The organism is Delftia acidovorans SPH-1, from assembly GCF_000018665.1.
Classification (GTDB): domain Bacteria; phylum Pseudomonadota; class Gammaproteobacteria; order Burkholderiales; family Burkholderiaceae_C; genus Comamonas; species Comamonas acidovorans.
Genome location: NC_010002.1, coordinates 4,740,113 through 4,796,235, shown reverse-complemented (window position 1 = coordinate 4,796,235; position 56,123 = coordinate 4,740,113). Strand labels below are relative to the sequence as shown.

Here is a 56,123-nt window from a genome sequence, read left to right as displayed (position 1 = left end):
TACATCGTCCAAGCCGCCGCTTGTGGCATCCAGGCACCGGGCCAAATGCCACGCATCTTCCAGCGCCTGGCAGGCACCTTGCCCCGATGTCGGCAACGGCGCATGCGCGGCATCACCCACCAGCAGCACGTTCGCCCGGCTCCATGTGTGCAGCGGCTCCAAGTCATGCACCGCAATCAGCCGGATGGCATTCGCGGGCGTGGCCCGGATGATATGCACGACCGGTTCAGGCCATCCCGCGAACAGGTCATCGACCTCCTTGCGCATATCTGCGGCCGGTCTGGCCTCAGACAGGGGCCGAGCCTGGGCCGCAGCCCAATACACCAGTTCGGGGCGAATCGCCACGCAACCAAAGCGCTCGCCCGCCCCCCAGAAATCCTGAATCGCAATATCGTCCACCAGCGCATGCTGCGCCTGCGCCACGCCGATCCAGTTCACGAAGCCCTGATAGACGGGCGTGTTGTCACCTGCGACAAACTTGCGCGCCACAGAATCCATGCGACCGTCTGCGCCAATGAGCAGGTCCGGGCGAGTGCTCGCACCGTTATCGAAATGGGCCATGGCCCTGCCATTGGCATCCAGCTCAATGGCCACCGCCCGGTGCCCGAACTCCACTGGTATCCCTGCCCGAGCCGCATGATCCAGCAATACCTCCTGCAAGTGCCTGCGCAGCACCGTGTAGGTGGGGTATCCCATCATCCGGTCCAGCAAGGCAATATCGAGGCCTCCCAATGCATTGCCCACGGCATCCTGGCGACGCATTGTCAGTGGTCGGCCGCCAATGGCCTTGATGTCTTGCAGCAGTCCCAGCTCTTGCAGCACAAAGCTGGCATTGGGCCAAAGCGTCACGCCGGCCCCCATGGTTGCCGGCGCCGTTCGGCGCTCGTAGACCCGAGGGTTGTAACCCTGCCTGCGCAAAGTCAGTGCCACGCTCAAGCCTGCAATTCCACCGCCAAGTATTCCGATTTCCACGCTGAATCTCTCCTGTCGATATGGAGCCCTACGCATAGCCCACCGCGTTGCATCGAGCAAAAGTGCATCTTAAATTTCGCCACTACAGGGAACTAGCATGCAAAATTGGGACGTTTTCATACCTCAAACGGGATAATCAATGCGCGATGCACTCGATCTGAATGCCGTCCGCGTCTATACGGCAGTTGTTGATGAGCAGAGCTTTGCCGGCGCATCGCGTTTTTTGGCCATGCCTTCCTCCAACGTCAGCCGCCACGTTGCAGCACTGGAGCGCAGACTCGGTACACGCCTGCTGGAGCGAAGCACCCGTCACCTGCGTATGACGGAAGCCGGCCGTCTGCTCTATGAACGCGCCAAGCCCTTGCTTGACACCCTGCTCTCCACAGAGGAGGAGCTTGGCGCAGTGCAGCGCGAACTGCGCGGTCCTTTGAAGATCTGCATGCATGGCGAGGCACCCAGGCTGATGGCCCCCATCCTCGCTGAGTTCTGTAGCCTTCATGCGGGGATTGAGCTGGAATGCGATACCCGGATGACCGGACTGGAAGTGCTTCGAGAAGACGTTGACCTTTCCATCGTCTTCCACCGGGGTCCTCAGGAAGACAGTGCTTTCATCACCCGCGAACTGGCCACACTGCCCAGCATCGTGGTTGCCGCCCCCTCCTTGCTGGCCAAAACCGGGATGCCACGCCACGTGCGCGAGCTGAAATCTCTGCCCTGCATCACCACCCTCAGCGCGCTGAAGGGCCAGCCCTGGCAGTTTCAAGACGCAGCGGGAGAAATCGTCAAGGTGCCGGTCCGCAGCCGCTACCGCGTCAACAGCGGAGAGCTGGCCGTTGCAGGCGCACGGCAAGGCATCGGCTTCGCGATTGTGGCGGCCTACCCCTGCCAGGAAGACCTTGCAGCAGGTCGATTGCAGGAAGTGCCACTAGACCTTTGTCCTGCCCCTTTGCAATTGCTGGGGGCATACAGCCATCGCCATTCCGTGACTGCGCGTGTCCGGGCGCTGCTGGAATTGATACAGGTACGGTTGGCTGGATCAGTTAACCCTCCCATGACACCCCGATCTCATGGGTCGCCCTAGGATCGAAGTGATGCACTGGGCTCAAAGTGGAGACCTTCGGAGCGCGAGCAGTCGCTCGGCATGACTTTTAAATGTCAGCTTGTGGCGGTGCGCGACCTTCGCTGGTCGCGGCCCAGGGTGCCGACCGAAAGGGCCCCGGCTGGCGCCCGCTTTGCAGCGATTGCTGTCGCTCATGGTCTCATTCAGTCACGGTCGCATGCCGGTCATCCGAGCACCAAGGCTCAAGCCGGCCCAGCGACGGACTTCAGTTAACTAGCCGACGGTGACCCAGGCGGCTCCTGGAAATCCGCTATCGCGGCCCACGGATAGGCGCTGGCGACACAAAGCCGGCGTTCAGCGCATTCCACAGGAGCCGAGGCGACTTCGCAGCTGTGTACCGTCATACTTCACGCAAGCTGAATCATTTGCAAAGTTGCCATGTACACACTCCGCGCATCACGTCCTGAAGATGGTGCCGCCCTGGTTGACCTTTGGCGGCGTTCCGTAGACGCCACCCATCACTTTCTCAGTCCCGATGATCGAAAGGCAATTGATGCCGAAGTGGTCGAGTTTCTGCCTCATGCGCCGGTGACTGTTGCTGTCGATGAACATGACCAGCCCCATGGCTTCATGCTGATCGATGGCACGCACATGGAGGCGCTGTTCATCGATCCGGATGTCCGTGGCACCGGCATCGGCCGCAGGTTGTTGCAGCATGGATTGGCGCTGCACGGGCAATTGAGCACAGACGTCAACATGCAGAACTCCCAAGCCGTTGGCTTCTATCAACGGATGGGGTTCGTTGAAACTGGACGTTCGGAGGTGGATTCGCAGGGACGCCCTTATCCTCTTGTTCACCTGCGATACCAGGGCTAGCTGGAAGCAGGCCGCAGCTCGCATGGGGCCTGCCTTGCAGCAGCAGCAACCCCTTACTGTGGACTGCTGCCCCCTTGGTTGACGCTCAGATACACGGTCGGCAACCACCGTTTTTGTACGCTTTGAATTTGATGGATAGACAACCAGATACAGGCATGAATTTGAAATTTAAGCGGCTCACTGAAGTTGATCCGGCTCATATTGTTTCGCTGAACAACAATCCAGATGTGCTGCGACAAATGCCGCTTGGAAGTGCGGATTTCGACCTGGCGAAAGCAAATGAATGGGCCCAGAAAAAAGATGCCCAGTGGCAGCAATACGGCTATGGGCCATGGGCGTTTGAAATTGATCAGCAATTTGCCGGCTGGGGCGGCTTGCAGTACGAGCAAGGTGATGCCGACCTCGCTTTGGTGCTTCACCCCAAGTTCTGGGGAAGTGGCAAGGCCATCTATCAAGAGATAGTGAAACGTGCATTCACTGGCTTGGGGCTGAACTCCATCACAATTTTGCTGCCACCTTCAAGAACCAGAATAAAAGGAGTTCTCAAGCTGGGATTTCGGCCAGATGGCGCATTGGATATCGAGGGGACTCGCTTTTTGCGCTATCGCCTGCATGCACCCGGCAAACCCGTTTGACCAAATATTTGAGCAGCGCGTCTTGATCCCACGCACTCATACCTTGGCGAGGAAGGCCGCCGCATCACCCGCTTCACACTTCCAGTCTGCGAAGACCCCAACCAAGTTGCATTCCACGCAGTGGCAAGCGATGTAGTACCAGCGCACGTCGTGTGTGCCCTCGTACACGGAGACGCCGGACATCAGTTCGAACGTCTCGTTCTCGCACACGCACTCGTGTGCCTCGGGGGTGGCCTCTTCAACATATTCCGCGCTGTCGCCCATCAGGTGTTCCTGCCCGCAGTCGGTGCAGGTGCGGATGGCCACGCCGGCTTCTTCATCCGTCTGCAGCGCAAAAGTCCGGCACCCGCAATCGCATTTGGACGAGGCAAACCGGACGGCCTCATGAAGATTCGCAATGCTGTAGCTGCGCAGCTCGGCTTGGGTGTCGCCGGACGTTGTTCCGTACCAGAACTCGCCCTTCTTCGTCAGTGCCATTGATACTGTTCCATTCTTCAAGTTGGGCCTCTCGGCAGACCTGACGCCAAGCTTTCCCGATGTTCCGGATTTTGCCTGATGGCACGGTGAATCGTCGCCAAGGGGCCGGGCCGAGGTGGACGCCGATTCTTGGAGATTGCAGCCAGCGACCATCAAGTTCAGCTGTCGATCGCCGCCGATGTTCGATGTTGAAGCTCCTGCGTCAGTTCTCAGCCTGAGACCATTGTTCGGAGATCTGCAACTGCCGGCTGCTCCGCAGCGATTGCTGCAGCTCGTGGTTGCATCTCGAACTATCGGTCACGCACCATAGCGGACATCCGAACATCAGCGCTGGCGGCCACCCAACGACAGGTTTCAGTTGGGCAGCCGACAGTGGCCTTCATGAATGCAATGAACCTGACCTATCACCCACCTCCCTGATAACTGGTCCAAGGCGTCAAGATGCTCAGAACGGCTTGCTGACCGAGACCAGGAAGGTGCGCCGTGGTGCGAACTGTGGTGCGCCCACGCCTATGCCGGTGCCATCGCGCAGCTCGTAGCTGCGGTCAAACAGGTTCAGTACTGACACACGCGTTTTCAACTTGCCAACCATTGGCAGGTCGAAGTCGCGCGCGGCGCCCACGTTCAACTGCCAGTAGGCGGGCAGATGCTCGGTATTGGCAAAGCCGCGGCGCAAACCCGAGCCGAACAGTGCGCTTGCCGTCCAGGTCGTTCCCGCCTGCAGGTACGACACGCCACCCGAGACCGTCAGTTGCTGGTCGTGATCCAGGTGCACCCAGTTGCTGTTGATGTAGGCCAGCTCCTCGGCATCGAAGTTGAACTGCCCGGTCTCCAAGCCCTTGCCCATGGCCCGCGAGACCGCTACGTTCAGGTAGGCGCCGAAATTTCCCTGGCGGTAGTTGGCCGAGCCCTCGATGCCGTAGATACGGCCGCGCTCGTAGTTGAACGCCGAGTACAGCAGCGCGTTGCCGAACTGGCCCTCGTCCTGCAGGTGGCGCACGTCGCGGTAGTAGGCATCGAGCCCGAGGGTCAGGTTTGGCGTGAGCTGGTGCGAGAGGCCGATGTCGAAGTAGTTGGAGCGCTCGGAGCGCACGGCGGTGTTGGCATCCGACGGCAGCGCGTTCGTAGTACCCAGGAATTTATCCACCGTCGTGGCATCGAACTTCTCAGTCGGCGGCGGCGTGAAATAGCGCGCATAGCCGGCATGCAGGCGTGTGCGGCTCGACCAGTCGTAGGTCACGCCCAGGCGCGGGCTGAGCTGCTGTTCGCTAACGATGGTGTTCACATGGTCATAGCGCACACCGTAGTTGACGGTGAGCTTTTCGCTCGGCTTCCATTCGTCCTGCAGGTACACGCCCACCGTGCCGCCGGTGCTGCGCGCATTGTCGGTGATGGTGAGCGGCGTACCGCTGGTCTGAGCGCCGCTTTCGTCGGCCGGGAAGACCTGAGAGCTGTTGTCTACCCCGTAGCGCTCGCGCTGCAGGAACAGGCCGGCACGCAGCGTGTGGCGCTCGTTCAGCTGATAACTGGCATCGCTTTGCAGGCCGTAGGCGCTATTGGTGCGCCTGATGTTGGACGCCACACCGTTATAGACCAGATCACCTACCGGGTCGGGTAGGTAGTCGATGCGGCTGGAGCGGCGGAACAACGAGACCTGGTAGTCGAGCTGCGGCGACACCTTGCGCTGGTACGACAAAATCTGGAAGTCCGTCTGCTCGCGCTGGTTGGCATTGAGGTCCTGCGAGTTGGGAGACACGGCGCCATCCAGCGTGAATTGCGGCGTCAGGCCCGGCCGCGTGGGAATCTGGAAACGACTGTTCGACGTACCGAACATGAAGCCCACGCGGCTGTCGGCATCGAGCATGTACGACAGCATGCCGAATGACTTGTTTTGCGTGGTGTGGTCGTGCATGGCGCTGCGCTTGCCGGTGGGATTCTCTATACCCAGATTGCTTTCGGCGATGGTGCCGCTCAGGTAATAGCTCCAGGGCCCCTGCGCGCCTTGCACCTGGGTATTGAGACCGCGTCGGCCGTTGCTGCCAAGCACGGTGCCGACCTCTCCTCCGAAGGGCCTGGGCTGGCTCTCATCGTCGTCGGCCGCCCCTTTGGTGTGGATGTCGACCACGCCGGCAGTGCGGTAACCGTATTGCGCCGGCAACGCGCCGGTGAGCACGTTGATCTGGTTGGCGAAGCGCGTGTCCAGCATCTGCCCGAAGCCGCTGATCGGCTCTGGGACCACCACGCCATTAATACGGTACTGCAGATTGGAATGGTCGCCACGCACATGCAACTGACCATACGAGTCCTGCACGATTCCCGGCGCTTGCAGCAACACTTGGTTGAGCGGTGTGGCCGAGCCCTGCGGCAAACGGGCGATGTCGTCGCTGTTGAAGTTGTAGAGGGAGCTACCGGTGTCGGGCGAGAGCGCATTGCGCGCCGCATCCAAGCGCTTGGCGCTCACGCGCACCTCGCCCAGACCGCCGGCAGAGGTACTGGGCTGAACTGTGACGGTGGCCTCAGGCACATCGGGAGATTGGGAAGGGCTGGCGGCCTGCTGCGCAAGCGCAGGAACAGAAGCCAGGGTGGGCAGAACGGCAGCAAGTGCCGCCACCAACGCACGGGGCGGGAAAGGAGTCATGGCAAACCTTTGAATCGAACGGATGCAATCAACACCGCCCCAGGCATTCATGCAGGGGGTGGCGGGCAAAAAGGATTCAAGGCTTGGATGGCGGATCACGCGCACACAAAGCCACCGCAGACACTGGGGCGCGAGCGCAGGGCTTGAGAGATGGGAAATGCCAGCGCAGTGCCAGGTCCAGGGCCCAGAGCAGCGCCACGGGCAATGCCATGTCCAAGTCCAGCGCGGCAAACGCCGCGCACTCGGGGCAGGCGGTATGGTCCGGTGCAGGTGACGGCTCGGTCCCCTGGCCAGCACCGGACCATGCCACGCCAGTCTGCGGCAGGTGCGACAGCGTGTGATGCAGAGCCCCCTGTTCGACGAACAGCAGCAGCAACGCCAGCAGGCAGGCCAGCCAGCGCAGGTGTGGGGACGATGGGCGGAGCATACGCAAAGGCAGGGGGACGGCGCAGGTCAATCGTTGTGGATTGTGGCATGCCGGCTTACCCGGTACAAATGGACAGCAGCGGCACGACTGCTCCTGGCCGATAGCCGAACTTACGAGACACGGAAGACTAGGCTGGAGAGCATGTCGTTGAGCTCCGTGTTGTCAGCACCGGCTGCAGAAGCATGTCCGCCTCGTCCGCCGTGAGGACTGATGGGAATGTGACCAGCGCAACTGCCGTTGGCTCAATCTGGAAATAGGTGGTGTGTTTCACGAGGTCCAATGCTCGCTTCGAATGCCAGTTTGCAGGCGTGGATTCTGCCTATACCGCGAATGGTCGGTTGAAGTCACAACCGAAACCAGCCGTTTAATCAACCTCTTCCCAGTCCACCCACCCCATCCCCACGCCTCGATTCACATGCCGCTGCCCACCCACCACTAACTCCGAATCCAGCGTGGCCAAAGCAACAGAGATCCACGCGCCCTCTGCGTAATGCGCGCTGTGCCACGTCAGCGATGAGCCGCATTGCTGGCAAAAGCAGCGCGTGATGCCGGGCGATGAGGCAAAGGAGCGCAATTGCTCCTGGCCCTGGGTGAAGACCAGGTCCTTTGCCGGCACGCTGCCGTAGGTGGCGAATGCGGCGCCGTGGGCCTTCTGGCAGATGCGGCAGTGGCAGTGCGACACGGCCTTGGGGCTGGACCGCAGTTCATAGGCGATGGCGCCGCACAGGCAGCTGCCGGTCAGGGCAAGAGGGGGGCTATCCGGGGCGTTGCTCATGGTCGGTCGGGCGCAAAAAAGGCGCATGCCATTGTGCATGCGCCCCAATGCCGCGACAGGGACGCGCGGCAACCCCAGGAGTCATCCGTTTCGTCAGTCGCCGATGACCTGCAGCCCGCTGCCGTCCCCATGCGCCTGCAGGCACATTCTTCCGAGGTCGTTGAGAAAGCGCAGCACGGGCATCTCGCCCACGCAGGCGGGGATGGCGGCCATGATGTCGTTGTGCAGTTCCAGCAGCTGGTCGGCGGCGACGAACATGGCGGCGGATTCGCCGTAGTAGTGCCGCCAGAAGTCCTGCAGCAGGCCGTGGCGGGCCTTGCCTACGACCAGGGGATAGCCGTTTTCCCAGACCTGTGCGTCCATGGAAAGGCTGGCCAGGCCAGGGTCAACAGGCCGCGCGCTGGCGGGGATCAACAGTACACGTCGCATGTCCATGCTCATTTGCGTCTTCCAGGTGCGCCAGTGGACTCGGGCAACCCGGTCCGGGAGGAGGGTGAGAGGGTTCGCACCGCAGGCGGCAAGAACCGGCTCCCACTTTATTCACGTGTGCACAACAAGAAAATTACAGCTGATTACATGCGGCGAGCGATGCGCCGTGTGCCTGCCGTTCTCCGTTGCAGTTCGCCGTTCAGGCGCTGCGCGCCCCGCCTTCGATCTCGAACGGAAAGTCCCCGAAGCGCAGGCTGCCGCGCCGCCGCTCCACCAGGGCGGGCGAGGCAGCGCATTCGGGCAGGGCGCTGAGGATCTGGTGCTTGGCGCGGAAGATCTGGATGTTCACGTACGAGGGCTCCACGCCCAGCATGCGTGAGAGTGCATCCAGTTCTATCCAGCCCTGGCTTGCGGGGGCCAGGCCTTTTTCTGCGTCCTGCTGGCGCACGCGGGCCAGGGTGACCAGGGTGTAGTGGTGTATGCGTTCGCCCAGCGCAATGGGCTTGCCGTCGCTCATGACGGTCAGGCTGGCGTGCTCTTCGTTCTGGCTGACGGTGAAGCGAAAGGACACCTCCGGCGGCTTGGGCGCACGCGGGTCGAAGCTGCTTTCCCGCGTGGATTCCAGGTCGTCGCATTGCACGAATTCCCAGCTGCCTGCGGAGGTGTGGACCATGGCACCGTCCACCAGGGGCTCGGTGCCGTCGCCGGACTCCTGCAGCCAGCGGCCGTCCTCGAAGAAGACGTTGGCTTCGGGCTCCTGCGCGTCGGGCAGCAGGGTGCCGCGCGGGTTCAGGGCCAGGGGGCCGTCCTGGGGCAGTCCCGGGCCGGGGCTCAGGCAGGTGATGGGCGGTCCCAGGTCTTCCACGGTCCAGGCCGCTTCTGCGCCTTCGCCCATGCTGAGCTTGGCGCCCACCGCCAAAACGGTCCAGCGGCCGGCGACCAGGCGCACGCCGTTGAGCATGGTGCCGTTGCGGCTCTGGTCCACGATTTCCCAGGTCTGCCGGTTCCAGCGGAACAGTGCGTGGACCTGGGAGACGTCGGGCGCCTTCATGACGGTCTGGCAGACCGAGGGGTGGCGGCCGAAGGTATGCAGGGGCCGCAGCACGACGATGCGGCCGTCGAGTTGGTTACGAAAGAGGGCCATCGCCTCGAATTCTCCTTGGGGCTTGTGTGAACAGGGGGTGGGCTGGGGGCGCATTGGCCCGGAGCCGGCAGCCTGTTGCCAAGCTGAGAGAGTACATGCCCGCTGCGCTGTTCAGTTTGTCAAACGTACAGAGCCAGCGGATTCAGTTCGGATTCCTGCAGCGGCCGGCTGTGCCAGCCCAGGGCCACGGGTACGTTGCGCAGCCGTGGATTGCCCAGTTCCGGCCAGATATGGCACAGGCCGGGAATCACGATCTTGACGGTGTGCACAGGGATGTCGGGGCGCGAGTAGTCGTAGACGATGGTCTCCAGGCCCAGGCCGCGTGCGATGTCCACGCAGCGCGCAATGGCCTGGGCAATGTCCGGCGGCGTGGTGTCCGGCGTGTGCCCAGACAGAGACGCAGGCTGTTGCGGCGGTGCATCGGCGCTGTCCGCAGGGTGCAGGAAGGCCTGCAGTGGCTCGGGCACGGCAAAGCTTTTGCCGGCCGCGATCAGCTGGCTGATTTCGGTGAGGGCGCGTTCGCAGGCCAGGGCGCGGTCCAGGCTGCAGCCAAAGCCCACGGCCCATTGGCCGGTGTCAGCGTGGCGGCCCACGGAGACGACCACCGGTATGCCGAAGTCGTGCGTGATGTCCAGCAGCCAGTATGACCATTGCGGGCCGCAGCTGCGGTCCAGTCGCTGGCGTGTGGCCTGGTCGATGCCTTGCAGCGCAATGGCGGGCCTGCGGATCTGGCCGTACCACCAGATGGCGGCGGCGTCGCGTTCCACCAGTTCCATGAAGCCTTGCAGGATGGCTTCTTCCCGCGTGTTGCCTGCGGCGCAGCCGTTGGAGGTCCAGCCCACGTGGTACTGGCTTTGCGCAGGCGCATGGGCCAGGCAGAAGGCCAGCGGCAGGTAGCGGCGCGCATCGGCGGTCAGGGACCAGGCGGGAGCCCACCACAGGGGCTCGCCCTGGCCGGTGCTGGGGGCCACGGCATGCGGTGGCTTGTCGGTGGCAAAGCCGGCGGTTTGCCGCTCGCTGAAGCGGGCCAGTTCCGTGGGCGCGATGCAGGGCGCGTCCAACTCGGCGGCGGGGGCGATGACCACGGCTTCGTCGCCTTGGTGGAAGGCGGCGTAGCGCTCCACGGCTTCGCACATGGCGCTGGCGCGGGCCTGCACGGCCGACAGGCCCTTGCCCAGGCACAGCTGTGTTCCGGAGCCGGCCAGGCTGGTGCTGCCGGGGGCCGGTGTTCTGAAGATTTCGCTGCGGTAGATGGTGAGCGCTTCGTCGGTCTCGGCCGTCAGCGGCGTGACCCGGGCAATCACGCCGGTCAGCGGGCTGACGTGCTGCGACAGGCGCTGCACCGTGGTCTCGGCCGGCACGCTGCGCCAGCCGCCATCGGCGCGCGCGGCATGCGTGCCGGGAACTGGCGCAATGCGTTCACGCTGGCGCAGGGCCATCAGCCCTGGCGTGCCGCAGTGCGGGCATTGCGGGCGGGCGGCCACCGGGTGGGGCTGGTCAGGCTCCAGCGTCCACACGGTTTGCGCCGCATCGGTGTGCGCCAGCAGGCGCTGCACCATGGGCAGCAGGGCCTGCAGCCGCGTGGCGATGAGGTCGGCGCCGGCGCGCACGGGCGGGCAGCGGTCGCTGTCCTGAGGCTGGCCGTGCTTGCCGCCGCGTGCGGGATGGTTGCGTTGCCAGCGGTGTGCGAGGCAATGCCAGCAGGCCGCTGCCTGGGGTTTGAAAAGCGGCCCCGCCATGGCCTGCTCGCCCGCTGGCCGCACCAGCAGCCAGGGCCGGCCTGCGGCACGCTGGCCGGCGTCAATGGCGCCCAGGCGCGGGTCCAGATAGTCGTCGCAGAAAACGATGGTGAGTGGGGTGGTGGCGGGTGCCTGCGTGGCCCCGGCAACGGCCACAGCCCAGTGGCAGGCGGCTGTGCTGTCAAGCGCTGCAGTCAGCATGACGATGTCGATCTGCTCCGATGCCTGCAGGCGCACGGGCGGGGCCGAGAAATCCGGCTGCAGATAACCGTGGCCGTTCAAGCCGCTGTGCTGTACCGGCTGGACCAGGCCCTGGCGCAGCAGGGCGCCCAGGGCGTGCAGCATCTGTGCAAGCGGCGCATCGGGCACCGCAGCGCAGTGCTGCATGAGGCTGGTGCCTGCCTGCAGCGGGGCGTTCAGCGCCAGCACGGCGGCAGAACCCAGGGCCAGGGTGTCGCGTTCGCTGGCCAGCAAAAGGCGGTCGCCCTGCTGCACGGGCGGCAGGAATTTCTCGTGCCAGCGAAAGGCGTGGGCGAACAGGTCCGGGGCCGTGGGCTCAGGCAAGAGACGGTGCTCCGAGTTCAAGGCGGACGACGGCATAGGGGTGCTGGCCGGTGGTGGCGTGGAAGGCGGTCTCGAACAGCTGGTGCTGCTGCGAGAACCGGGCATACAGGTGCTCTTGCAGGCTGATGCGGATGGCGGGGTGGATGCGCTCTATCTGCGCGCCGTCCGCAAAGCCGGAGACGACGGGCAGGCGCATTCCGCCCACCTGCATGGGCAGCCTCGCAAGGGCCGGGTGCACATGGTCGAGCACGACGGTGCACGGCGGGCTGCCGGGCGCGGCAAAGCGCTGGGCCAGCTGCTGCAGCATGGCCTCCAGCGCAGCCTGGGGAAGATAGGGGCAGACGCCTTCCAGCAGCACCAGAACGGGCTGGTTGCCGGGCAGGGCGGCGGTGTCCAGCCACGAGGTGTCGAGGATGGAGCAGGCGAGGTTGGCTTCAGGGCCTGCAATGTATTGCGCGCGCAGGGCGATGGCGTCGGGCAGGTCCACGTTCAGCCAGCGTGCGGTGCCGGCCTCGGGTGCCAGGCGGTTGCGCCGCGTGCACAGGCCTGCACCCAGCGCAATGCACAGGCCGGACGGATGGGCGGTCAGAAATTCGGTGGTGAGCCGGTCGAACAGCTGCGAGCGCAGCACCACGCTGCGTACAAAGGCGGGGTCGGCCGCATGGGCCTCGCTGGCCTGGGGCAGGGCGGCGGCAATGCGGCGCGCCTCGGAGTCGGAAAAAGGCGGCAGGTCCGGCAGTTCCGTGGAAGCTGCCGGACCTGCCGCCCGGGCACGTGCCGCCAGCGTCAGCAGCAAGGTGGCCGTGGCCCCTTGCAGCTGCGCCGGTGCCGTATCAGCAGGTGAAGGGGTAGGCGTCACCGGTGTTGTTGTAGGAGGTGAGGGCGATGGCCCACAGGTCCTGCTCGGCGGGTGCCACCGGGTAGTTCAGCACGATGCCGTTCTTGATGGCCGTGCCGTCTGCGCGCTGCAGGTTCCATTCGCCGCGTGCCGCATCCCAGGTGAAGGCCTGCTCGGTCTCGAAACGCACCTGGAAGTTGAACGGGTTGTTGTAGCCCAGCCATTGGCTCAGCACGGGGGCCTTGTCCTTGCCGTCGTCACGCGTCAGCTCTGCGTGGAACTCGGGCGACTGCCAGGCCAGGGCGATGGCGCGCAGCACCACGCCGCCAAAGGCCAGCAGCGAGTCGGGGCCGCCGCCGGGGATGCCCAGGCCCGTGGGCAGGGCGGCCTTGAGCGTGCCGTTGCTCGGTTCCTCGAACGAGGTGCTGACGCCCATGAAGTTGGGGAACAGCTGGTAGTAGGCGGCCAGGGCCTCGGAGGCGTGGGTCTGGGGCGCCTGGGGCAGGACGATGACGAATTCATCGTCAGGACCGATCCAGCCGGCCGTGAGCACGGGCTTCCATTCGGCGCGCTGGGTGGGGTCGTCGCTCAGGCGCAGCGACACATCGACCTGTGGCCACTGGGTCGGCAGGCTGAAGTCGCGGTGCAGCATGGGCTGGATGTCGCGCTGCCCCAGCAGGTCACGGCGGTAGGCGTCATCCTGCCAGGAGCGGGCGATGGCCCGCAGATAGGCAAGGCGGAATGCGAGCAACGGTTCAGTATTCTGCAGCTGGGTGGTCATGTGACTTCATCCTCGGTTCAAGATAAATGCGCCTGGCCGGGCAGAGGCCCGGACAGGAGCACGGACAGTTCAGGCCGCAATGCGGCCAGCTCACTCAGGCGCGCGGCCACGTCCGGCCTGGCGGGTGCCAGGGCCAGCGACAGGACCAGCGCCTCGGTTTCGGTGCGGTGCTTGCCGGCGGTGCGCGCAGTCCCTGCCGCCTGGGCCAGGCTGTCCTGCACGGCTGCGTGGTCGGCGCCCATGGCCAGCAGGAAGCGGGCCTTCTTCAGGTGCAGCTCGCTGCTGTGCAGCCGTTCGTCCAGCACGTCGGCCAGGCGCAGGCATTCGTCGATCTTGTCCAGGGCTTCGGTCCAGCGCCCGCTGGCCGCCAGCATTTCGGCGACGAAGGAGCGGTAGTAGGTCTGGCAGTAGCGGCAGCCCATGTCCCAGAGCAGCTGCGCCGTGCCGCTGGCGCGTTCAATGCCCTCGGCGCTGGCGCTGCCTGCGCTGTCACCCAGCGCCCAGCAGCGGATGATGTCCGCATAGCCCGAGAACGCGGGCAGGCCGTAGCGGGCCGTGATGTCCAGCAGCTCGCCCGTGGTGGCCAAGGCGCTTTCCTTGTCGCCACGCGCCTGGTGGACCAGGGCCTGGTAGAGCAGGGCCATGCTCAGGGAGGGGATGTGCGAGACCTCGTGCGCCAGGCGCACGGCGTCGTTCGCATCGGCCAGCGCGGCCTGGTCGAAGCCGGCGAACCAGCGCACCAGGGCGCGCCCGCAGGTGGCCCAGACGCGCGTGTCGAAGCCGAACTCGGCCGCATGGTGGGCATGGGCCACGGGGTCGTAGCGGGTGATGGCGTCGGTCAGCGCTTCTTCGGCCTGCTCGAATCGGCCGTCGGAGTAGTGGGCCAGGCCCAGGTAGGTCTGCGCGGCCACCAGCACGCCCGTGTCCTGCTGGCGCACGGCCTGCTCCAGCAGGCGGCGGCTGAGCTGGCGCACTTCCTCGCGGTTGCTGGCCACATGGTGGTAGGTGATCAGCATCCACAGGTGCTGCACCTGCTTGTAGTCGGCCACCGCGTTGGCGCCGGGGCCGGCCAGCAGCTCCTGCGACAGCGCGATGCTTTCCACCACCTGGGCATGGGCCCAGCCGTGCTTGTTCATCAGCGCCTGGGTCACGTAGCTGTTGACGTCCAGCCGCGCCTCGCGCTGGGCCACGCCCTGGAGCTGGTGCAGCCAGTCGTCGATGTGGCGCGCGTAGGCAATGGTTTCATCGTTGAGCGAGCGCAGCTGCGTGATGCGCAACTGCCGCACCGCAAGCGCCACGGCCTGGGCATGGTCGCCCGCGTCTGCCCAGTGCTGGGCCACGCCTGCGGGTTCTGCGGCAACGCGCTGGGGCTGGTGCTGCATCAGGGCCAGGGCCACGTCGCGGTGCAGCAGCCGGCGCTGCGATGCCAGCATGCATTCGTAGGCCGTATCGCGGATCAGCGCGTGGCGGAACATGAAGGCGCCGGCGCCCGCACGTTCATCGGCAATGACCAGGCCGGCCTGGCCCAGCTGCGCCAGTTCCTGCTCGACCTCGCCTTGCGGGCGTTCCACGCAGGCGCACAGCAGGCCGAAGTCGAAGTGCCGGCCCATGGTGGCGGCCAGTTGCAGCAGCGGCTTGAGCGGGCCGATGCGGTCAAAGCGGCTGACCAGCGAGTCGCGCAGGGTCAGCGGAATGGCGGCCGGCAGCCCGGCATGGCGAAAGTCCCAGACGCCGTCCTGCTCCACCAGGTGGGCATCCAGCAGCATGCGCGCCATTTCCTGGATGAACAGCGGCACGCCGTCGGTGCGCTCCACCACGTGGCGGATCACGGCGGGGCTGAGCCTGCGCGGCGCCAGCGTCTGGCGGGCCAGCTCGGTGGCCTGGGCGTCTTCCAGGCGCCGCACGTCCACGCACTCGGCCTGCAGGCCTTCGGGCGGCTGCCATTGCGGCCGCGCCGTCAGCACCAGCAGCACGCGCCGCCCGGGCAGGCGCGCTACCAGTTGCTCCAGCAGTTCGATGCTGGTGGGGTCGGCCCAGTGCACGTCTTCGACGACCAGCAGCAGGGGCTCGGCTTCGGACATGTGCAGCAGCCATTGCGCGGTGGACTGCAGCAGCAGCGCCCTTTGCATGACGGCCGAGATGCGGCTGGGCTCGCAGTCGCCCAGGGGCAGCGAGAGCCAGGCGCACAGAATGGGCAGGGCGGCCTCGGCATCGCAGCCTGCGGCGCGCAGGGCTTCGCGCATCTGCTCGCGGTGGTCCTGCGGGGGATCGGCCGACTCCAGCCGCTGCCGTATCAGGCCCAGGAAAGGGGTCAGCGCGGTGTTGCGGTGCTCGGGCTGGCATTGCAGCACCACGGTGTTTGCGCCCTGTGCCCTGGCGTGGACGAGCAGCATGTCGGCCAGGCAGGATTTGCCGATGCCCGGCTCGCCGCGAATCCACAGCGCATTGCCCCCTGCTTCGCGGGCCCGCGCCCATGCGTCGTGCAGGCGCTGCAGTTCGGGTTCGCGGCCTATGCACTGCAAGGCCGCATCGGACACAGGCCCTGGCAGTGGCTCGGCCGGCTGTTCCAGCTCCAGGCGATAGGTCTGCATGCCCGTGGGCTGGCCGGGCAGGCGCAGGCTGCCGGCTTTCTCGAAGCGCGCATGGCGGGCCAGCAGGCGATGGCTGCTTTCGCTGGCCAGCAGGGTGCCCGCATCGGCGATGGCCTCCAGCCGCATGGCCACGTTGACGGCATGGCCCGAGGGCGCTTCGCCGCCGACCACCACGGCCATGCCGGTGTGCAGGCCCATGCGGATTCCCAGGTGCAGTCCGTGGACCTGCTCGATGGCGGCCGCGCGGCTGCGGCTGAGCGTCAGCAGCTCCTGCGCCGTCATGCCGGCCTGGCGGGCATCGGTGTCGCTGGTGTGCGGGTAGCCGAAGAGCACCAGCATGCGGTCGCCCAGCGTGCCCGCCAGCATGCCTCCGCGCCGGGTGGCAACGTCGGAGAACAGCGTGAGTTCCTCGCGCTGCAGCAGTTCGATGTCTTCGATGTTCAGCCCCTGCGAGGGCTGGCTTGAGGTGCCCGTCGTGCCGTCCATGCCGTGGGTATCGCTGCCCGGCCAGAGGGAGACGCTGCAGCACAGCACGGTGAGCTGGCGCACTTCGGAGAACACCCGTGTGGTGGCCACGGTGCGTGTCAGGTCCGCCTGCTGCACCTGGGCGGCGGCGGGCAACTGGCCCACCAGATCGTCCAGCCGCACGCGCATGAGGTCCCTGAGCAGGGCCGCCGCCGAGTCGCTGCGCTCCGCGGGCCGCTTCTTGAGCGCCTTGCGCAGCAAGGTGGCGATGGGGTGGGTGGAGATGGCCGGCGGCAGCTGCACTTCCTGCGGGCTGAGCTGGCGGTGCACGATCTCGGCCACCGAGGCACCCTGCACGGCGGGCGTGCCCGTCAGGCATTCAAGGAACATCAGCCCCCAGGCATACAGGTCGGTGCGGGCGCTGGGCGGCTCGCCGCGCAGCTGCTCGGGGGCGCTGTAGGCAGGCGTGCCCAGGCACTCGTCGCCCATGGTGAGCTGCGAGACCTGCGGGCCGGCAAACTGCGGAATGACGGTGCCGATGCCGAAGTCCAGAACCATGGCGTGCCGCACGGCGCCCGTGGAGGTGACCATCACGTTGTCAGGCTTGAGGTCGCGGTGCACGATGCCGGCGGCATGCGCGCAGTCCAGCGCATCGAGCACCTCGGCCATGAGGCGGCCGGCCTCGGCCGCCGTCAGCACGCCCTGGCGGCGGATCAGGCTTTTGAGGGTCTCGCCGGGCACATATTCGAAGACGCCGTAGACGCAGTCGCCTTGCTCGCCCTTGTCCAGCAACTGGACGATGTGCGGATGGTGCAGGGACGCGCACAGCATGGTCTCGCGGTGGAAGCGCTCCACCTGGCGGCCGCCTTCCTGCAGCCTGACGACCTTGATGGCCACCGATGCACCCGTGCGCCGGTGGCGCGCGCGGTAGACGGTGCCGTAGCCACCCGATCCCAAGGTTTCCAGCAGTTCGTAATCGGGTATTTCCAGGGGGGCTGGCGCCACCGGGGTCACCGCAGCTTGCGTGGGGTTGGTGATGGCATCGTGCATTTCAGCCTCGGTTGGGGGTCCTCCTGGAGGGTATCCAGTCGTCCATTTGTCATACGGCAGACCGTGCTTTTGATACCGTTCGTTACTATAGCGTACGTCCGAATGCAATTGACTGTTTTTGCCTACGTGCTTGCCTATGGTTGCCGTCGCCGTGGCGTCCGGCGCTCAGTCCAGTTGCAGCAGTGCGCTGACGGCGGTCTGCAGCGTGTCCACCAGTTCCGGGTCCATGTAGCGGTACTCGTCAGGGATATCGAGCACATGCAGGCGCTTTTGCGCCAGCAGCCGGCCGAAATCGGCCTTGAGGCGGGACTGGTGCCTTTCCTCCATCACGAGAATCACGTCGGCCCAGGCCACATCGTCGGCCGACACGCGGTGGCGGGCGCCCGCACTGGTGCCGCCCGAGCGCACCTGCAAGGCAGGGTGCCTGCGCCAGACCTGCTCTGCCGTGGGACTGCGCCACTGATTGCGGCTGCAGACGAAGAGGACCTTGAGGCGGTTGTCATTGCGGGGCATGGCTGACAAGGGGGATGGGTGGTTGAGAGGACTGGCGCGCAGTGTAGGGCGCCGCGGTTTGCAGGTGCTGCGCCATCGCCTATGATGCGCGGCACCTGTGAATAATCACAGCTACTTGCAACCCACGGAAAGGTCCACGCACCATGAACGGTCACTGTCTTTGCGGCGCTGTCAGCTTTGTCTCTCCCCAGGCCCGGGAAATCGGCGCCTGCCACTGTGGATACTGCCGGCGCTGGGGCGGCGGCCCCATGCTGACCGTGCATTGCGGGCCCGATGTGAAGTTCGAGGGCGGCGAGAACATCGGCACCTATGCCTCCTCCGAATGGGCCGAGCGCGCCTTCTGCAGGCAGTGCGGCACGCACCTGTACTACCGGCTGCACGCCACGGGCGAGTACTTCGTGCCGGCCGGCGCCTTCGAGTCGCAGGACTTCGAGCTGGCCACGCAGATCTACATCGACAGGAAGCCCGGCTACTACGACTTCGCCAACCAGACACCGACCATGACCGAGGCCGAGGTCATCGCCCAATACGCGCCCCCGCAGGAATGAGGCACAGCCCCATGCCCCTGCACGATGACTCCAGCGGCCTGGCAATGGAGCCTGCCGCACGGCCCGGCGATCCGCTCGACCGGGTCGATACACCCAGCCTGGCGCTGGACCTGACTGTCTTCGACGCCAACCTGCGCACCATGCAGGACTGGGCCGACCGCCACGGCGTGGCGCTGCGCCCGCATGCCAAGGCGCACAAGTGCCCGCAGATCGCGCTGCGCCAGCTGGCGCTGGGCGCGCGCGGCATCTGCTGCCAGAAGGTGAGCGAGGCCGTGCCCTTTGTGGCGGCCGGCGTGCGCGACATCCTGATCAGCAACGAGGTGGTGGGACCCGCCAAGCACGCGCTGCTGGCCCGGCTGGCGCGCAGTGCGCGCATGGCCGTGTGCGTGGACAACGCGGCCAACCTGGTGCAGTTGTCCGAGGCCATGTCGCAGGCGGGCGTGGAGATCGACGTGCTGGTGGAGGTGGACGTGGGCCAGGGCCGCTGCGGCGTCACGGGCCCCGAGGCCGTGCTGGCCCTGGCGCGGCAGGCGCACGACCTGCCGGGCGTGAATTTCGCGGGCCTGCAGGCCTACCACGGCGCGGTGCAGCACCGGCGCAGCCGCGAAGAGCGTGCGCAGGTCTGCCGGGAGGCGGCGCGCCAGGCGGCGGCATGCGCGCAACTGCTGCGCGACAACGGCATGGCCTGCCACACCATCACGGGCGGCGGCACGGGCAGCGTGGAGTTCGACGCGGCCAGCGGCGTCTACACCGAGCTGCAGCCGGGCTCCTATGCCTTCATGGATGGCGACTACGGCGCCAACGAGTGGGACGGGGCGCTGGCCTTTCGCAGCAGCCTGTACCTGCTGTCCACGGTGATGAGCACGCCCGCGCCGGACCGCGTCATCCTGGACGTGGGCCTGAAGTCCACTTCGGCCGAATGCGGGCCGCCTGCCGTGTACGGCACGCCGGGCCTGCGCTGCGTGGCCATCAACGACGAGCACAGCGTGGTGCGCGTGGAGCCGGGCGCCCAGGCGCCCGCCCTGGGCAGCGTGCTGCAGCTTCTGCCCTCGCACGTGGACCCGACATTCAACCTGCACGACGAGCTGGTGGTGCTGCAGGACGGCGTGGTCCACGCGCTGTGGCCGATTGCGGCGCGCGGGCTGTCGCGCTGAAGACGGCATGAAAAAAGCCGCCGGCCTTGCGGCGCGGCGGCTTTTTTGCGTCTGCGGCCTGCTTGTGGCCTGTGGCTTACAGCTCGATCTTGGCGCGGCGGATCACGTCGCCAAAGCGCTTGTTCTCTTCGACGATGAAGGCCTTGAACTCTTCGGGCGTGGGGAAGTAGTTCTCGTAGCCGAAGGTCTGGAACTTGGGCTGGATGTCGGGCTCGCGCAGAGCCTTCATGGTGTCCTGGCGGATCTTCTCGACCACGGCGGGCGGCGTGGACTTGGAGACGGCAAAGGCATTCCAGCCGGTGACCACGGCATCGGCCGGGCCGCCCGATTCGGCCACGGTGGGCACATCCTCGTAGCCCTTGAGGCGGTGGGGTGCCAGCACGGCCAGGAAGCGCAGCTTGCCCGAACGCATCAGCGGGCCGGCCGTGCCCGAGGAGCCCAGCGCAAAGGCCAGCTCGCCCGTGGCCACGCTGGTGTACAGCTGGCTGGTTTCCTTGTAGATGACGTGTTCCATCTTGGTGCCCGTCAGCGACTCCAGCAGGGCCGAGCCCAGGTGCACCGGATTGCCCACGGACCACGAGCCGTAGTTCAGCTTGCCGGGGCGCGCCTTGGCGTCGGCAATCAGGTCGGCCACGGTCTTGTAGGGGCTGTTGACCGGCACGCAGACGAAGAAGAAGGTGCGAAACAGCGGCAGGACGACCTCGAAGTCCTTGTCGATGTTGTAGGGCAGCTTCTTGAACAGGTGGGGATAGGCGGCCAGGTGGACGTTGTCCAGCTGGATGATGTCCGTGCCGTCGGTGGCGCCGCGCTTGAAGGCCTCGATGGCGATGAAGCCGTTGCCACCGGGGCGGTTTTCCACGATGACGGGCTGGTTCCACAGGCGCGCCAGCTTGTCGGCCACCAGGCGCGAAGTGCCGTCCGGACCGCCGCCCACGGGGAACGGATTGATGATGCGCACCTGCTTGGTGGGCCAGTTGGCGGCGGCACCCGACTGGGCACGCGCGGGCGCCAGCGCGCCCAGGGCCAGGGCGCCAAGGGCGAGGCCCGCCTGGCGGCGATTGATGCTGAAGGCGCTGTCTTTCATGGTTTGTCTCCGAGTCGCTGTTGGGCTTGCTGGGTGGCTTGGCCCTATGCCGGGAATGCACGGGCCGCTCTTGTTTTTTCGCTCTCTTGCGGGAGCGGCTGGATCATCCAGTCGCCGCATTGTGTCAGTTCGCTGCAAAGCACCTAGCCATGGCCGCCGCTAGCAGCTATAGCAAAATGGCATAAGTGAGGAGACGATAGAACATGAATTTGCAGCAGATAGAGACCTTTGTGCATGTGGCCGAGACCGGCAGCTTCAGCAAGGCGGCCGTGCTGCTGGAGACGGCCCAGCCCGCACTGAGCCGCCAGGTGCGGGCGCTGGAAACCGAGCTGCGCGAAACCCTGCTGATCCGCACTGGCCGCGGCGTGACGCTGACCGACGCGGGCCGCCGCCTGCTGGAGCACGGCCACGCCATCATGCAGCGCGTGGCGCTGGCCAAGGAGGATCTGGGCAGCCAGCGCGACGAGCCCGTGGGCCGCATCGTGGTGGGCCTGCCGCCCAGCCTGGCGCGGCGCCTGACGCTGCCGCTGATCGACCTGTTCAGCAAGGACATGCCCAAGGCCCGCCTGGCCGTGGTCGAGGGCTTTTCCATGAACATCGCCGAATGGCTGACTTCGGGCCGCATGGACCTGGGCCTGGTCTACACGCCCGAGCCGCATCCGCACATCGAGGTCACGCCCGTGCTGGAAGAGCGCCTGTGCCTGATCGGCCCGGCGCGCACCCTGGGCGGGCGCAGCGGCGTGCGCTTTGACGAGCTGTCGCAGTTTCCTTTGATCATGCCGCAGCACGGCCAGATCTTCCGCAAGCTGATGGAAGCGCAGGCCACGCTGTCCCAGGTCAAGCTCAACGTGGTCTGGGAAGTGTCCAGCGTGCCGGCCATCCTGGACCTGGTGCGCGGCGGCTACGGCTACGCCGCGCTGACCGACAGCGCCATGCGCAGCCACCTGACCGATGCCGAGCTGGTGGGCATTCCCATCGAGTCGCCCCATGTGGTGAGCACGCTGTGCCTGGCGCAGTCGGCCAAGAAAAAGGCCACGCCGCTGATCCGCAAGACCTCGCTGGCCCTGCGCGAACTGAGCCGGCTGGTGTGCGCGCCGCTCTGAGCGGCTGCAGCGACGGAGGCAGGCCGCAGGTCAGCAGGCCTCAGAGCAGCGGCCGCAGCTCCCGCGCCGCCTCCTGCAGCAGCGGCAGCAGTTCGGCCGCCATGTCGGCGGGCGCCATGCGCTGGGGCGAGGTCACGATGTTGAGCGCGGCCACCGTGCGGCCCTCCATGTTGCGCAGCGGCACGGCCAGGGCCTGCACGGCCAGCTCATGCTCTTCCAGGGCCAGGCAGAAATCCTGTCGGCGCACTTCGTCCAGCACGCCTTCGAGCGCTGCGCTGTCCGTCACCGTGTGGGCGGTCAGGCGCCGCAGATCGTGCGATGCCAGCCATTGCCTGAGCTCGGCCGCAGGCAGGGCGGCCAGCAGCACGCGGCCCGTGGAGGTGGCGTGGGCGGGCAGGCGGCTGCCCAGGTGCAGGCCGTGGGCCATGAGGCGTTGGCCGCGCTCGTGCAGGGCGCTGCGCGCGACGATGACCACCTCGTGGCCATCGCGCACCACGCAGGAAAACGACAGCTGGGTCTGCGCCGCCAGCCGGTAGAGCACGGGCTGGACGATGCGCGGCAGCCGCGCCGAGGCCAGGTAGCTGCCCGACAGCCGCAGCACCTTGGGCGCCAGCCAGAAATGGCTGCCGTCCGTCTCCAGGTAACCCAGGTGCGTCAAGGTCAGCAGATGGCGGCGCGCGGCCGTGCGCGTGATGCCAGAGCGCTCGGCCGCCATGGTGGCGTTCAGGCGCTGGCGCTCGGTGTCGAAGCTCTCCAGCACGGCCAGGCCCTTGGCCAGGCCGGCGATGAAGTCATCCGGGTCGATGGGAAAGGGCTGGTTCATGGGCGGGGAGGGCGGGCATGCAGGTAGTGCGCGATTGTCGCGCAGATTGCGCGATCACCGCGCAACGCGTGCTGCAGCCCCTCGTCTTTGCGCTGCCTCAAAACTAATCTCGGGCGCAGGCCATGGCATGAACCGGCCATGACATCGAACAACGCAACGGAGACAAATCAATGCGCACCCAAGTCGCCATCATCGGTGCAGGCCCTGCCGGCCTGCTTCTCGGCCAGCTGCTGTACCGCGCGGGCATAGACAACGTCATCATCGAGCAGCGCAGCGCCGACTACGTGCTGGGCCGCATCCGTGCCGGCGTGCTCGAACAGGTCACGGTGGACCTTCTGGAGCAGGCCGGTGCCGACGCCCGCATGCGCGCAGAAGGCCTGCCGCACGATGGCATCGAGCTGCTGTTCGGCGGCCAGCGCCACCGCATCGACCTGCATGGCCTGACCGGCGGCAAGCGCGTCATGGTCTACGGCCAGACCGAGGTCACGCGCGACCTGATGGAAGTGCGCGCCGCCGAGGGCCTGACCACGGTCTACGAGGCCGGCAACGTGCAGCCCGTGGGCTTCGATGGCGACAGCCCCGTCGTGCGCTACGAAAAGGACGGCCAGGTCCATGAGCTGCAATGCGACTTCATCGCCGGCTGCGACGGCTTTCACGGCATCTGCCGCGCCAGCGTGCCCCAGGACAAGGTGCGCACCTTCGAGAAGGTCTACCCCTTCGGCTGGCTGGGCCTGCTGTCGGACACGCCGCCCGTCTCGCACGAACTGATCTACGCCCAGACCGAGCGCGGCTTCGCACTGTGCAGCCAGCGCAGCGCCACGCGCAGCCGCTACTACCTGCAGGTGCCGCTGACCGAAAAGGTCGAGGACTGGAGCGACGAGGCCTTCTGGAGCGAACTGCGCCTGCGCCTGGACCCCGAGGCACGCGAGCGCCTGGTGACCGGCCCCTCGCTGGAAAAGAGCATTGCCCCGCTGCGCAGCTTCGTGACCGAGCCCATGCGCTTCGGCCGCCTGTTCCTTGCCGGCGACGCGGCCCACATCGTGCCGCCCACGGGCGCCAAGGGCCTGAACCTGGCCGCCTCGGACGTGGGCTACCTGTCCAGCGCCTTCGCGCAGTACTACCGCGACAAGGCGCCCGAAGGCATCGACGGCTACTCCGAGCAATGCCTGCGCCGCGTCTGGAAGGCCGAGCGCTTTTCGTGGTGGATGACCTCGCTCATGCACCGCTTCCCCGATGCAGGCGGCTTCGACACCAAGGTGCAGGAGGCGGAGCTGGACTACATCGTCAACTCCCGTGCAGGCTCGACCTCGCTGGCGGAGAACTATGTGGGGTTGCCGCTGGTGTGAGCCCAGGGCAATAGCGAGGGGCAGCGCCCGCATTGATGCGCGCCTGTCGCCACAGCATTGCGCAAATTTGCAGCCCGCCTCGCCCGGACGGGTGCGGGCGAGGAGTAAGCTTGTCGGGTTATGGCGCACATCACGTTTCCCCCTCCCTATATCGCCCCCCAGAATGCAGCGCAGTCGCTGCGCGACGCAGGCTATGCGGTGCTGCGCCCCGATGAATTCGCGGCCTGGACAGGCGTGTCATTGACCGAGCTGCATGCGCTCGATGCCGACTGGGCCCAGCTGCCGCCCGATGCCTTTCTGAAGGACGGCGGGCGCTACCGGCGCCGCCGCCATTCCTGCTTCATCGCCGGGCAGGACGGGCTGCAGCAGGTGGAGCACCGCGCGCACTGGCAGCCGGTGGAATACAACGCCCTGCATGGCGGCATGCTGCGCATGTTCGATCCCATGCGCGACGCCACGGCGCAAAGCGCCACCTGGAGCCGGCTGCTGCTGGCGCTGGCCGGCCTGTCCGACCAGGTGTTCTGCGCCCGGGGCAACGATGTGCAGCACGAGCGCTGGTTCATCGAGTCCCACCAGTTCCGCATCGACACCACGGACGGCATTGGCCGGCCCACGCCCGAAGGCGCGCACCGCGACGGCGTGGACCTGGTGGCGGTGATCCTGGTCGGGCGCGAGGGCGTGAAGGGCGGCGAGACACGCATCTTCGAGGCCACGGGCCCCAGCGGCCAGCGCTTCACGCTGACCGAGCCCTGGTCGGTGATGCTGCTGGACGATGCCCGCATGATCCACGAGACCACGCCCATCCAGCCCGAGCAGCCGGGCGGCGTGCGCGATACCCTGGTGCTGACCTATCGCCGCCAGGGTTTCCAGGGCTCGGAGCTGACGCGTCGCCGCAAGGATTGATGCAGCTCAAGATGCTGGCGCATGATGGGCGCACACTTTGGTTCATCGACCCGGCCGCCCCCGATTGCTGACGGCGGCCAAGCACAAAGGAGAAAACGCATGTTCAAGCACATCCTGGTTCCCGTGGACGGCTCCAACAGCTCGATGCTGGCGGTTCACAAGGGCGTGGAGCTGGCCAAGGCCTTTGGCAGCACGCTGACGGCGGTCTACGTGGTGGACCCCTATCCGTTCACGGGCGTGGGCGCCGACTTCGCCTACGGCCAGTCGCAGTACCTGAGCGCGGCCACGGCCGAGGCCAACACCACGCTGGACGCCGTCAAGAAGATCACCGACGAGGCCGGCATCACCGCCACCACCGTGGTGGGCGAAGGCCATGCGGTGCACGAAGGCATCGTGCGCGTGCTCGAGAGCACGGGCGCCGACCTGATCATCATGGGCTCGCAAGGCCGCCGTGGCCTGGAAAAGCTGATGCTGGGCAGCGTGACCCAGCGCGTGCTGGGCGCCGTGCGCGTGCCGGTGCTGGTGGTGCGCGAGTAATCACCGGGCCGCTCGGCCCTTCGCCGGGTGAAACGTCAACGGCTCCCTCGGGAGCCGTTTTTGTTGGTGCGCTGCAGGGGGAGAGGGCGATCAGCGATTGAGCAGCCGTGCCAGCCAGCCCTTTTTCTTGCGCTGCAGTTCCAGCTCCTGCAGCACTTCGTTCTTGAGCCTTTCCTTCTCGGCGGCAGGACTGGACTCGCGCGCCATGCGCAGATAGGCCTTGGCCGAGTCCACGTAGCCGGTGTCTTCGTTGCGGATGTGGTTGAACAGCCAGCGCGAGAGCATGCCGTGCAGCTCGGCGGCCACGTCCTCGCCCGCATCGAAGCGGGTCTGCATCTCGATCACGCGGCGCGTGAACAGCTCGTGCACCTTCTTGTGCGGGCCGGCGAACATGTAGCCGGCGCTCTCGATCAGGCTTTCCTCGAACACGAAGTGCGAGACGGTGTAGTCGATCATCTCGCCGATGACATCGCCCAGGGCCTCACGGTCGGGCGACGAGCGCAGCTCGTAGAGCTTGTTGATGTAATCGACGATGCGGCGGTGCTGCCGGTCGATTTCTGCAATCCCGGTGTCCAGCTCGGGGACCCAGACCAGCAATGCCATGACGTTCTCCAGGAATTCGGTGATTTCCAGAGAAGTATTCACGGGACTGTCACATAGCTCCTTGATGCAGATCAGGCTGATCTGCATCAATGAAATGCGGCGTTGGCCATTGCAGGCGGTGCCGGGCATGCAGCCCTGGCACCGCAGGCATGTCACTCGATCTTGGCGCCCGAGGACTCGACGATCTGCTTGGACTGCTTGAAGTCGGCCTGGAACATCTTGTCGAAGTCGGCCACGCTCATGGACTGGGGTTCGGCGCCCTGGGTCTGGATGGCGTCGCGCACTTCGGGCATGGCCAGCAGCTTGTTCACTTCGGCGTTGACCTTGGTCACGATGGCCGTTGGCGTGCCCTTGGGCATGAACAGGCCGTACCAGGTGCTCACGTCAAAGCCCTTGAGGCCCGCTTCGGCCAGCGTGGGCGTGTCGGGCAGCGAGGACGAGCGCTTGGCCGATGTGACGGCGATGGCGCGCAGCTTGCCGGCCTTGATCTGGCCGATGGCCGAGGGCACGGAGGACACCAGCAGGTCCACGTTGCCGGCCAGCGCGTCCATCAGGGCCGGGTTGGAGCCCTTGTAGGGCACATGCACCAGCTGGATGCCCGCCGCCTTCTCCAGCAGCACGCCCGAGATGTGGATGCTGGTGCCATTGCCCGGCGAGCCGTAGGTCACCTTGCCCGGGTGCTGCTTGGCAGCGGCCACGATGTCGGCCAGGGTCTTGTAGGGCGAGTTCACGCTGGTGGCGATCACGATGGGCGTGTAGGCCACGTGGGCCACGGGCACCAGGTCCTTGACCGGGTTCCAGGGCAGGTTCTTGTAGAGGTAGGGGCCCAGGACCACGTTGTCCTTCTGGCCCATGACCATGTCGTAGCCCGTGGGCGCTGCCTTGGCGGCCTCGGTGATGCCGATGGTGCCGCCTGCGCCCGCGCGGTTGTCGGGCACCACAGTCCACTTGCTGACTTCGGTGAGCTTGTTGGACACCACGCGCGCGAGGATGTCGGTGCCGCCGCCGGGCGGGAAGGGCACGATCATGCGCACGGGCTTGTTCGGATAGTCGGCCGCCGTGCCTTGGGCGGCTGCGGAAAAGCTCAGGCCCATGGCGGCGGCCACGGCGGTGCAGGTGATCAGTTGGCGGAACATGAAAGAAGAAACTCCAGGGTCTGATGGGGCGGTGCAACCTTCTCGCAGCGGACCGGCAGCGCCGGGCCGCCCATGCGGTGGGTTGTCGATGATCGGGGAGGGTGGTTCCGCCATCTTGCATTGGGAAACCCGCTATTTGGGCGGATTTCCGCAATCTGTGCCACAGGGGCTTCCACCAAGGAGCAGCTTGTGCCTGCTCCAGAGGGAAGCGGGCTATTTTATGCCGCCTTGGACGCTGGCCCCAGGCCAGGCGCTCAGCCCTGCGCCAACTGCCTGTCCAGCACGCGCACCGTCTCGTACAGCACGCGCGTGCCGTCCAGCAGCTGGGCGGGTTCTATCCACTCCTCGGGCGCGTGGCTGCGGCCGTGGAGGCAGGGGATGAAGATCATGCCCATGGGGCCGGTGGGCGCCATGTAGACGGCGTCATGGCCGGCGCCGCTGGGCATGCGCATGTGGGCGTAGCCCAGGTTTGCGCAGGCCTGCTCCACGCCCTGCATGACCAGGCCAGCGCAGTCCGTGGGCCGGGAGCGGCTCACGTCGGACATCTCGGCGCGCACGCGCAAGGCGGCCAGGCCGGGCAGGACTTCGGCCAGCAGTTCCTCGGGGAAGCGCTCCAGCACGCCCGCGTGGTCGCTGCGCACTTCCATCATCATCTCGACCAGGCCGGGCACGGCGTTGGAGGCATTGGGCGTGAGCGATAGCCGGCCCACGGTGGCCACCACATAGTGGGGTTGGCCGCTGAGCGCAGCGGCCTTGCGGTTGGCCGCATCGACGATGCGCGCCGCGCCCACCAGCGCGTCCTGGCGGATGTCCATGGGCGTGGTGCCTGCGTGGTCGGCCTGGCCGCGCACGGTGAAGCTCACGCGGCGGATGCCCACGATGTTCGTCACCACGCCGATCGGCAGGCCGCGCCGCTCCAGCACCGGGCCCTGCTCTATGTGCAGCTCCACGAAGGCGGCCGTGCCGCCGGCGCTGCGCAGCGGGCGGTCCAGCGCCTCGGGCCGCGCGCCGATGCGGCGCATGCCTTCGGCCAGGGTTTCGCCCTCGGGGTTGCGGGCGGCCAGCATGGCGGCGTCCAGCTTGCCCGACAGTGCGCGGCTGCCTATGCAGGAGATTCCATAGTCGCTGGGTTCTTCGGACAGGAAGTCGATCACCTCGAACGGGTGCTGCAGGGCGATGCCGTTTTCGTGCAGGCAGTGCGCGACCTCGATGCCGGCCAGCACGCCGATGATGCCGTCGAAGCGCCCGCCCATCATCACGGTGTCGCAGTGCGATCCGGTGGAGATGGGGGCGCGTTGCACCGGGCCTGGGGCAGCCGGCAGGCGGCCCATCAGGTTGCCGCCTTCATCCAGATGGACCTGCATGCCCGCTGCCTCGAACTGCCCGCGCAGCCAGGCGCGGGCCTGGTCAAATTCAGGGGAGAAGGCGCGGCGCGTCCACGGCACGTCGGGCAGGGTGAAGGTGGACAGGGTCTCCACGCGGCGCCACAGGCGCTCGGCATTGATGGGGGGAAGGTTGGGGGCGGAGGAAGCGGGCAGGGCGGTCATCGGTCTCGGTGGCGTCTGGGGCAGCTGGGATCGGGCAGCCCGAATTCTCGCGCGAAAAAAGCAGTCCTCACGGCAGGGGGCGCAGGCCCGCCAGCAGACGCTCGAGCGTGTCGAAGCTCACGGGTTTGACCAGGTGGTGATCCATGCCGGCTTCCCGCGATCGTCTCAGGTCCTCCTCCTGCCCCCAGCCCGTGAGCGCGATCAGCACGACCTGGTCGCGGCCGTGCTCTGCACGGATGCGGCGGGCGACCTCCAGGCCGTCCATGCCGGGCAGGCCGATGTCCAGCAGCACCACTTCGGGCCTGAACGCCGCGTGCATGGCCAGGGCTCCGGGGCCGTCGCGGGCAATCTCGACTTCGGCGCCCAGCAGCCTGAGCAGCATGGCCAGGGTGTCGGCGGCGTCGATGTTGTCATCGACCACCAGGATGCGGCCGAAGGCCGTTGCATCCTCGGGCTGGGCATTCGGTGCCTGTCCCGCCGGGGGCTCCGCCTGGGTGGGCAGGGGCAGGTACAGCCTGAATTCGCTGCCCTGGCCCTTGCCTTCGCTGAGCGCCTGCACGCTGCCGCCGTGCATCTCGACCAGGCTGCGCACCAGGGTCAGCCCGATGCCCAGGCCGCCCTGCCCGCGGCGGCCGTTGCGGTCCACCTGCATGAACAGATCGAACACCTTGCCCAGCAGGGCGGGCGGGATGCCGATGCCGTTGTCGCGTACCGAGACCACGGCCTGCGCGCCATCGGTCCAGGCGGCCAGAACGATGTGGCCGCCGGAGTGCGAGTACTTGGCGGCATTGTTGAGCAGGTTGGAGACCATCTGCGCCAGCCGCATCGGGTCGGCCAGCAGCGACACGGGCGCGGCGGGCAGCTCCAGGCGCAACTGGTGGCTGCCTGCCTCCATGACCGCGCCGCTGGCCGCCACCACGCCTTGCAGCACATCGTTCAGGTCCACCAGTTCCTTGCGCAACTGGACCTTGCCCGTGGTGATGCGCGAGACCTCCAGCAAGTCGTCCACCATGCGGATCATGTGGTTGACCTGGCGCTCCAGCATCTCGTGGCTGTGGCGCACGCTGTCGTCGCCGCTGGCGGTGCGCTTGAGGATTTGCAGGCCGTGGCTGATGGGCGCCAGCGGATTGCGCAGCTCATGCGCCAGCGTGGCCAGGAATTCGTCCTTGCGTCGGTCGGCTTCCTTGAGGTGGTGCTCGGCCTGTTTGAGTTCGGTGATGTCCTGGATGACGGAGCAGGTGCCTATGAGCTGGCCGTCGTCATCGCGCAGCGGCGCGCAGCTGACGCGCATCCACCATTCGCGCCCATCGTCGTCGGTGTGCAGCATCTCCAGCCCCGGCATGACCACTTCGCCGCGCAGCGCGCGCTTGCCTGGCCAGTTCTCGGGGGCAATGGGCTGGCCCTTGTCATCCCATCCCTTCCAGCGCGGCATGCGGTCCGCCAGGGTGGAAGGAATGGCGCGCGGCACGAAGCGGTCCATGATCGCATTGCTCAATACCATGGTGCCGCTCATGTCGGAGACGCCCACGCCCGCGGGCATCTGGTCGATGATGGCGCGCAGCTTTTTCTCGTTGGCCTGAACGGCGGCGTGGGCCTGTTCGCGCACACTCACCAGCTGCAGCAGCGATGCGATGCGCGCCAGCAGCTCGCGCGCCGAAAAGGGCTTGACCAGGTAGTCGTCCGCGCCCGCGCGCAGGCCTTCGACCTGGGCCTCCTGGCCGGCCCGCGCGGACAGCATGATGACGGGAATGGCGCGCGTGGTCTCGTCACTGCGCAGCGCATGCAGCAGCTCGAAGCCGTCGAGCACGGGCATCATCACGTCGGCCAGCACCAGGTCGGGCCGCTGGCGGTGGATGCTGGCCAGCGCGGCGCGGCCATCGCCCACGATCTCCACTTCATACAGCGGCTCCAGCAACTGGCCGATGTAGCTGCGCATGTCGGCGTTGTCATCGGCGCAGACGATGCGGGCACGCGGGGGTAGGGCACCACCGTGCATGTCCTGCTGCATGGGCCTGGCTTCGTCGCTGGCAGCCGGGGCGGGCTCGCCCGGCAGCCAGCGCAGGGCCTCATCCACCTGCGGGTGCGCGGCAGGCGGGCGCGCGGGCCGGTGCTCGGCCGGAAGATGCGCATGCCCCCTGGGCAGGCGCACGGTGAAGCGGCTGCCTTCGCCCTCCGTGCTGCTGACCGTGACGGTGCCGCCATGCAGCCGAGCCAGCTCCTGCACCATGGCCAGGCCGATGCCCGTGCCCTCGTGCGTGCGGGCCGGCTTGCCGGGAATGCGGTGAAAACGCTGGAAGAGATGGGGCAGGTGCTGGGGCGCAATGCCCGATCCGGTGTCGGTGACGGACAGCTCCACCGCACCATTGGCCCCGCCCGCGCCGTGCGCATCGTGCACATCGGGCACATCGCGCAACGCCACGGCGATTTCGCCTTGCAGCGTGAACTTGAAGGCGTTGGACAGCAGGTTGAGCACGATTTTTTCGTACATGTCGCGGTCCACATGGACCGGTCCGTCCAGCGGCGGGCAATCCACGCGCAGCCGCAGGCCGGCTTGCTCCACGGCCGAGCGGAACATGCTGGCCAGCTCGGCCGTGGTGCGGGCCAGGTCCGTGGGCTCGTAGCTGGCCTGCATGCGCCCGGCCTCGATGCGCGAGAAGTCCAGCAGGGCGTTGACCAGTTTTTGCAGGCGCAGCGCGTTGCGGTGGATCATCTGCGTCTGCCCGGCCGGCACCTGGCCGCCGTGCTCGCGCAGGGCATCTTCCAGCGGGCCCAGGATCAGCGTCAGCGGGGTGCGCAGCTCGTGGCTGATGTTGGAGAAGAACACGGTCTTGGCGTGGTCCACCTCGGCCAGGGCCTTGGCGCGCCGTGCTTCCTGCTCGTAGGCCTGGGCGTGCGCGACCACGCTGCCCGTGTGGCTTGCCACCATGTCGAGGAAGGCGCAATAGTCCACATCCAGCGGGCGGCGCGGGCTGACGCCCAGCACCATCACGCCCGAGACCTGGCCGTCGCCCGACCAGCGCACAGGCACGATGCGCGCCAGACGCGAGGCCTCGGGCCAGGGGCCGCCGGGCAGGAACAGGCCCAGGGACGCCAGTTCCACATTGACGGGCTGGCCCGGTTGGGCCGCCTGATGCGCCTGGTCCGTTAGGTCCGCTCGGTCAGATGGATCGGATTGCACGGCCCGGTCCAGCGGCCAGCGCGAGGGGTCGGCCGCCAGGTCCATGTCCAGATCCATGCCCGTGGCGCAGAGCATCCTGAAGGCCGGGCCGCTGTCGCCTGCGCTGCCCGCGGCAGGGGTGTCCACGCATTCGTAGATGATGGCGAAGGGCACGTCGTAGGGGTTCTCGTCCAGCACGGCGCAGACTTTCTGGGCGGCGTCCCTGGCGTTGTGCATGTCCAGCGTGCGTATGCCCAGGCGGTGCAGCGTCTCCAGGCGCCTGCGGCTGACGATTTTTTCCGTGGTCTCGGTGCAGGGGCAGAACACGCCCTGCACGGTGACGCCGTCATCGGCCAGGATGGGGCCGTAGGTGAAGGTCACGAAGACTTCTTCCTGCGGCAGGTCGCGGTCGAAGAAGTAGCGGGCGTCGGTGGACCAGGTGGCCTCGCCGGTACGCATCACGCCTTCCAGCATGGGGCCGATATCGCTCCAGATCTCGCTCCAGCAGTGCGCGCCGGCCTGGCCCAGCGCCTGGGGGTGCTTGCTGGTTCCCAGGAAGGGGATATAGCCATCGTTGTAGATCAGGCGGAAGTCTTCGCCCCACCAGATGGTGATGGGAAAGCGCGAACCCAGCGCAAGGCTCACGGCGTTGCGCAGGTTCTGCGGCCAGCCGTCCGGCGATCCCAGGGGCGTGGCCGCCCAGTCGTGGGAACGCACGCGTGCCGGCATTTCGCCGCGCTGCGGCAGGAATCGAAAACTGTCTTCTGAGTTCACACTTTCTCCCACGGCAATTGCGGGTCTCGGGCCTGGCCGCAGTCGCGGTTATTTTGACTTGGACTGGCCCGCGTGCCTGCCCCGGCCCGAGCCCGACAGCTTGCCGCCGCCGCTTTGCCTGTTCACGGTGGCCCAGGCGCGCTTTTCAGCTTCTTCGTGGCCCACGCCGCCCGACTCGTAGCTGTCTTCGATATGTCGAGCCTGGCGCTTTTGCTTATCGGTATAGGCCGATTTGTCACCTTGTGGCATGTCACTCTCCCTTGCGCGTCTGTTCCTGCTCCGGGGACGGTGGCAGCTCGATGGGCGGCGCCGTGGTGGGCGGGTCGATGGGCTCGGGCCCGCGCGGGCGGCCGGGCTGGCGGTTGGGATCATCGGGGGCCACGGGGTCATTGGGCGTGGTCGGCACCTGGGGAATATTGGGTGCGTGGGGCAGAGGGTGGTTCATGGTGCGTGTCCTTTGGCGGGTGTGTGGTGATGAGGGGTGGATGCCCGCTCAGCGCGCAGGCGTGGAGGTGGGGGCAGGCGTCGTGGCCGGATCAGCCTGCTGCGGCGCGGCGGAAGGCGCGGGCTGTGTCGCGGGAGACGGTGAGGGCGAAGGTGAGGGCAACGGTGAGGACGAAGGCGTTCCAGTCGCTCCAGTGGCACTGGGCGCATCCAGCCGGCCCTTGGGGGCCATGAAGTTGAACATCAGCACCAGGATCAGTGCGACGGCGGCGGTGAGTGCGCCTATGCGCAGGGGCCAGCGTCCGTCGCGGATGTGGTTGTTCTCGCTGCGCTGGCGTTCGAGGGGGGCATGCATTCGGCGGGGTGAGTTGTCCATGGCGGGCTCCTTCAGTCCATGAGCTTTCACCTTAGGCCGGGCGGCGGCCTGCAACTGTCGGACAAGGCATGCCCTGCGGGAGCGACAAGCCGCTGCACGGCGGTGGGGCTTGGCAGGACGGGCCGGACAGGCTTTGGACAGGCACGCCGCTTGCCACCAAGCCAGGTTTCAGGCGTGGCGCCTGCGCCGGTCGGCCGGTTCTATGCGCAGCAGCTGGCGGTATTTGGTGACGGTGCGGCGCGCCACGACCAGGCCCTGGGCACTCAGCTGGCGTGCGATTTCGACATCCGACAGCGGCCGGGCATCGGACTCGGCCGCGATGATGTCGCCGATCAGCTCGCGGATGGCCGTGGCCGAGCAGGCATTGCCGCTGGCGCTGAGCATGGGGCGCGAGAAGAAATGCTTGAGCTCGAAAACGCCCGTGGGCGTGGCCATGTATTTGTTGTTGGTCACGCGCGAGACGGTGGACTCGTGCACGCCCACTTCCTCGGCAATCTCGCGCAGCACCAGCGGCTTCATGGCCATGGCGCCGAACTCCAGGAACAGCTGCTGCTTGCGCACGATGGCCTGCGCCACGTCGAGGATGGTGGAAAAGCGCTGCTCCACGTTGCGCACCGTCCAGCGCGCATCCTGCAGGTGGTCGGCCAGTTGGTTCTGGCCGCTGCGGCGGTGGCGCTGAAACAGTTGCTCGTAGACGCGGTTCAGGCGCACGCGCGGCACGACCGCGGGGTTGAGGTGCACGTTCCAGCCGTTCTGGCCCCGGCGCACGATCACGTCGGGAACGATGTAGTCCACGTGGGAGGAGCCGAAGTTCCAGCCCGGCCTGGGGTTCAGCCGACGTATGCAGTCCAGCGCCTGCGTGATCTGCGCGGGCGGCACCTGCAGCGCCCGGGCCAGCCGGGGCACGTCGCGGGCGGCCAGCGCATCCATGTGGTCCTGCACCATGGCCTGGGCCAGCTGGCGCAGGCGGGCATCGCCGATCTGCGGGCATTGCAGCAACAGGCATTCGCCCACGCTGCGGGCGGCCACGCCGGCCGGGTCCAGCGATTGCACCAGGCGCAGGGCAATGAGCATTTCCTGCGCGTCAGGTGCGGGGCTGAGGGCCAGCAGGCCGGCCAGCTCCTGCAGGTCGGTGCGCAGATAGCCGTCGTCGTCCAGCGACTCCACGATGGCCCGGGCCATGCACAGGTCGCGTGGCGTCATCGCCATCACATTGAGCTGGCCGTGCAGGTGCATGGCCAGCGTGGTCTCGCAGGCGGCCAGATCCATGGCCGTGCCTTCTCCATCCACCCCCTGGCGCGCGCCCGTATGCATGTCGGCCAGCCACAGGTCGCGGTCGTCGGCGGGTTCGGTGGCGGGGCCGGGCAGGTGGTCGGCCGGGTCGGGCGGGTGCTGCATGCCGGGGAGGTCGCGGTCCATGTCCATACCGATGCCCATGCCGATGCCGTCATCCATGCCGGTGTCCGGGGCCAGGCCTGCCTCCGGGGCCAGCCTGCCCATGCCGCCTTCCCGGCCCTCTTCACCCAGCTCCTTGCCGTCGAGCAGCCCCTGTTCGTACTCGCCGTACTGCGCATCCTGCGGGTCTTCCAGGAACGGGTTGTCCTCCAGCTTGCTGCGCACCACGGCGGCAAAGTCCAGCGAGGACATCTGCAGCATCCGCACCGCAAGCTGCAGGCGGGGAGAAAGCGTCTGGGACTGGCGTATGTCCGCCCTGAGGTGCATGGAACCCATTTCATCTCCTTGGTGCAATGACACGAAGACGCAAGCTCCATGCCGCCATGCGGGCGGCGAATCGTCTGGATACACTTTGGGCACGAAACCTGCTGTGGTCTCCCTGCGCAGGCGGCACGGGGCCCAGGGTTTTGCCGCCGCTGCGGGAGATCGGTTCTGGAACAGCGGGGCCGGTCATGGCGTCCACGGCAGAAATTGCCGTTTGGGCGCAAGGTTTTCTGCAAACTTTGCCATGTACCAGTCCACCAGCTTCCACACGGTCCCGCCCCCGGGGGCCCAGAATTCCGTTCCACGGGAGGCGCCGCGTGATGCCCTGCCCGAAGATCCCATGTCCATACGCCTGAGGTTGGTCCTGCTGCTGCTGGCCTTGCTGGTCTTTGTGCTGGCGGCCTCGTCCTGGCTGCTGTTGCGCGCCTACCAATCCGAGCATGCGGCGCAGGAGCAGGCCGCGCGCGTCAGCAGCATGGCCGTGGCCCGTCTGCTGGACAAGGAGCCGGGCACGGCCGGCGTCGACCAGGTGCTGGCGGCCCTGGGGCCCTTGCTGGACTCCGGCTGGCCCGGCTTTCTGGTGGACAGCACAGGCCGCGCCCTGCCGGCCGGGCCCGGCGCGGCAGCCGACCTGCCTGCCTTGCCCGCCGATTTCAGCGAGCGGCTGGCGGCCAGCCTGGCGCAGGCTGCGCCCGGCGTGAGCAGTGCGGGGCAAGGCGCAGAGCAAAGCGCAGGTCAGGGCGCAGGGCAGGGAGCTTCGCAGGGCTGGCTGGATCTGCCAGATGCGCAGGGCGGGCCGCTGCGGGCCTTCTTCAGCAAGTCCGCCCAGGGCTGGACCTGGGTGAGCTGGGTTCCCTGTTCTGCGCTGGACCCCGCATGCTCCCGGCCCCTGAAGGGGGTGATCTGGGTGGCCATCGTTTTGTTTGCGGTGGCGGGCCTGGGATTGGCGCGGCTGGCGCTGCGGGGCAGCGCTTCCCTGGTGTTGCCGGCAACGGGCGGCAATGCGCAAGACCATGGCCAGGGCGGCGGCGGTGCCGGCCTGTCAGAAGGCGCTGCGGTGGACACTGCCGGCCTCGAAGAGGCCGCTGCCCGTCTCCAGAGCGAACGTCTGCAGGTGGTGGGGCGGCTGGCAGGCCGGTTTTCCCATGAGTTCAACAACCAGCTGGGCATTCTGAGCAACAGCGCCTATCTGATAGAGCGGCGCTCCGAGGACCCGGCACTGAGCCTGCCTGCCCAGGCCATGCTGCGCTCGGTGGACACGGCCAGCCGCCTCACGCAGCAACTGCTGCGTTTTGGGGCGCACCATTGCACGCATGCGCTGGTGGTGGACCTGTACCGCTGGCTGCCCGGCCTGCAGGGCACGCTGGCCGTGGTGCTGGGCAAGCGCATGGCGCTGGAGGTGGCGGAGCCTGCCGAGGCCAGTCAGCCCGGCCAGCCGGCGCCGCGATTGGGCGTGCACGTGGACCCGGACGAGCTGGAACTGGCGCTGATCAGCATTTTTCTCGCCATCCGCGAAGCGATGACCGATGGCGCGCAGGTGCACATGGCCGCCCGGCCCCTGTCCGAGGATCAGAACCAGGATCAGGACCAGGCCGCAGCTTCTCGAGGGAATGCGCTGGTGGAGATCCGCATCGAGGCCCTGGCCCACGGGGCGGGCGCGGCCAGCACCGGCACCGGCGAGGCGGGCGCGTCACTGCTGGACAGTGTGGAAAGGCAGGACCCGCCGCCTGTCTTCACTCCCTTGAACGATTCCGATGCGGACGCCACCTGCGGCCTGAGCCTGGCGCGCCGCCTGTGCCTGGAGCGCGGCGGCGTGGTGCGGGCCGAGGGCGAGCATGGCCGCTGCCTGGCGGTCTCACTGGTGCTGCCGCGCGTGGCCATGGCGGCGCAGGACTGTCTGGCGCAAAGGCTGGACTGACAGGCTGCCTGGCCGCTTTCAGCGCGGCACGCTCGGCTTGCACAGGTTGAAGATGGCCAGCAGCGCAACGGCGCAGGCCAGAGAGACGAAGATGGACATGGAGGTGGCCGGCGCCTCCGTCTGCGCATTCATGGCCGAAGGCCCCAGCAGCGGCGCCAGCAGCCAGCCGCCCAGCAGTGCGCCAATGGCGCCTATGACCACGTTGAGCAAAATGCCTTGCTCGGCCTGGGTGTTCGTGACCATGCTGGTAATCCAGCCGACCAGGCCACCCACCATCAGCCAGATGAGGAAGTCCATGCCATTGCCCTTGAAAAAAAGTTACGGTTGGTTGTCAAGGGCAATCGGCGTGCCTGGCTCCTGCAGGCCGTTCAGAGCCTCGGCTTGGCAGGGGCGGTGTCCTGGTCCGAAGCGGGGCGCAGCTCTGCACGCTCCGCCTCATGGCCCGAAGGCGTCTGGGCATCCAGGCCCCGGTCGGGCGACTCGCTGACCTGGGGCAGGTCGGCGGCGTGCTCTATCAATTCCTCGATGATGAAGCGGCCATACAGTTGGGCGCGCTCGGCGCCGGCGGCCTTCAGGGCATCGGCGGCCGTGCGTGCGGCCTCGTCGTTGTCCACGCGCACCACCAGCCAGTGGTAGCCGCGTTCGGCCAGGGCCTGGTGGGCCTTGACCAGGTTGAGCTCCTGGCCCACGGCGGCAACGGGGCTGGCCTGGCGCAGGTCTTCATCGATCTGGGCCAGCATTTCCCGGTCGGAATAGCGCTGGATGTCCTGGGCGGGCAGCTCAAGCGCCTGCAGCGCGGCCACGCCGTCGTCGGCCTGCGCAGCCGTGGGAAACGAGACCACCATGTGGCCCACGGGCTTGAAGACACCGTAGGCGCGGGGAGGAGAGGAGTCCATGGGCTTGTCCTCGGTTGCAACGAAGGTGCAAGCAAGGCGGCAAGCAGCGTGCCTGCAAGTTTGGGTGTCAGCCGTGCTCGGCGTCCGTCTCGCCCTTTTTGCCGCCCGCATAGTCCCTGAGCCGGTTGTACAGGGTCTTGAGGCTGATGCCGAGCACGGCTGCCGTGCGTTCCTTCTGGTACTTGCACTGCTTGAGCGTGGCCTGGATGAGCAGCCGCTCGGCCTGCGCCATGGTCATGCCGATGGGCAGCTGTATGGTGGCCGGCTCCGTGTCGGGCAGGTCGTAGGTGGCGACTGCATGGGCGTGGTCGGCGGGCGCATGCGCTGTGATGGTGGGGGTGATGGGGGCGGTCAGTGGCGCGCTCACTGGCGCGTTCAATGGCGCGCTCATTGGCATGGACCGCGCCTGCGGCATATGTGGCATTTGCGGCATTTGAGGCACTTGCTGCAGGTGCAGGGCGTGGGCGGCCGGATGCACCGGGACCGGCTGCTGGGCAATGGCCACGGGCGGCCGGGGCAGCCATTCCTGGCCCACCAGCGGGCCGGGCTCCATCACATAGGCGCGCTGCACGGCATTGCGCAACTCGCGCACGTTGCCGGGCCAGCTGTATTGCGCAAGCTGCTTGAGGGCCGATGCCGTGAATTGCTTGGCCTGGCCCTCGCGCTGGGAGATGGCCTCCATGAAATGCTGCGCAAGCAGCGGAACGTCGGTCAGGCGCTCGCGCAGCGGCGGCAGCTCGATGGGGAAGACGTTCAGGCGGTACAGCAGGTCTTCGCGCAGCTTGCCGCTGGCCACGGCCTCGTAGGGGCAGCGGTTGGTGGCGGCGATCACGCGCACATCGGTCTGCAGCGTCTGGGTGGAGCCCACGCGCATGAAGCGCCCGGTCTCCAGCACGCGCAGCAGCTTGACCTGCAGCTCCATCGACATTTCCGTGATTTCGTCCAGAAACAGCGTGCCCGTGGCCGCGCGCTCGAAAAAGCCCTGGTGCTGGCGGTCGGCGCCGGTGAAGCTGCCCTTTTCGTGGCCAAAGATCTCGCTTTCGATCAGGTGCGGAGAAATGGCACCGCAATTGACCGCCAGGAAGGGCCGGCTGCGCCGCTGGCTCAGCTCATGCAGGGTCTGTGCCACGACTTCCTTGCCGGTGCCGCTTTCGCCCGTCAGAAAGACCGTGACCGAGGTGCCCGCCACGCGCTCCATCTGCTGGTACAGCCGCTGCATGGGGGCCGAGCCGCCCCACAGCCGGCCAAAGCGCCCTTCCTGCGCGCAGTAGCCGGCGCCGGGCCTGTCTTGCGGGGTGATCTGGTCGAAGGCCGCGCCCGTGACGGTGCTGGTGCCCGTCTCCGGCAGGCCGGCCGTGGGGATCAGAAAGCGCGAAAGAATGTCCTCCAGCCGCCCGATGCCCACGGGCTTGACCAGATAGTCCATGGCGCCGCGGCGCAGGGCCTCGATGGAGGAGTCCAGGCTGGCGTGGCCGGTCACCAGCACGATCTGCGAGTCCTGCGGCACCTGCTGGTCGCCAAAAAGGTCCATGCCGTTGCCATCGGGCAGTTGCAGGTCCAGCAGCACCAGGCTGGGCGGCTGCATGGCCATCTGCCGGCGCGCGTCGCGCAGGGTGTGGGCCACGGCGACCGAGAAGCGGTCCACGCCCACGAGTTCGCGCATGGTCGCTGCGGAATCCGCATCGTCATCGACGATCAGCACGTGGTTCATTGCATGGCCTCCAGGGGTCCTCGCCGCAACGCGTTTTGACAAAATTTCATGATCTGCCAGTTTAAGGGCGAGCATGCGGGCGTCTTGTCAGTCCACAGGCACAGTGTTTGCCGGGCGTGCGGGAGGCGGCATCAGGGAGGCGGCTGGCGACTGGCGCGCCGGCCGCTGCGGGGCTGCAGCAGCCCCAGGAACAGGCATTCCTTGGCGCTCAGTCCGCGCGGGCGCCTGTCCGGTGCGGTGGGAATGTCCTGTCCAGGTTGCTCGCACAGGGCCAGCACCTGGGGATGGATGTAGAACTTGCGGCAAACCGCACAGGTATTGCCCAGGCGCCGGGCGACCTGCGTGACCAGAGCGTTCAGCGCCGCCGCACTGGTGCCTGCGCCTTCTTGCGACGCTGCCTTGCCTGCGGTCAGCGCCAGTTCCAGCGCCAGTTCCAGCGCGTACACGCTGGCATGCCAGGTGCGGAAATCCTTGGCGCTGAAATCCGGGCCGTCTGCGGCATCTGCGGCATCAGCGGCATCAGCCCCATGGGCCGCAGCCTTGCCGCAAATCCTGCGGATGTAGTCGTTCACATGCTCGGATCGCACATGGTGGACTTCGCCTTCATCGTCGATGAACTGGAACAGCCGCTGGCCCGGCAACTCCTGGCAGCGCTTGACGATGCGGGCCACGGCCCGGTCGGACACGCGGGCCTGCTGCAGCACGCCGCTCTTGCCCTTGAAGCTCAGCGTCAGCTCACCCGCGTGCACCTGGGCATGGCGGTTCCTGAGCGTGGTGAGGCCGTAGGAGCCATTGCTCTCGGAATACTCGTCATTGCCTATGCGCAGGGCCGTGCAGTCCAGCAGCCAGACGATGGCGGCCACCACGGTGTCCAGCTGCGGCCGGCCAGGCTTGAGGTCGCGCGCCACCGCCCGACGGATGGCGGGCAGGTGGCGGCCAAAGGCGCGCATGCGGTCGAACTTGACCTGCTTGCGCTGTTCCTGCCACTGCGGGTGGTAGCGGTACTGCTTGCGGCCCCGGGCGTCGCGGCCCGTGGCCTGCAGGTGGCCCTGGGGATCGGGGCAGATCCAGACATCCACATAGGCCGGTGGAATGGCGAGTTTGCGGATGCGCGCCAGTGCCTGGGCATCGCGCACGGGCTTGCCGTCCTGTGCCACATAGGAAAAGCCCTTGCCGCGCCGCACGCGGCGCCAGCCGGGCATGCGGTCGTTCACATAGGTCAGGGCAGGGCCGGGGCCGTCTGCGTTCGCTGCCCTGTCCCTGGCTGGCGCGGAGCTCAGTGCACCCCCTGCGGCGGCGGTGGAGGCGGGGCAATGGGCGGGTCGGAATAGGGCGAAGGTGCCGGGGCCGGTGGCGGGTCGCCCACGGGCGGAACCAGCGGCTCGGTGGGTGGCGGGTTGACGGGGGGCGCAACAGGCGGGGTGACAGGTGGGGTGACAGGGGGTGCAGGTACCGAAGTGATCATGGGAAGTTGCTCCTGTAGGGGTGGCAGGCGGGGCCGGCCTTGGCGTTGCCGTGGCAAGCGCCATGCCTGGACCCGAGGGAAATGGCCCGGGTACAAGGCTGGTTGAAGTCCGGCGCGGTGCCATCTGGTGGCAATGATGTGGCGCACGCCGGGGCGGGGGGTCAGGCCAGCGTTCTCAGCTTCGCTTCGCGGGCCCAGAAGCGCTTTTTGGCGCCTTCGATGAAGGGTTCGGGCTTGTCGATGGGGAACACGCCCTCGTCCGGCGTGATGCCGGCCGTCTTCATGATGTGCTGCGTGGCCTTGCAGGCGGCAATGGCCTTGAGGTGGCCGAAGGCGTCGCGGAACCAGTCCTGCGCGGCTGCCTCATGGGCCAGCGCCTGGCCGCGCTCCAGCGTGATGATGGACACCACGGCATCGAACTGCGCGGACGGCGATCCGGCCAGCTGGCCGTCGGCGGGCAGGTGGCTGCCGTCGTCCAGCGTGGCGCCGCCGATCTTGGGCGCAATGATCTTCACGCTGGCCTTTTGCGCCACCAGCGCCTGGTGGAAGGCGGCAACGTGCCGGGCGCTGGAGCCTTCGTCCACCAGGATGGCAACGCAGCGGCCCTGCAAGGTGGGCTTCATGCGGTCGATGATGCGCGTGGCCGGGCTGGGCGGCAGCTTTTGCGGGGGCACGGCAGGCTTGGCGGCAGGCGGCAACTGGGGCAGGCCCAGGCCGTCGGCCACGCGCTTTGCCAGGTCGGCGTCTATCACCTGCAGGTGGCCGACCACGGCCAGGCGCACATGCGGCGTCTGTACCTTGGACAGCTCGAACACCAGGGCGCTGGCGATGTGGGCCTGCTCCTGCGCGCTCTGGCTTTGGTAGAACATGCGCGCCTGGCTGTAGTGGTCGGCAAAGCTCTCGGGGCGGATGCGGCCCTTGGCGCCCTCCTGCGCGGGCTGCGCAAAGTGCCGCAAGCCGCGGGCTGCCGAGGCGCGCGGGCTGTCGGCCTGCAGGCTGGAGGGCTCGTAGGCCACGCGGCCCTTGGGCACCTCGGTCTGCATGTGGCCGTCGCGCTGGTGGTGGGCGAACGGGCATTTGGGCGCGTTGATGGGCAGCTGCGTGAAGTTGGGCCCGCCCAGGCGCGACAGCTGGGTGTCCAGGTACGAGAACAGGCGGCCCTGCAGCAGCGGGTCGTTGCTGAAATCGATGCCGGGCGGGATATTGGCCGGGCAGAAGGCCACCTGCTCGGTCTCGGCGAAGAAGTTGTCGGGCCAGCGGTCCAGCACGAAGCGGCCTATCTTGCGCAGCGGAATTTCCTCTTCGGGGATGAGCTTGGTGGGGTCCAGGTGGTCGTAGGGCAGGGCGTCTGCCTGCTCCTGCGAGAACAGCTGCACGCACAGCTCCCAGGCCGGGTAGTCGCCCGCCTCGATGGCCTCGAACAGGTCGCGACGGTGGTAGTCGTTGTCTGCGGCCTGCAGCTTGAGGGCCTCGTCCCAGACCGTGGACTGGATGCCCAGTTCGGGCCGCCAGTGAAACTTCACGAAGGTGCTTTCACCCTGGGCATTGACCAGCCGGAAGCTGTGCACGCCAAAGCCCTCGATCATGCGCAGGCTGCGTGCAATGGTGCGGTCGCTCATGATCCACATGACCATGTGCATGGACTCGGGCATGAGGGAGATGAAGTCCCAGAACGTGTCGTGCGCCGTGGCGGCCTGCGGAAAGCCCCGGTCGGGTTCCATCTTCACGGCATGGACCAGGTCGGGGAATTTCATGGCGTCCTGGATGAAGAAGACCGGTATGTTGTTGCCCACCAGGTCCCAGTTGCCCTCTTCGGTATAGAACTTGATGGCAAAGCCGCGCACATCGCGCGGGGTGTCCACCGAGCCTGCTCCACCGGCCACGGTGGAGAAGCGCACAAAGATCGGCACTTGCTTGCCGGTTTCGGTCAGGACCTTGGCGGTGGTGTACTCCTCCAGCGAATCTGTCAGCTGGAAATAACCGTGGGCGCCTGTGCCGCGTGCATGGACGATTCGCTCTGGAATGCGCTCATGGTCGAAATGCGTGATTTTCTCGCGCAGGATGAAATCTTCCAGCAGCGTAGGGCCTTTTTCCCAGGCGGTGAGAGAGTTCTGATTGTCAGGAACCGGAATTCCTTGCTGCGTGGTCAATCCGGGGTGCTGTCCGTCGGCCTGTTGCTGTAATTCTCCGCCATGGCCCGTGGGGGATTGCTTGGACGATTTCTTTTCACCAGGGGATTTCTTAGCCACGATTTACTCCTTGAAAGAAAGAGGCTGGCCTGTTGTATGAGGCAATAATTATTGGAAGAGGCGATTGGCTGAGCCAAAGGGCATCGTCAGCAAAGCTCTGGAGATAAAAAAAGGGCCCAGGGGGCCCTTTGCCAGTTCACGCTATCGGCAGCTTAACGCTGCTGATGGCTGCCCTGCTTTTGCTGTTCCCCTGGTTGGTTGCGCTGGGGATTGCTCTGTTGCTGCTGTTGGTTGGGATTGTTCGGGTTGTTGGGATTGCTTTGCTGCTGCTGCCCCGGATTGTTCTGTTGCTGCTGCTGCTTGTTCTTGTCGTTTTGCTGGTTGCTGGCCGTGTTGCCTTGAGGGTTGTTGGTCTGTTGCGTCATTTCCGTACTCCTTAAGTAAACAGCGATGCCGTCATCACTGCAATTTCATTGTGCGACCGTGAAAATGGCCGGCTTGTAGGATATTTGGAAGATTACTTTTGGTAAAGCATTGGAATTTGCTATGGAGTGGTCTTGTTCCATTTTGTCGGTACAAATGGATGTATTTCTTATAATGAAATTGCTTTTGTAAAAAATGCAGCCAGGCCAAATATGGGGTTATTTGGCGGCGGGGCGTTTTGCAGGGGCCCTGGCCGGGTTTTTTGTGGATTTTGTCGATTTTCTGGGCGCTGGGGTCTTTGCATTTTTTACCGTTGACGCGGTATTTTTTTCCTTGGCTGCGGTGGCGGATGGTCCGCCTGCGCCCTTGCCCAGGCTGTTCTTGAGCAGGGCCGTCAGGTCCAGCACGGCCGCGTTGGCCGGCGCGGCGGGTGTGGTCTCCTGTTTTTCCACGTTTTGCACATCGCCCGCATGCGCCTTGGCCTGCACGAGCTGGTGGATTTCCTCGCTGAAGGAGTTGCGGAACTGGTCGGCGTCCCAGGCCTGGCTCATGTCCTTGATGAGGGCCATGGCCATGGTCATCTCGGCGCTCTTGATGCCGGCGGCCTTGGCGTCCAGCGGCGGAAGGTCCAGCTGCTCGAAGGAGCGGATCTCGCCGCCCCAGCGCAGCAGGTTCAGCACCAGCGCCCGGCCGCAGGGAATCAGGATGGCCAGGTGCTGCTTGGTCTGGATGACCACCTTGGCCACGCCCACCTTGTTGCTCTTGCGCAGGGCCTCGCGCAGCAGGGCGTAGACCTTCTGGCCACGGTGCAGGGGGGCGGTGTAGTAGGGGCGTTCCAGGTAGATGAAGGGGATGTCCTGGGCATCGACAAAGGCCTCGATCTCGATGGTCTGCGTGGTCTTGGGAAAGGCGGCGGCAATCTCTTCAGCGCTCAGCACCACGTAGCGGCCTTCTTCGAATTCCACGCCCTTGACGATGTCGGCCGTGGCCACTTCCTTGCCCGTGACCTTGTTGATGCGCTTGTAGCCCACGGGCTGCATGTTGCGCTTGTCCAGCCAGTCGAAGTCGATGTCCGAGCTGGCCGTGGCCGCGTACAGGCCGATGGGAATGTGCACCAGGCCAAAGCTGATGGCGCCCTTCCACATGCTGCGCGCGGAGGTGGACGGGCTGGATTTGGGGGAGGCGGCTTTCTTCATGGCGGTGCTTTCTTCGATTCCTGCAGGACGGTGCTCAGTGCTGCGCCTCGAAGCCCAGCGCCTTCATGGCGCGGCCCAGGCCCACGGCGGCCGTGCCGTAGTGCTCCCAGGGGGAGTTGCCCAGGCGCAGGCGCTGGTCTACCGAGCGAATGGTCCAGTGCGCGCCGCCCGTGAGCCTGTCCAGCTCGTTCCAGGCCACGGGCACGGAGATGCCCATGCCCGGCCGCGCCCGGGCCGTCCACGCGCAGGCCGTGGTGGCGCCGAAGCCGTTGCGCAGGTAGTCCACAAAAATCTTTCCCACGCGGTTGCGCGGCCCGCTTTTGGCCACGAAGCGCTGGGGCACGGCATGGGCCAGGTGCTGGACCACGGCCTGCGAGAAGGCCTTGACGGTGTCCCAGTCCAGCAGCCGCTTGATGGGCACGACCACGTGCAGGCCCTTGCCGCCGCTGGTCTTGAGGAAGGCCGGCAGCTCCAGCTCCTGCAGCAGCACATGCAGCAGGCTGGCGGCCTCCTGCACCTGCTGCCAGGGGACGCCTTCGCCCGGGTCCAGGTCGAAGGTCATGCGGTCGGGCCGGTCGATGCGGTCCTTGCGCGCGTTCCAGGTGTGCCATTCGATGGTGTTCATCTGCGCCGCCGCCACCAGGCCTTCGCGCCGGGACACCTCCATCAGCGGGGCATGGCCGGGGTCCAGTTCCGGCGTCAGGGCGGCGATGCCCTGCAGCGGCGCCTGGTCGAGGTGCTTTTGGAAGAACAGCTCGCCCTCGATGCCGTCCGGCGCCCGCACCATGGCCACGGGCCGGGACTTGAGGTGGGTGATCATGAAGGGCGCCACCGTGGCGTAGTAGCGCGCCAGATCCATCTTGGTGATGCCGGTGGAGGGATCGATGACCCGCTCGGGATGGGTGATGGTCATCGAGGCGGGCAGTCGCGCCGCCCTGGCATTGCGGGTTTGCGTTCGTGCGGCGCCAGGCGTGGCTGCAGCGCTGGCGGAAGATGCGGTCGATGGCACGTGCTGTGGCTCCTCTTTGACAATGCTGCGCGCAGGCTTGTCCGCACGCAGGCCCTGGAATACGGCATGGCGGACCTGGCCGTCCTCGGTCCACTGCGCGAACGAGACCTCGGCCAGCAGCGTGGGGCGCACCCAGTGCACCCCGCTGCCAAGGCCCCGGCTGTCCGCCAGCGGCGAGGTGCCGGTGGCAAGGCGCTCCAGGCGCTGGCGCAGGTCGGCCAGTGTGCGCCTGTTGAACCCCGTGCCCACCTTGCCTGCCGCGCGCAGCTGGCCGTCCTCGCCATGCACGGCCAGGACCAGGGCGCCCAGGCCCGTGCGCGTGCCCTGGGGATCGGTGTAGCCCGCGATCACGAATTCCTGGCGCAGGCCGCACTTGAGCTTGATCCAGTCCGCACTGCGCCGCGAGGCATAGGCGCTGCCGCGCCGCTTGCCGATCACGCCCTCCAGGCCCAGCTGGCAGGCGGCGGCCACCAGGTCGGCGGGCGGGGCGTCAAAGGCCTCGCTGAAACGAAGGCGGTCCGAAGGCGCCTTGTGCAGCAGGGCCTGCAACTGCTGGCGGCGCTGCTCCACGGGCTGGGGCCGCAGGTCCTGGCCGTCATGCCACAGCAGGTCAAACGCGAAGAACACCAGGTGGTCGGTGCGCTCGCCGTCAAAGGCGTTTTGCAGGGCCTGGAAGTCAGGGCGGCTGTCGCTGTCCAGCATCAGCACCTCGCCATCCACCCAGCCCGATTGCAGGGGCAGTGCGGCAAAGGTGTGGGCCAGGGCGGGCATTTTGGTGGTCCAGTCCTTGCCGTTGCGTGTGAAAAGGCGAACGGCGCCGTCCTCGATGCGCGCCAGCAGCCGGTAGCCGTCGAACTTGCTCTCAAAGATCCATTGCCCGGCATCTGCAGGTGCATGGTCCACCAAGGTTGCCAGCTGCGGGGCGATGCTCTGCGGCATGGGCGCGGTGACGGGCGTAGCGACGGGCGTGGTGACGGGCGCTGTAGCGGTGGGCAGGGGAAGGCCGGCCACGCTGTCGGGCATGTCCTCGACCACGTTGAATTCGCTGGCAGCACGTTCCAGGCCGTCGTGCTCCTTGATCAGCAGCCAGGCGGGCTTTTTGGCGTCGTCCTTGCCGCGCATGCGCACCAGGGTCCAGCGGCCCTGCAGCTTGTGGCCGCGCAGTTCGAACTTGAGCTTGCCCTTGCGATAGCCTTCGGCCGCATCGCCCTCGGGCAGCCAGGTGCCACAGTCCCAGATGATGACCTTGCCCGCGCCGTACTGTCCCGGTGGAATCTGGCCCTCGAAACGGTTGTAGGCCATGGGGTGGTCTTCCACCTGGACGGCCATGCGCTTGTCGGCCGGGTCGTAGCTGGGGCCCTTGGGCACGGCCCAGCTTTTCATGCTGCCGTCCAGCTCCAGCCGAAAGTCGTAGTGCAGGTGGCTGGCCCAGTGCTTTTGAATGACAAATTGCAGGGCGCCCGCGCCGGGCTGCCCTGCAATCGTCTCACTGGAAGGTTCTGCCGAAGGTTCCGGTGTGCGCGTGAAGTCGCGCTTTTGCCGGTACAGCGCGAGCGAGGCCTGGGGTGTCGCCGCCTTGGCCGCCCCATTGGTGGGGCGGGCCTGGCGGGATGCCTGGAACTTGCTGCGCGTGGCCGGCATGGCGGCATCCGTCAGTGGATGAGCGCAATCAGGATGATGATGGGAATGGGAACGCCCAGGAGAAAAAGCAGTATGGATCGCATGGCAAGCCTCCGTTGAATGGATTGAATTGGATTGATTGGGTTTCAGTGCCGGGGATTATCAAAAGGCATCGCGTTGACGACCACCCCAGGTGGCGCACAGGCTGCCCACAAAAGCGCCCAGCATCAGCGAAACAAACAGCCAGAGCATGGAATGGGCCGTGGCCTTGCGCGCCTCTTCGGCTGCCTGCTTGGCCTTTTGCTTGGCTTCTTCAGCCTTTTGCTCGGCCTGCTTTATCTGCATTTGCACGGAATCAAAGGTGCTACGCACTTTCTTTTGCGCATCTTCCACGGACATATCGGAATTGCGCGCAATCAGCTGGGCCAGGTATTGCTCGTCGGCGGGAGACAGCTGGCCGGTGCGCAGCGACTGAGCAAAGATCACGCCGGCCTCGCGGGTGGCGCTGGCCAGGTCGGCGGGGGTGGCATTGCTGGTGGTGGTTGCGGCGCCGGAATTGCGGAACAGGCTGCCGGTCCAGTAGGCCAGGCCCTGGGGCGAGGCATCGGCGCCCGAGGCGCCGGCCATGGCTGCGGCACCGCCTGCAGCCGCACCGCCGGCGGCGCCGATCGCGCCGCCCACCACGCTGGAGGCGCTGGTGGCCACGGTCTGCGCGGCCTTGAAGGCGCCGGAGACGGCACCGCCTGCAGCGGCGCCCATCAGGGCCACCATGGCCAGCGTGGCCAGTGCCCAGGACAGAAAGCCGTGGGCCGTGTCGCGGAAGTAGACCTCGTCCGTGTGCACGCCTTGCCAGCGTGTGCGCAGCCGCCCGGCCAGATAGCCGCCCACGCCGGCCGAGGCCAGCTGGGTGAAGGCGATCCAGGCCACGGCCGTCAGGCCCAGGGCGCCGGCATCCAGGCCTTCACCTGACCATACCGACACCGATGACAGGCCCAGGCCCGTGCCCAGAATGAACAGCAGCAGCGACAGCGATGCCGCCGCCATGGCGCCGGCAAATATCGCGGCCCATGAAACGCCGCTGCGTGAGGTATCTACGGTGGCGACCGTGTTGACCACTGGCGCTTCAGCCAGGGGCGCGGATTCGGAATAGGCAATGGACATGGCCGACTTTCTTGGAGTTGAGTGCCCCATTCTTGCCAGTCGCAATAGACGCCGCTGTAGGAGGATTGGAAATGCAGGACTGGCAAACGCAGATGAAAAACGTCATCCTTTGCCAGATGACGATTTTCAAGCGAATGCGCAGGCTGGATATGGAAAATGCTGCCTGCAATCGGTAATTCTTGCAGAACATTTTCCAGGGCGGGTATTGGGATTATTCAGGTCAGTGCGGCGACGCCTTTTTCCATTGCCGGATATTCATCGCCGCATTGAGGCTGCCATCCGGAAAATGCTCAGGGCTGGCGCACGTCGGCCACCACCTGCTCGCCAAAATCGGCACGCTGCAGCCAGCCCAGCACCTGGGCTGCCGCTTGCTCGGGCGTGGACAGCTTGCCGCCCTCCTTGAGCTGGGCAAAGTTGCCTGCGTCGGGGAAGGCGGCGGCATCGGCGCTGCGCAGCTGCACCTGCATGTCGGTATCGATGACGCCGGGCGCCAGCGAGCAGATGCGCGCGCCGTGGGGCTTGAGCGCCTCGTCCAGCGCCACGCTGCGGCTGAAGTGGTCCATGCCGGCCTTGGCCGCGCAGTAGGAGGCCTGCGAGGCAATGGCGCGCCGGCCCAGGCCCGAAGAAATGTTGAGCACCTTGCGCGGCACGGCCGTCCAGCCCTCGGTGGCGGCCAGGAAGGCGGCCGTCAGCAGCATGGGCGCCTCCAGCCCTACGCGCATGGCCTGGGCAATGTCGGCGGGCTGCAGCTGCGACAGCGGCGCAATCTGCGGAATCACGCCCGCGTTGTTGATCAGGGTGACGCTGGCGTAGCGCGTGGCGTCCATGCCGGCCAGCCAGTCGCCCAGCCTGCGGGCTGCGGCCTGGGGCTCGCCAAGGTCCACGCTCCACTGCTGCAGCGGCGCGCCCGCCGTGGCGGCCGCCTGGGCCAGGTCTTCGCTGGTGGAGCGCGACAGCGTGACCAGTTCATGGCCGGCATCCAGCAGTTGCCGGGCCATGGCCAGGCCCATGCCGCGCGAGGCGCCGGTAAGAATCGTCAGGGAAAGAAGAGGCGATGCATTGTTCATGCGGGCGATGGTATCGCTTGTGCCCGTGCTGCCGGCCCGGCCGCTGCCTGGGCGGCGACAGGGTCCGATGGCAGCAGCAGCTCGGCGCTGTGCGCCTGCCGGGTGCGCTCCAGCGCCTGCACGATGCGTTCGCAGGCACGCTCGGCCGCCTCGTGCAGGCTGGCGCCCTGCAGCCAGTGGCCGGTGAGTGCGGCACTGAACAGATCGCCCGTTCCCTTGGGCACCGCATCCACCCGCGCGTGGGTGATCACATGCACGTCATCGCGCGTGACCAGGGCCACGCGCATGCGCTGGGCAGGCTCGCCGTCCAGCTCGGGCGATGCGCTGGTCACGGCCACCCACTGCGTGCGTCCCTTGAGCAGGCTGCGCGCGGCCTGGACCACATCGTCCATGCCGCGCACAGGGCGCGCGGTCAGCCGTTCCAGCTCGAAATGGTTGGGTGTCAGCCCGTCGGCCAGCGGCAGCAGGTGGCGCTGGTAGGCCTCGACCATGGCGGGGTCCACATAGATGCCGCTGTCGTGGTCGCCGATCACCGGGTCCACCACCACGCGCAGGCCGGGCCGCTGCGTCAGCAGGCCGGCAACCCAGTCCGCCAGCAGCGTGGCCTGGGCCGGCCCGCCCAGGTAGCCGGCCAGCACGGCCTGCAACTGCCGCAGCCCGCCGCGCGCGCCCAGGTCCTGCAGATAGCCCGCAAACCACTCGGCGGAAATTGCTCCGCCGTGGATGCTGGGATAGTGCGGCGTGTTGCTGAACACCACCGTGGGCACGGCCGCCGCCGCCAGCCCCAACGCTTGCAGCGTGGGCATGGCCACGTTGTTGCCAACGCGGCCGTAGACGACCTGGGACTGCACGGACACCACGTCGATGGCCAGGGGTTGCAGCATGTCTTGGGGGGCGCAGGCGTTCATGGGCGTGGGGGAGCAATGAGAGGCAGGGACGTGTTTTATAACGCCTGCGCCCAGGCCGCAGACCCCACAATCGGCCGCGCATGACCAGACCACTGTGCGATCTGCGCGTGAAAAGAAAAAGGCCCGCCGAAGGGCGGGCCCGTCGAGCGCCAAGCGCCTGTGCGTTGTCAGGCGCCCAGGTAGGCGCGGCGCACGGCGTCGTTGGTCAGCAGGTTGGCGCCGGTGTCTTCCAGCACCACCTTGCCGGTTTCCAGCACATAGCCGCGGTCGGCGATCTGCAGGGCACGGTTGGCGTTCTGCTCGACCAGGAAGACCGTGACGCCGGCCGTGCGGATGGTCTGGATGATCTCGAAGATCTGCGCAATGATCAGCGGCGCCAGGCCCAGCGTGGGCTCGTCCAGCAGCAGCAGGCGGGGCTTGCTCATCAGCGCGCGGCCGATGGCCAGCATCTGCTGCTCGCCGCCCGACATGGTGCCGGCGCGCTGGTGGGCGCGCTCACGCAGGCGCGGGAAGAGGCCGAACACATGTTCGATGCTGGCCTCGATCTGCGGCTTGTCCAGGAAGAATCCGCCCATCTTCAGGTTGTCCGTGACCGTGAGGTCCGAGAAGATGCGCCGTCCCTCGGGCGAGACCGCGATGCCCTTGCGCATGATGTGGTGCGAGGGCAGCTGGGTGATGTCCTCGCCCTCGAACGAGATGCGGCCCGAGCTGGCGCGCGGGTTGCCGCACACCGTCATCAGCAGCGAGGTCTTGCCGGCGCCGTTGGAGCCGATCAGCGAGACGATTTCGCCCTGGTTGACGTGCAGGCTCACGCTGTCGACCGCGCAGATGGCGCCGTAGTGGGTGGAGATGTTCTCCAGTTGCAGCATGGCAGGCATCAGGCTTCTCCCAGGTAGGCCTTGATGACCCGTTCATCGTTGCGGATGGCATCCGGCAGGCCCATGGCGATGGGTTTGCCGTACTCCATGACGAGGATGCGCTCGGACACGCCCATGACCAGGCCCATGTCGTGCTCGATCAGCAGCACGGCAATGCCGTACTGGCGTCGCAGCTGGTCGATCAGGCCCTGCAGGTCCTTCTTCTCCTGCGGGTTCAGGCCGGCGGCCGGTTCGTCGAGCATGAGCACGCGCGGCTTGGTGATCATGCACCGCGCGATCTCCAGGCGGCGCTGGTGGCCGTAGGCCAGGTTGCCGGCCTCGCGGTTGACGAACTCGCGCAGGCCCATGACGTCCAGCCAGTGCAGGGCGCTCTCGATCTTTTCCTCTTCGCTGCGGCGGTAGCTTGCCGTGTTGAACAGGCCCGACAGCAGGTTGACGCCTGAGCGGCGGTGCTGTGCCACCAGCAGGTTTTCCAGCACCGTCATGGACTTGAACAGCCGCACGTTCTGGAAGGTGCGCACCACTCCGTGGTTGGCCACGTGGTGGCTGCTGCGGCCCTCGATGGCGCTGCCGTCCAGCGTGACGGAGCCGCTGCTGGGCTGGTAGAAACCGCTGATGCAGTTGAACACCGTGGTCTTGCCGGCGCCGTTGGGGCCGATGATGGCAAACACTTCCTGCGGGCGCACGTTGAAGCCCACATGGTCCACGGCCAGCAGGCCGCCGAAGCGCATGCACAGGTCTTTGACTTCTAGCAAATACTCGCTCATTGCCGGCCCTTGCTGCTTTCTGTTGTCCCAAAAATCATGGTGTCGGCATGCCTCATGAGCGCACCTCCACATGGTGGCGGCGCATGGGCAGCAGGCCCTGCGGGCGCCAGATCATCATCAGCACCATCACCAGGCCGAAGATCAGCATGCGGTACTCGGAGAACTCGCGCGCCAGCTCGGGCAGCACCGTCAGCAAGATGGCCGCGATGATCACGCCCAGCTGCGAGCCCATGCCGCCCAGCACCACGATGGACAGGATCAGCGCCGATTCGATGAAGGTGAACGATTCGGGGTTGACGATGCCCTGGCGCGCCGCGAAGAAGGCGCCGCCCAGGCCGGCGAACATGGCGCCCAGCGTGAAGGCGGACAGCTTGATCTTCATGGGGTTCAGGCCCAGGGAGCGGCAGGCGATCTCGTCCTCGCGCAGCGCCTCCCAGGCGCGGCCTATGGGCATGCGCACCAGGCGGTTGGAGATGCACAGCGTGATCACGGCCAGCAGCAGCGCCATCAGGTACAGGAAGATCACCATGTGCAGCGAGCTGAACTCCAGCCCCAGGAACTGGTGGAAGGTCGTGCCGCCCTCGGTGGAGGGGGTGCGCGTCATCTCCAGGCCCAGCACCGTGGGCTTGGGGATGCTGGAGATGCCGTCCGGCCCGCCCGTGATGCTGGTCAGGTTGACCAGCATCAGGCGGATGATTTCGCCGAAGCCCAGCGTCACGATGGCCAGGTAGTCACCGCGCAGCCGCAGCACCGGAAAGCCCAGCACGAAGCCGAACATCGCGGCAGCGGCGCCAGCCAGCGGCAGCGCTTCCCAGAAGGACCAGCCGGCCCAGTGGAACAGCAGCGCATAGGTATAGGCGCCCACGGCGTAGAAGCCCACGAAGCCCAGGTCCAGCAGGCCGGCAAAGCCCACGACGATGTTCAGGCCCAGGCCCAGCATCACGTAGATCATGGCCAGCGTGGCGATGTCCACCGCGTTGCGGCCCGCGAAGAAGGGCCAGGACACGGCGATCAGCAGGGCGGCCAGGATCAGGCCGTTGCGGTGGCTGGGGCGTGCGTGCGGCAGCGAGGGCAGCGAGACCTTGGGCATCTTCGCTGCGATCAGCGGGCGCAGAAGCTGCACCAGGAAGACCAGGGCGCAGGCCCAGGCCACCACCGTCCAGTCGGGGTTGATGATGGTGCGGGTGCCGGCGCGCTCCAGGTGCAGGCCGAAGATGGGCGTGACGACCACGGCCGTCATCACCGTGGCGATCAGGGCGTCGCGCAGGTTCAAGGTGGGTTTGGCTTTCATCAGACCTTCTCCACTTCAGGCTTGCCCAGCAGGCCCGTGGGGCGGAACAGCAGGATCAGCACCAGCAGGCCGAAGGCCACGATGTCCTTGTACTCGGACGAGATGTAGGCTGCCGCAAAGGTCTCGGCCACGCCCAGCAGCACGCCGCCCAGCATGGCGCCGGGGATGGAGCCGATGCCGCCCAGCACCGCCGCCGTGAAGGCCTTGATGCCGGCCAGAAAGCCGATGAACGGGTTGAGCTTGCCCACGGCCAGCGCGATCAGCACGCCGCCCACGGCTGCCAGCATGGCGCCGAGCACGAAGGTGAACGAGATCACGCGGTTGGTGTCGATGCCCAGCAGGCTGGCCATGTGCATGTCCTGGGCGCAGGCGCGCGAGGCACGGCCCATGCGGGAATGGCGGATGTACAGCGTCAGCAGCACCATGAGCACGATGGCGACCACGATGATCAGGATGCGCGAGTAGGGCACATAGATCTCGAAGCCACCTTCGGCGCCGAAACGCAGCGCGCCGGGCAGCAGCGAGGGCACGGCCATGTCGCGCGCGCCCTGGCCCAGGGCCACCCAGTTCTGCAGGAAGATGGACATGCCGATGGCCGAGATCAGGGCCACCAGGCGGGGGCTGCGGCGCAGCGGCTTGTAGGCCACCTGTTCCACCACCAGGCCGTAGACGCCGGTGACGAAGACCGACACCACCAGCATCAGGCCGATGATGGCCCACACGGGCAGGCCGCTTGTCGTGCCGATGGCCGACAGCGTGACCAGGCCGATGTAGGCGCCGATCATGTAGATGTCGCCGTGGGCGAAGTTGATCATCCCGATGATGCCGTAGACCATTGTGTAGCCGATGGCGATCAGGGCATAGATGGCGCCCAGGGACAGTCCGTTGAACAGCTGCTGTATCAGCTGAGGTAAGAGTTCTGACATGGTGTAATGCCGCCCCAAAACAGGAAAAGGCCTAAAAGGCCAGGATGCAGACAACCGGGACACGCGCAAGCGTGCCCCGGCCAGTCAACGAGGGGGATTACTTGGCAGCGACCGACTTGCTGCCGTCCTTGTGCCATTCGAACACCTGGAAGTCGAAGGACTTCAGGTCGCCCTGCTTGTTCCAGCCCACCGAGCCCAGAACGGTCTCGAAGTTGGACTTGTGCAGGTGGTCAGCCACCTTGGCGGGGCTGTCGCCCACGGCCTTGATGCTGTCCAGCAGCACTTGCGTGGCGGCAAAGGCGGTCAGCTGGAAGGCGCCCGAGGGATTGCGCTTCTTGTCCTTGAAGGCCTTGACCACGGCGGCGTTCTTGGGGTTGGCCGAGAAGTCTGCAGGCAGGGTCACCAGCATGCCTTCGACGGCGTTGCCGGCGATGGCGTTGACTTCGGGGTTGCCCACGCCTTCGGGACCCATCATGCGGACCTTCAGACCCTGCTCGGAAGCCTGGCGCAGCAGCAGGCCCATTTCAGGGTGGTAGCCGCCGTAGTAGACGAAGTCCACACCGGCGCTCTTGAGCTTGGTGATGACGGCGGAGTAGTCGCTGTCGCCGGCGTTGATGCCTTCGAACAGGGCCACTTCCACGCCGGCCTTCTTCAGGTCGTCGCGCACGGAGGAGGCAATGCCCTGGCCATACGACTGCTTGTCGTGCAGCACGGCAACCTTCTTGGGCTTGGCCTTGTCCAGGATGAACTTGGCGGCGGCCGGGCCCTGCTGGTCATCGCGGCCGATGGTGCGGAAGATGAAGTGGTAGTTCTTGCCGTCGGTCAGGGCCGGGGAGGTGGCCGAGGGGGTCACGACGACCACGCCTTCGTTGTTGTAGATCGGGGCGGCGGCAATCGATGCGCCCGAGCAGACGGGGCCGATCACGTAGCCGATCTTGGCGTTGACCACGCGGTTGGCGGCCACGGGGCCTTGCTTGGGTTCGCAGGCGTCATCGACGGACACCAGCTCGATCTTCTTGCCATTGACGCCGCCAGCCGCATTGGCCATTTCCACGGCGGTGTTCACGCCTTCCTTGACCATGTCGCCGTACTGCGTCAGCGGGCCAGTGGTGGGAACCACCATGGCGATCTTGATTTGCGCATGCGCTGTGGAGAACAAGGCGGCACCAGCCAAACCCAGGGCGGCGACGACGGTGTGCATGCGGAACGGAATGCTCATGAGTACTTCCTTCAACTTTGGGTAAAGCGTTCTGAAAAACGCGGTGGCTCCTGTAGGGGCGATCCGCGCAAAGAAGCACAGATTAATCTCCTGGTTACCAATGGCAACAGGGTATCCCGGGGCTGGCGCGCATGCAGGCTTTTCGCTAAGGGCTGGATGCCATCGCAGGCCGCTTGTCAACGCCGGTTTTGGGCGACGAAAACGCCTGATGCCGACGGTGCACCCGGACGGTGCTGCATGAAACCAATATG

The 56,123-nt window shown here is 66.7% G+C and carries 48 protein-coding genes (1 of these 48 cut by a window edge); 10 read left to right on the top strand and 38 right to left on the bottom strand.

Annotated elements, in window-relative coordinates:
- Positions 1–972 carry the 5' portion of an FAD-dependent monooxygenase gene (locus DACI_RS22060; protein WP_043783608.1) on the bottom strand. 255 nt of this gene lie to the left of the window's left edge, so only the first 972 of its 1,227 coding nucleotides appear in the window; the start codon lies at positions 970–972; its stop codon lies off the left edge, out of view.
- A gap of 139 nt (positions 973–1,111) precedes the next feature.
- Here DACI_RS22060 and DACI_RS31605 point away from each other — a divergent pair, with 139 nt between their 5' ends.
- The 3 genes from DACI_RS31605 (at position 1,112) to DACI_RS31600 (ending at position 3,543) form a co-directional block, all read left to right on the top strand.
- Positions 1,112–2,053: a LysR family transcriptional regulator gene (locus DACI_RS31605; RefSeq protein ID WP_012206180.1), complete on the top strand. Its 942-nt coding sequence runs from the start codon at positions 1,112–1,114 to the stop codon at positions 2,051–2,053.
- A 417-nt stretch (positions 2,054–2,470) separates the two neighbouring features.
- A complete protein-coding gene (locus DACI_RS22050; protein ID WP_012206179.1) occupies positions 2,471–2,908 on the top strand; it encodes an acetyltransferase in 438 nt (145 codons plus the stop codon).
- 155 nt (positions 2,909–3,063) lie between these two features.
- Positions 3,064–3,543 (top strand): GNAT family N-acetyltransferase, encoded by a 480-nt coding sequence (locus DACI_RS31600; protein ID WP_157059693.1) that lies wholly within the window; start codon positions 3,064–3,066, stop codon positions 3,541–3,543.
- A 36-nt stretch (positions 3,544–3,579) separates the two neighbouring features.
- Here the strand turns inward: DACI_RS31600 and DACI_RS22040 are convergent, their stop codons facing one another.
- The 11 genes from DACI_RS22040 to DACI_RS21995 all read right to left on the bottom strand — a co-directional run bounded on the left by DACI_RS22040 (position 3,580) and on the right by DACI_RS21995 (position 17,974).
- Positions 3,580–4,020 (bottom strand): hypothetical protein, encoded by a 441-nt coding sequence (locus DACI_RS22040; protein WP_013801890.1) that lies wholly within the window; start codon positions 4,018–4,020, stop codon positions 3,580–3,582.
- 445 nt (positions 4,021–4,465) lie between these two features.
- Positions 4,466–6,658: a TonB-dependent receptor gene (locus DACI_RS22035; RefSeq protein ID WP_012206176.1), complete on the bottom strand. Its 2,193-nt coding sequence runs from the start codon at positions 6,656–6,658 to the stop codon at positions 4,466–4,468.
- 76 nt (positions 6,659–6,734) lie between these two features.
- Positions 6,735–7,085, bottom strand: a complete 351-nt coding sequence (locus DACI_RS31595; RefSeq protein WP_012206175.1) for a hypothetical protein — start codon at positions 7,083–7,085, stop codon at positions 6,735–6,737.
- A gap of 364 nt (positions 7,086–7,449) precedes the next feature.
- Entirely contained in the window at positions 7,450–7,860 is a 411-nt protein-coding gene (locus tag DACI_RS22030) for a GFA family protein (RefSeq protein ID WP_043783603.1), read from the bottom strand.
- A 93-nt stretch (positions 7,861–7,953) separates the two neighbouring features.
- Entirely contained in the window at positions 7,954–8,289 is a 336-nt protein-coding gene (locus DACI_RS22025; RefSeq protein ID WP_225970979.1) for a hypothetical protein, read from the bottom strand.
- A gap of 199 nt (positions 8,290–8,488) precedes the next feature.
- Complete coding sequence (locus tag DACI_RS22020; protein ID WP_012206172.1) at positions 8,489–9,433, bottom strand: FHA domain-containing protein; 945 nt, start codon at positions 9,431–9,433, stop codon at positions 8,489–8,491.
- Between the two features lie 119 nt (positions 9,434–9,552).
- The gene (locus DACI_RS22015; RefSeq protein ID WP_043782265.1) at positions 9,553–11,772 is read right to left on the bottom strand and encodes a TOMM precursor leader peptide-binding protein; all 2,220 of its coding nucleotides are present in this window, start codon (positions 11,770–11,772) and stop codon (positions 9,553–9,555) included.
- Positions 11,729–12,595 (bottom strand): class I SAM-dependent methyltransferase, encoded by an 867-nt coding sequence (locus tag DACI_RS22010; RefSeq protein ID WP_225970978.1) that lies wholly within the window; start codon positions 12,593–12,595, stop codon positions 11,729–11,731. Before DACI_RS22010 ends, DACI_RS22015 begins: the two co-directional genes overlap by 44 nt.
- Positions 12,570–13,355, bottom strand: a complete 786-nt coding sequence (locus DACI_RS22005) for a BMA_0021/BMA_0022 family TOMM bacteriocin (RefSeq protein ID WP_012206169.1) — start codon at positions 13,353–13,355, stop codon at positions 12,570–12,572. The genes DACI_RS22010 and DACI_RS22005 overlap by 26 nt, the downstream gene beginning before the upstream one ends.
- A gap of 17 nt (positions 13,356–13,372) precedes the next feature.
- Complete coding sequence (locus tag DACI_RS22000; protein ID WP_043782264.1) at positions 13,373–17,461, bottom strand: TOMM system kinase/cyclase fusion protein; 4,089 nt, start codon at positions 17,459–17,461, stop codon at positions 13,373–13,375.
- 165 nt (positions 17,462–17,626) lie between these two features.
- Complete coding sequence (locus DACI_RS21995; protein ID WP_012206167.1) at positions 17,627–17,974, bottom strand: low molecular weight protein tyrosine phosphatase family protein; 348 nt, start codon at positions 17,972–17,974, stop codon at positions 17,627–17,629.
- 143 nt (positions 17,975–18,117) lie between these two features.
- Between DACI_RS21995 and DACI_RS21990 the strand changes: the two genes are divergently transcribed.
- Positions 18,118–18,522: a GFA family protein gene (locus tag DACI_RS21990; RefSeq protein ID WP_012206166.1), complete on the top strand. Its 405-nt coding sequence runs from the start codon at positions 18,118–18,120 to the stop codon at positions 18,520–18,522.
- 11 nt (positions 18,523–18,533) lie between these two features.
- Positions 18,534–19,676, top strand: a complete 1,143-nt coding sequence (locus tag DACI_RS21985; protein WP_012206165.1) for a DSD1 family PLP-dependent enzyme — start codon at positions 18,534–18,536, stop codon at positions 19,674–19,676.
- A 76-nt stretch (positions 19,677–19,752) separates the two neighbouring features.
- On the opposite strand, the gene DACI_RS21980 is transcribed toward DACI_RS21985, so the two are convergent.
- Complete coding sequence (locus tag DACI_RS21980; RefSeq protein ID WP_012206164.1) at positions 19,753–20,760, bottom strand: Bug family tripartite tricarboxylate transporter substrate binding protein; 1,008 nt, start codon at positions 20,758–20,760, stop codon at positions 19,753–19,755.
- A gap of 203 nt (positions 20,761–20,963) precedes the next feature.
- On the opposite strand from DACI_RS21980, the gene DACI_RS21975 reads away from it, so the two are divergent.
- The gene (locus tag DACI_RS21975) at positions 20,964–21,863 is read left to right on the top strand and encodes a LysR family transcriptional regulator (protein WP_012206163.1); all 900 of its coding nucleotides are present in this window, start codon (positions 20,964–20,966) and stop codon (positions 21,861–21,863) included.
- 40 nt (positions 21,864–21,903) lie between these two features.
- Here the strand turns inward: DACI_RS21975 and DACI_RS21970 are convergent, their stop codons facing one another.
- Positions 21,904–22,686, bottom strand: coding sequence for an IclR family transcriptional regulator domain-containing protein (locus DACI_RS21970; protein WP_012206162.1), 783 nt, complete (start codon positions 22,684–22,686; stop codon positions 21,904–21,906).
- A gap of 170 nt (positions 22,687–22,856) precedes the next feature.
- Between DACI_RS21970 and pobA the strand changes: the two genes are divergently transcribed.
- The 3 genes from pobA (at position 22,857) to DACI_RS21955 (ending at position 25,472) form a co-directional block, all read left to right on the top strand.
- Entirely contained in the window at positions 22,857–24,032 is a 1,176-nt protein-coding gene (pobA, locus tag DACI_RS21965) for a 4-hydroxybenzoate 3-monooxygenase (RefSeq protein WP_012206161.1), read from the top strand.
- Between the two features lie 120 nt (positions 24,033–24,152).
- Positions 24,153–24,935 (top strand): 2OG-Fe dioxygenase family protein, encoded by a 783-nt coding sequence (locus DACI_RS21960; RefSeq protein ID WP_012206160.1) that lies wholly within the window; start codon positions 24,153–24,155, stop codon positions 24,933–24,935.
- 99 nt (positions 24,936–25,034) lie between these two features.
- A complete protein-coding gene (locus DACI_RS21955) occupies positions 25,035–25,472 on the top strand; it encodes a universal stress protein (protein WP_012206159.1) in 438 nt (145 codons plus the stop codon).
- A gap of 90 nt (positions 25,473–25,562) precedes the next feature.
- Here DACI_RS21955 and DACI_RS21950 read toward each other — a convergent pair whose 3' ends face one another.
- The 8 genes from DACI_RS21950 to rpoN all read right to left on the bottom strand — a co-directional run bounded on the left by DACI_RS21950 (position 25,563) and on the right by rpoN (position 35,240).
- Positions 25,563–26,117 carry a bacteriohemerythrin gene (locus DACI_RS21950; protein WP_224986183.1) on the bottom strand — a complete coding sequence of 185 codons (555 nt, stop codon included), beginning with the start codon at positions 26,115–26,117 and terminating at the stop codon, positions 25,563–25,565.
- Between the two features lie 110 nt (positions 26,118–26,227).
- Positions 26,228–27,211: a Bug family tripartite tricarboxylate transporter substrate binding protein gene (locus DACI_RS21945; RefSeq protein WP_012206157.1), complete on the bottom strand. Its 984-nt coding sequence runs from the start codon at positions 27,209–27,211 to the stop codon at positions 26,228–26,230.
- A gap of 254 nt (positions 27,212–27,465) precedes the next feature.
- Complete coding sequence (locus tag DACI_RS21940; protein ID WP_012206156.1) at positions 27,466–28,758, bottom strand: Zn-dependent hydrolase; 1,293 nt, start codon at positions 28,756–28,758, stop codon at positions 27,466–27,468.
- Between the two features lie 67 nt (positions 28,759–28,825).
- Positions 28,826–32,689: an ATP-binding protein gene (locus DACI_RS21935; RefSeq protein WP_012206155.1), complete on the bottom strand. Its 3,864-nt coding sequence runs from the start codon at positions 32,687–32,689 to the stop codon at positions 28,826–28,828.
- A 48-nt stretch (positions 32,690–32,737) separates the two neighbouring features.
- Positions 32,738–32,938 carry a hypothetical protein gene (locus tag DACI_RS21930; protein WP_012206154.1) on the bottom strand — a complete coding sequence of 67 codons (201 nt, stop codon included), beginning with the start codon at positions 32,936–32,938 and terminating at the stop codon, positions 32,738–32,740.
- Between the two features lies 1 nt (position 32,939).
- Complete coding sequence (locus tag DACI_RS21925; protein ID WP_012206153.1) at positions 32,940–33,134, bottom strand: hypothetical protein; 195 nt, start codon at positions 33,132–33,134, stop codon at positions 32,940–32,942.
- Positions 33,135–33,182: 48 nt separating this feature from the next.
- Positions 33,183–33,509 carry a hypothetical protein gene (locus tag DACI_RS21920; protein ID WP_012206152.1) on the bottom strand — a complete coding sequence of 109 codons (327 nt, stop codon included), beginning with the start codon at positions 33,507–33,509 and terminating at the stop codon, positions 33,183–33,185.
- Between the two features lie 168 nt (positions 33,510–33,677).
- Complete coding sequence (gene rpoN / locus DACI_RS21915; protein WP_012206151.1) at positions 33,678–35,240, bottom strand: RNA polymerase factor sigma-54; 1,563 nt, start codon at positions 35,238–35,240, stop codon at positions 33,678–33,680.
- A gap of 328 nt (positions 35,241–35,568) precedes the next feature.
- Here rpoN and DACI_RS21910 point away from each other — a divergent pair, with 328 nt between their 5' ends.
- Positions 35,569–37,146 (top strand): nitrogen regulation protein NR(II), encoded by a 1,578-nt coding sequence (locus DACI_RS21910; RefSeq protein ID WP_012206150.1) that lies wholly within the window; start codon positions 35,569–35,571, stop codon positions 37,144–37,146.
- A gap of 18 nt (positions 37,147–37,164) precedes the next feature.
- Here DACI_RS21910 and DACI_RS21905 read toward each other — a convergent pair whose 3' ends face one another.
- The 16 genes from DACI_RS21905 to DACI_RS21830 form a co-directional block, all read right to left on the bottom strand.
- Positions 37,165–37,443 (bottom strand): GlsB/YeaQ/YmgE family stress response membrane protein, encoded by a 279-nt coding sequence (locus DACI_RS21905; protein WP_012206149.1) that lies wholly within the window; start codon positions 37,441–37,443, stop codon positions 37,165–37,167.
- Positions 37,444–37,514: 71 nt separating this feature from the next.
- Positions 37,515–38,042 carry a hypothetical protein gene (locus tag DACI_RS21900; protein WP_012206148.1) on the bottom strand — a complete coding sequence of 176 codons (528 nt, stop codon included), beginning with the start codon at positions 38,040–38,042 and terminating at the stop codon, positions 37,515–37,517.
- A 67-nt stretch (positions 38,043–38,109) separates the two neighbouring features.
- The gene (locus DACI_RS21895; RefSeq protein ID WP_012206147.1) at positions 38,110–39,753 is read right to left on the bottom strand and encodes a sigma-54-dependent transcriptional regulator; all 1,644 of its coding nucleotides are present in this window, start codon (positions 39,751–39,753) and stop codon (positions 38,110–38,112) included.
- Positions 39,754–39,884: 131 nt separating this feature from the next.
- A complete protein-coding gene (locus DACI_RS21890) occupies positions 39,885–40,955 on the bottom strand; it encodes a DNA topoisomerase IB (RefSeq protein WP_043783600.1) in 1,071 nt (356 codons plus the stop codon).
- A gap of 424 nt (positions 40,956–41,379) precedes the next feature.
- Complete coding sequence (locus tag DACI_RS21885) at positions 41,380–43,467, bottom strand: catalase (protein WP_012206145.1); 2,088 nt, start codon at positions 43,465–43,467, stop codon at positions 41,380–41,382.
- Positions 43,468–43,619: 152 nt separating this feature from the next.
- Positions 43,620–43,832, bottom strand: a complete 213-nt coding sequence (locus tag DACI_RS21880; protein WP_012206144.1) for a hypothetical protein — start codon at positions 43,830–43,832, stop codon at positions 43,620–43,622.
- 216 nt (positions 43,833–44,048) lie between these two features.
- Positions 44,049–45,026, bottom strand: coding sequence for a non-homologous end joining protein Ku (gene ku / locus DACI_RS21875; protein WP_012206143.1), 978 nt, complete (start codon positions 45,024–45,026; stop codon positions 44,049–44,051).
- Positions 45,027–45,060: 34 nt separating this feature from the next.
- Positions 45,061–47,676 (bottom strand): DNA ligase D, encoded by a 2,616-nt coding sequence (ligD, locus tag DACI_RS21870; protein ID WP_012206142.1) that lies wholly within the window; start codon positions 47,674–47,676, stop codon positions 45,061–45,063.
- A 141-nt stretch (positions 47,677–47,817) separates the two neighbouring features.
- Positions 47,818–48,816, bottom strand: coding sequence for a hypothetical protein (locus DACI_RS21865; RefSeq protein ID WP_043782257.1), 999 nt, complete (start codon positions 48,814–48,816; stop codon positions 47,818–47,820).
- Positions 48,817–49,106: 290 nt separating this feature from the next.
- Positions 49,107–49,883, bottom strand: coding sequence for an SDR family NAD(P)-dependent oxidoreductase (locus DACI_RS21860; RefSeq protein ID WP_012206140.1), 777 nt, complete (start codon positions 49,881–49,883; stop codon positions 49,107–49,109).
- Positions 49,880–50,791: a pyridoxine/pyridoxal/pyridoxamine kinase gene (pdxK, locus tag DACI_RS21855; RefSeq protein WP_012206139.1), complete on the bottom strand. Its 912-nt coding sequence runs from the start codon at positions 50,789–50,791 to the stop codon at positions 49,880–49,882. The genes DACI_RS21860 and pdxK overlap by 4 nt, the downstream gene beginning before the upstream one ends.
- A 167-nt stretch (positions 50,792–50,958) precedes the next feature.
- Complete coding sequence (locus DACI_RS21850; protein WP_043783597.1) at positions 50,959–51,660, bottom strand: ABC transporter ATP-binding protein; 702 nt, start codon at positions 51,658–51,660, stop codon at positions 50,959–50,961.
- A gap of 8 nt (positions 51,661–51,668) precedes the next feature.
- Positions 51,669–52,436: a high-affinity branched-chain amino acid ABC transporter ATP-binding protein LivG gene (gene livG / locus DACI_RS21845; protein WP_012206137.1), complete on the bottom strand. Its 768-nt coding sequence runs from the start codon at positions 52,434–52,436 to the stop codon at positions 51,669–51,671.
- A 52-nt stretch (positions 52,437–52,488) separates the two neighbouring features.
- Positions 52,489–53,727, bottom strand: a complete 1,239-nt coding sequence (locus DACI_RS21840) for a high-affinity branched-chain amino acid ABC transporter permease LivM (protein ID WP_012206136.1) — start codon at positions 53,725–53,727, stop codon at positions 52,489–52,491.
- Positions 53,727–54,653 carry a high-affinity branched-chain amino acid ABC transporter permease LivH gene (livH, locus tag DACI_RS21835; RefSeq protein WP_012206135.1) on the bottom strand — a complete coding sequence of 309 codons (927 nt, stop codon included), beginning with the start codon at positions 54,651–54,653 and terminating at the stop codon, positions 53,727–53,729. Before livH ends, DACI_RS21840 begins: the two co-directional genes overlap by 1 nt.
- Before the next feature lie 97 nt (positions 54,654–54,750).
- The gene (locus DACI_RS21830; protein WP_012206134.1) at positions 54,751–55,872 is read right to left on the bottom strand and encodes a branched-chain amino acid ABC transporter substrate-binding protein; all 1,122 of its coding nucleotides are present in this window, start codon (positions 55,870–55,872) and stop codon (positions 54,751–54,753) included.
- Between the last annotated feature and the right edge of the window lie 251 nt (positions 55,873–56,123).

What these genes read in the sequence shown, in the direction of transcription:
- DACI_RS21880 (WP_012206144.1), bottom strand. Translation starts at nt 43,832, where the DNA reads ATGACGCAACAGACCAACAACCCTCAAGGCAACACGGCCAGCAACCAG.
- pdxK (WP_012206139.1), bottom strand. Translation starts at nt 50,791, where the DNA reads ATGAACGCCTGCGCCCCCCAAGACATGCTGCAACCCCTGGCCATCGAC.
- DACI_RS22000 (WP_043782264.1), bottom strand. Translation starts at nt 17,461, where the DNA reads ATGCACGATGCCATCACCAACCCCACGCAAGCTGCGGTGACCCCGGTG.
- ku (WP_012206143.1), bottom strand. Translation starts at nt 45,026, where the DNA reads ATGAAGAAAGCCGCCTCCCCCAAATCCAGCCCGTCCACCTCCGCGCGC.
- DACI_RS21945 (WP_012206157.1), bottom strand. Translation starts at nt 27,211, where the DNA reads ATGTTCCGCCAACTGATCACCTGCACCGCCGTGGCCGCCGCCATGGGC.
- DACI_RS21910 (WP_012206150.1), top strand. Translation starts at nt 35,569, where the DNA reads ATGTCCATACGCCTGAGGTTGGTCCTGCTGCTGCTGGCCTTGCTGGTC.
- DACI_RS21995 (WP_012206167.1), bottom strand. Translation starts at nt 17,974, where the DNA reads ATGCCCCGCAATGACAACCGCCTCAAGGTCCTCTTCGTCTGCAGCCGC.
- DACI_RS21955 (WP_012206159.1), top strand. Translation starts at nt 25,035, where the DNA reads ATGTTCAAGCACATCCTGGTTCCCGTGGACGGCTCCAACAGCTCGATG.
- DACI_RS21980 (WP_012206164.1), bottom strand. Translation starts at nt 20,760, where the DNA reads ATGAAAGACAGCGCCTTCAGCATCAATCGCCGCCAGGCGGGCCTCGCC.
- DACI_RS21920 (WP_012206152.1), bottom strand. Translation starts at nt 33,509, where the DNA reads ATGGACAACTCACCCCGCCGAATGCATGCCCCCCTCGAACGCCAGCGC.
- DACI_RS22040 (WP_013801890.1), bottom strand. Translation starts at nt 4,020, where the DNA reads ATGGCACTGACGAAGAAGGGCGAGTTCTGGTACGGAACAACGTCCGGC.
- DACI_RS21860 (WP_012206140.1), bottom strand. Translation starts at nt 49,883, where the DNA reads ATGAACAATGCATCGCCTCTTCTTTCCCTGACGATTCTTACCGGCGCC.
- DACI_RS21905 (WP_012206149.1), bottom strand. Translation starts at nt 37,443, where the DNA reads ATGGACTTCCTCATCTGGCTGATGGTGGGTGGCCTGGTCGGCTGGATT.
- DACI_RS21975 (WP_012206163.1), top strand. Translation starts at nt 20,964, where the DNA reads ATGAATTTGCAGCAGATAGAGACCTTTGTGCATGTGGCCGAGACCGGC.
- DACI_RS22025 (WP_225970979.1), bottom strand. Translation starts at nt 8,289, where the DNA reads ATGCGACGTGTACTGTTGATCCCCGCCAGCGCGCGGCCTGTTGACCCT.
- DACI_RS21990 (WP_012206166.1), top strand. Translation starts at nt 18,118, where the DNA reads ATGAACGGTCACTGTCTTTGCGGCGCTGTCAGCTTTGTCTCTCCCCAG.
- DACI_RS22030 (WP_043783603.1), bottom strand. Translation starts at nt 7,860, where the DNA reads ATGAGCAACGCCCCGGATAGCCCCCCTCTTGCCCTGACCGGCAGCTGC.
- DACI_RS22050 (WP_012206179.1), top strand. Translation starts at nt 2,471, where the DNA reads ATGTACACACTCCGCGCATCACGTCCTGAAGATGGTGCCGCCCTGGTT.
- livG (WP_012206137.1), bottom strand. Translation starts at nt 52,436, where the DNA reads ATGAGCGAGTATTTGCTAGAAGTCAAAGACCTGTGCATGCGCTTCGGC.
- livH (WP_012206135.1), bottom strand. Translation starts at nt 54,653, where the DNA reads ATGTCAGAACTCTTACCTCAGCTGATACAGCAGCTGTTCAACGGACTG.
- DACI_RS22005 (WP_012206169.1), bottom strand. Translation starts at nt 13,355, where the DNA reads ATGACCACCCAGCTGCAGAATACTGAACCGTTGCTCGCATTCCGCCTT.
- DACI_RS31600 (WP_157059693.1), top strand. Translation starts at nt 3,064, where the DNA reads ATGAATTTGAAATTTAAGCGGCTCACTGAAGTTGATCCGGCTCATATT.
- DACI_RS21930 (WP_012206154.1), bottom strand. Translation starts at nt 32,938, where the DNA reads ATGCCACAAGGTGACAAATCGGCCTATACCGATAAGCAAAAGCGCCAG.
- rpoN (WP_012206151.1), bottom strand. Translation starts at nt 35,240, where the DNA reads ATGGGTTCCATGCACCTCAGGGCGGACATACGCCAGTCCCAGACGCTT.
- DACI_RS22015 (WP_043782265.1), bottom strand. Translation starts at nt 11,772, where the DNA reads ATGCCGTCGTCCGCCTTGAACTCGGAGCACCGTCTCTTGCCTGAGCCC.
- DACI_RS21985 (WP_012206165.1), top strand. Translation starts at nt 18,534, where the DNA reads ATGCCCCTGCACGATGACTCCAGCGGCCTGGCAATGGAGCCTGCCGCA.
- DACI_RS21850 (WP_043783597.1), bottom strand. Translation starts at nt 51,660, where the DNA reads ATGCTGCAACTGGAGAACATCTCCACCCACTACGGCGCCATCTGCGCG.
- DACI_RS21925 (WP_012206153.1), bottom strand. Translation starts at nt 33,134, where the DNA reads ATGAACCACCCTCTGCCCCACGCACCCAATATTCCCCAGGTGCCGACC.
- DACI_RS21890 (WP_043783600.1), bottom strand. Translation starts at nt 40,955, where the DNA reads ATGCCCGGCTGGCGCCGCGTGCGGCGCGGCAAGGGCTTTTCCTATGTG.
- DACI_RS21895 (WP_012206147.1), bottom strand. Translation starts at nt 39,753, where the DNA reads ATGAACCACGTGCTGATCGTCGATGACGATGCGGATTCCGCAGCGACC.
- DACI_RS21840 (WP_012206136.1), bottom strand. Translation starts at nt 53,727, where the DNA reads ATGAAAGCCAAACCCACCTTGAACCTGCGCGACGCCCTGATCGCCACG.
- DACI_RS22035 (WP_012206176.1), bottom strand. Translation starts at nt 6,658, where the DNA reads ATGACTCCTTTCCCGCCCCGTGCGTTGGTGGCGGCACTTGCTGCCGTT.
- DACI_RS21865 (WP_043782257.1), bottom strand. Translation starts at nt 48,816, where the DNA reads ATGTCCATTGCCTATTCCGAATCCGCGCCCCTGGCTGAAGCGCCAGTG.
- DACI_RS21970 (WP_012206162.1), bottom strand. Translation starts at nt 22,686, where the DNA reads ATGAACCAGCCCTTTCCCATCGACCCGGATGACTTCATCGCCGGCCTG.
- DACI_RS21960 (WP_012206160.1), top strand. Translation starts at nt 24,153, where the DNA reads ATGGCGCACATCACGTTTCCCCCTCCCTATATCGCCCCCCAGAATGCA.
- DACI_RS21940 (WP_012206156.1), bottom strand. Translation starts at nt 28,758, where the DNA reads ATGACCGCCCTGCCCGCTTCCTCCGCCCCCAACCTTCCCCCCATCAAT.
- DACI_RS31605 (WP_012206180.1), top strand. Translation starts at nt 1,112, where the DNA reads ATGCGCGATGCACTCGATCTGAATGCCGTCCGCGTCTATACGGCAGTT.
- DACI_RS31595 (WP_012206175.1), bottom strand. Translation starts at nt 7,085, where the DNA reads ATGCTCCGCCCATCGTCCCCACACCTGCGCTGGCTGGCCTGCCTGCTG.
- pobA (WP_012206161.1), top strand. Translation starts at nt 22,857, where the DNA reads ATGCGCACCCAAGTCGCCATCATCGGTGCAGGCCCTGCCGGCCTGCTT.
- DACI_RS21830 (WP_012206134.1), bottom strand. Translation starts at nt 55,872, where the DNA reads ATGAGCATTCCGTTCCGCATGCACACCGTCGTCGCCGCCCTGGGTTTG.
- DACI_RS22020 (WP_012206172.1), bottom strand. Translation starts at nt 9,433, where the DNA reads ATGGCCCTCTTTCGTAACCAACTCGACGGCCGCATCGTCGTGCTGCGG.
- DACI_RS21900 (WP_012206148.1), bottom strand. Translation starts at nt 38,042, where the DNA reads ATGGACTCCTCTCCTCCCCGCGCCTACGGTGTCTTCAAGCCCGTGGGC.
- ligD (WP_012206142.1), bottom strand. Translation starts at nt 47,676, where the DNA reads ATGCCGGCCACGCGCAGCAAGTTCCAGGCATCCCGCCAGGCCCGCCCC.